Annotated in this window: 49 protein-coding genes and 2 riboswitches; of the genes, 17 read left to right on the forward strand and 32 right to left on the reverse strand. The window is 46.6% G+C overall.

Features of this window, described 5'->3' with window-relative positions:
* Nucleotides 1–98: 98 nt before the first annotated feature.
* On the reverse strand, nt 99–500 hold the full coding sequence (mce, locus tag BUC50_RS09330) for a methylmalonyl-CoA epimerase (RefSeq protein ID WP_013047677.1): 402 nt from the start codon (nt 498–500) through the stop codon (nt 99–101).
* Nucleotides 501–766: 266 nt separating this feature from the next.
* Nucleotides 767–1,225 carry a universal stress protein gene (locus tag BUC50_RS09335; RefSeq protein ID WP_013047676.1) on the reverse strand — a complete coding sequence of 153 codons (459 nt, stop codon included), beginning with the start codon at nt 1,223–1,225 and terminating at the stop codon, nt 767–769.
* A 90-nt stretch (nt 1,226–1,315) separates the two neighbouring features.
* Here BUC50_RS09335 and BUC50_RS09340 point away from each other — a divergent pair, with 90 nt between their 5' ends.
* Entirely contained in the window at nt 1,316–1,996 is a 681-nt protein-coding gene (locus BUC50_RS09340; RefSeq protein ID WP_013047675.1) for a prepilin peptidase, read from the forward strand.
* Here the strand turns inward: BUC50_RS09340 and BUC50_RS09345 are convergent.
* The gene (locus tag BUC50_RS09345; RefSeq protein ID WP_013047674.1) at nt 1,993–2,808 is read right to left on the reverse strand and encodes an alpha/beta hydrolase; all 816 of its coding nucleotides are present in this window, start codon (nt 2,806–2,808) and stop codon (nt 1,993–1,995) included. The two genes, BUC50_RS09340 and BUC50_RS09345, sit on opposite strands and share 4 nt — an antisense overlap.
* Before the next feature lie 113 nt (nt 2,809–2,921).
* Nucleotides 2,922–3,030: riboswitch (TPP riboswitch) on the forward strand.
* Between the two features lie 54 nt (nt 3,031–3,084).
* Here BUC50_RS09345 and thiT point away from each other — a divergent pair.
* From thiT to thiW, 5 genes are read left to right on the forward strand one after another with little or no spacing between them, the layout of a single operon-like run.
* On the forward strand, nt 3,085–3,588 hold the full coding sequence (gene thiT, locus BUC50_RS09350) for an energy-coupled thiamine transporter ThiT (RefSeq protein ID WP_273312001.1): 504 nt from the start codon (nt 3,085–3,087) through the stop codon (nt 3,586–3,588).
* 26 nt (nt 3,589–3,614) lie between these two features.
* A complete protein-coding gene (locus BUC50_RS09355; protein WP_013047672.1) occupies nt 3,615–4,352 on the forward strand; it encodes an ABC transporter ATP-binding protein in 738 nt (245 codons plus the stop codon).
* Nucleotides 4,349–5,095: an ABC transporter permease gene (locus BUC50_RS09360; RefSeq protein ID WP_013047671.1), complete on the forward strand. Its 747-nt coding sequence runs from the start codon at nt 4,349–4,351 to the stop codon at nt 5,093–5,095. Before BUC50_RS09355 ends, BUC50_RS09360 begins: the two co-directional genes overlap by 4 nt.
* Nucleotides 5,096–5,123: 28 nt before the next feature.
* The gene (locus BUC50_RS09365) at nt 5,124–6,068 is read left to right on the forward strand and encodes an ABC transporter substrate-binding protein (RefSeq protein ID WP_013047670.1); all 945 of its coding nucleotides are present in this window, start codon (nt 5,124–5,126) and stop codon (nt 6,066–6,068) included.
* On the forward strand, nt 6,043–6,573 hold the full coding sequence (gene thiW / locus BUC50_RS09370) for an energy coupling factor transporter S component ThiW (protein WP_013047669.1): 531 nt from the start codon (nt 6,043–6,045) through the stop codon (nt 6,571–6,573). Before BUC50_RS09365 ends, thiW begins: the two co-directional genes overlap by 26 nt.
* Before the next feature lie 62 nt (nt 6,574–6,635).
* Here thiW and thiE read toward each other — a convergent pair whose 3' ends face one another.
* The 11 genes from thiE to BUC50_RS09425 form a co-directional block, all read right to left on the reverse strand.
* A complete protein-coding gene (gene thiE / locus BUC50_RS09375) occupies nt 6,636–7,259 on the reverse strand; it encodes a thiamine phosphate synthase (RefSeq protein WP_013047668.1) in 624 nt (207 codons plus the stop codon).
* A complete protein-coding gene (gene thiM, locus BUC50_RS09380; RefSeq protein WP_013047667.1) occupies nt 7,256–8,110 on the reverse strand; it encodes a hydroxyethylthiazole kinase in 855 nt (284 codons plus the stop codon). The genes thiE and thiM overlap by 4 nt, the downstream gene beginning before the upstream one ends.
* Nucleotides 8,085–8,930, reverse strand: a complete 846-nt coding sequence (gene thiD / locus BUC50_RS09385) for a bifunctional hydroxymethylpyrimidine kinase/phosphomethylpyrimidine kinase (protein ID WP_013047666.1) — start codon at nt 8,928–8,930, stop codon at nt 8,085–8,087. Before thiD ends, thiM begins: the two co-directional genes overlap by 26 nt.
* A gap of 52 nt (nt 8,931–8,982) precedes the next feature.
* A riboswitch (TPP riboswitch) is annotated at nt 8,983–9,089 on the reverse strand.
* Nucleotides 9,090–9,110: 21 nt separating this feature from the next.
* Nucleotides 9,111–9,845, reverse strand: coding sequence for a CDP-diacylglycerol--serine O-phosphatidyltransferase (pssA, locus tag BUC50_RS09390; protein ID WP_013047665.1), 735 nt, complete (start codon nt 9,843–9,845; stop codon nt 9,111–9,113).
* Entirely contained in the window at nt 9,826–10,461 is a 636-nt protein-coding gene (locus tag BUC50_RS09395) for a phosphatidylserine decarboxylase family protein (RefSeq protein WP_013047664.1), read from the reverse strand. Before BUC50_RS09395 ends, pssA begins: the two co-directional genes overlap by 20 nt.
* Nucleotides 10,461–12,914, reverse strand: coding sequence for a DNA gyrase subunit A (gyrA, locus tag BUC50_RS09400; protein ID WP_013047663.1), 2,454 nt, complete (start codon nt 12,912–12,914; stop codon nt 10,461–10,463). Before gyrA ends, BUC50_RS09395 begins: the two co-directional genes overlap by 1 nt.
* Before the next feature lie 150 nt (nt 12,915–13,064).
* On the reverse strand, nt 13,065–13,592 hold the full coding sequence (locus BUC50_RS09405) for a nitroreductase family protein (RefSeq protein WP_013047662.1): 528 nt from the start codon (nt 13,590–13,592) through the stop codon (nt 13,065–13,067).
* 56 nt (nt 13,593–13,648) lie between these two features.
* Entirely contained in the window at nt 13,649–14,176 is a 528-nt protein-coding gene (locus BUC50_RS09410) for a nitroreductase family protein (RefSeq protein WP_013047661.1), read from the reverse strand.
* Nucleotides 14,157–15,698: an alpha,alpha-trehalose-phosphate synthase (UDP-forming) gene (locus tag BUC50_RS09415; RefSeq protein ID WP_286677368.1), complete on the reverse strand. Its 1,542-nt coding sequence runs from the start codon at nt 15,696–15,698 to the stop codon at nt 14,157–14,159. The genes BUC50_RS09410 and BUC50_RS09415 overlap by 20 nt, the downstream gene beginning before the upstream one ends.
* Nucleotides 15,699–15,752: 54 nt before the next feature.
* Complete coding sequence (locus BUC50_RS09420; RefSeq protein WP_041459440.1) at nt 15,753–17,006, reverse strand: glycosyltransferase; 1,254 nt, start codon at nt 17,004–17,006, stop codon at nt 15,753–15,755.
* Nucleotides 17,003–17,689: a DUF5752 family protein gene (locus tag BUC50_RS09425; RefSeq protein WP_213700432.1), complete on the reverse strand. Its 687-nt coding sequence runs from the start codon at nt 17,687–17,689 to the stop codon at nt 17,003–17,005. Before BUC50_RS09425 ends, BUC50_RS09420 begins: the two co-directional genes overlap by 4 nt.
* Before the next feature lie 111 nt (nt 17,690–17,800).
* On the opposite strand from BUC50_RS09425, the gene BUC50_RS09430 reads away from it, so the two are divergent.
* Complete coding sequence (locus BUC50_RS09430; RefSeq protein ID WP_013047658.1) at nt 17,801–18,319, forward strand: type 1 glutamine amidotransferase domain-containing protein; 519 nt, start codon at nt 17,801–17,803, stop codon at nt 18,317–18,319.
* A 75-nt stretch (nt 18,320–18,394) separates the two neighbouring features.
* Here BUC50_RS09430 and BUC50_RS09435 read toward each other — a convergent pair whose 3' ends face one another.
* Entirely contained in the window at nt 18,395–18,871 is a 477-nt protein-coding gene (locus tag BUC50_RS09435; RefSeq protein WP_013047657.1) for a hypothetical protein, read from the reverse strand.
* 50 nt (nt 18,872–18,921) lie between these two features.
* Complete coding sequence (gpt, locus tag BUC50_RS09440; RefSeq protein ID WP_013047656.1) at nt 18,922–19,401, reverse strand: xanthine phosphoribosyltransferase; 480 nt, start codon at nt 19,399–19,401, stop codon at nt 18,922–18,924.
* Nucleotides 19,402–19,599: 198 nt separating this feature from the next.
* Between gpt and BUC50_RS09445 the strand changes: the two genes are divergently transcribed.
* From BUC50_RS09445 to BUC50_RS09465, 5 genes are read left to right on the forward strand one after another with little or no spacing between them, the layout of a single operon-like run.
* Nucleotides 19,600–20,682 (forward strand): BMP family ABC transporter substrate-binding protein, encoded by a 1,083-nt coding sequence (locus tag BUC50_RS09445; protein WP_013047655.1) that lies wholly within the window; start codon nt 19,600–19,602, stop codon nt 20,680–20,682.
* A 46-nt stretch (nt 20,683–20,728) separates the two neighbouring features.
* Nucleotides 20,729–22,318: an ABC transporter ATP-binding protein gene (locus BUC50_RS09450; RefSeq protein ID WP_352397049.1), complete on the forward strand. Its 1,590-nt coding sequence runs from the start codon at nt 20,729–20,731 to the stop codon at nt 22,316–22,318.
* Nucleotides 22,315–23,385: an ABC transporter permease gene (locus BUC50_RS09455; protein ID WP_013047653.1), complete on the forward strand. Its 1,071-nt coding sequence runs from the start codon at nt 22,315–22,317 to the stop codon at nt 23,383–23,385. Before BUC50_RS09450 ends, BUC50_RS09455 begins: the two co-directional genes overlap by 4 nt.
* A gap of 1 nt (nt 23,386) precedes the next feature.
* On the forward strand, nt 23,387–24,316 hold the full coding sequence (locus BUC50_RS09460; RefSeq protein WP_013047652.1) for an ABC transporter permease: 930 nt from the start codon (nt 23,387–23,389) through the stop codon (nt 24,314–24,316).
* Nucleotides 24,317–24,364: 48 nt separating this feature from the next.
* On the forward strand, nt 24,365–25,072 hold the full coding sequence (locus BUC50_RS09465; protein WP_013047651.1) for a DUF554 domain-containing protein: 708 nt from the start codon (nt 24,365–24,367) through the stop codon (nt 25,070–25,072).
* 118 nt (nt 25,073–25,190) lie between these two features.
* Here the strand turns inward: BUC50_RS09465 and BUC50_RS09470 are convergent, their stop codons facing one another.
* Genes BUC50_RS09470 through glgB form a run of 4 tightly spaced genes read right to left on the reverse strand, consistent with a single transcriptional unit; the run spans nt 25,191 to nt 31,922 of the window.
* Complete coding sequence (locus BUC50_RS09470) at nt 25,191–26,447, reverse strand: glutamate-5-semialdehyde dehydrogenase (protein WP_013047650.1); 1,257 nt, start codon at nt 26,445–26,447, stop codon at nt 25,191–25,193.
* 16 nt (nt 26,448–26,463) lie between these two features.
* A complete protein-coding gene (proB, locus tag BUC50_RS09475) occupies nt 26,464–27,591 on the reverse strand; it encodes a glutamate 5-kinase (RefSeq protein ID WP_244392415.1) in 1,128 nt (375 codons plus the stop codon).
* A gap of 31 nt (nt 27,592–27,622) precedes the next feature.
* Nucleotides 27,623–30,016, reverse strand: a complete 2,394-nt coding sequence (locus BUC50_RS09480; RefSeq protein ID WP_286677369.1) for a DUF3536 domain-containing protein — start codon at nt 30,014–30,016, stop codon at nt 27,623–27,625.
* A 4-nt stretch (nt 30,017–30,020) separates the two neighbouring features.
* A complete protein-coding gene (gene glgB, locus BUC50_RS09485) occupies nt 30,021–31,922 on the reverse strand; it encodes a 1,4-alpha-glucan branching protein GlgB (RefSeq protein WP_286677370.1) in 1,902 nt (633 codons plus the stop codon).
* A 109-nt stretch (nt 31,923–32,031) separates the two neighbouring features.
* On the opposite strand from glgB, the gene malQ reads away from it, so the two are divergent.
* The 3 genes from malQ to BUC50_RS09500 are packed head-to-tail and all read left to right on the forward strand — an operon-like array spanning nt 32,032 to nt 36,764.
* Entirely contained in the window at nt 32,032–33,525 is a 1,494-nt protein-coding gene (malQ, locus tag BUC50_RS09490) for a 4-alpha-glucanotransferase (RefSeq protein WP_013047646.1), read from the forward strand.
* Between the two features lie 19 nt (nt 33,526–33,544).
* A complete protein-coding gene (gene glgP / locus BUC50_RS09495; RefSeq protein WP_013047645.1) occupies nt 33,545–35,278 on the forward strand; it encodes an alpha-glucan family phosphorylase in 1,734 nt (577 codons plus the stop codon).
* A 34-nt stretch (nt 35,279–35,312) separates the two neighbouring features.
* Nucleotides 35,313–36,764 carry a glycogen synthase gene (locus BUC50_RS09500; RefSeq protein ID WP_013047644.1) on the forward strand — a complete coding sequence of 484 codons (1,452 nt, stop codon included), beginning with the start codon at nt 35,313–35,315 and terminating at the stop codon, nt 36,762–36,764.
* Between the two features lie 45 nt (nt 36,765–36,809).
* Here BUC50_RS09500 and BUC50_RS09505 read toward each other — a convergent pair whose 3' ends face one another.
* The 5 genes from BUC50_RS09505 to BUC50_RS09525 form a co-directional block, all read right to left on the reverse strand.
* The gene (locus BUC50_RS09505) at nt 36,810–40,184 is read right to left on the reverse strand and encodes an AsmA family protein (RefSeq protein WP_013047643.1); all 3,375 of its coding nucleotides are present in this window, start codon (nt 40,182–40,184) and stop codon (nt 36,810–36,812) included.
* Nucleotides 40,185–40,217: 33 nt separating this feature from the next.
* The gene (dapF, locus tag BUC50_RS09510) at nt 40,218–41,063 is read right to left on the reverse strand and encodes a diaminopimelate epimerase (protein WP_286677371.1); all 846 of its coding nucleotides are present in this window, start codon (nt 41,061–41,063) and stop codon (nt 40,218–40,220) included.
* Between the two features lie 94 nt (nt 41,064–41,157).
* Nucleotides 41,158–42,816 (reverse strand): Na+/H+ antiporter NhaC family protein, encoded by a 1,659-nt coding sequence (locus BUC50_RS09515; protein ID WP_286677372.1) that lies wholly within the window; start codon nt 42,814–42,816, stop codon nt 41,158–41,160.
* A gap of 41 nt (nt 42,817–42,857) precedes the next feature.
* Nucleotides 42,858–44,150, reverse strand: a complete 1,293-nt coding sequence (gene lysA, locus BUC50_RS09520) for a diaminopimelate decarboxylase (RefSeq protein WP_013047640.1) — start codon at nt 44,148–44,150, stop codon at nt 42,858–42,860.
* A 338-nt stretch (nt 44,151–44,488) separates the two neighbouring features.
* A complete protein-coding gene (locus BUC50_RS09525) occupies nt 44,489–45,688 on the reverse strand; it encodes an aminotransferase-like domain-containing protein (RefSeq protein WP_083775737.1) in 1,200 nt (399 codons plus the stop codon).
* A gap of 117 nt (nt 45,689–45,805) precedes the next feature.
* Between BUC50_RS09525 and BUC50_RS09530 the strand changes: the two genes are divergently transcribed.
* Entirely contained in the window at nt 45,806–46,558 is a 753-nt protein-coding gene (locus tag BUC50_RS09530) for a transporter substrate-binding domain-containing protein (RefSeq protein ID WP_286677373.1), read from the forward strand.
* A gap of 51 nt (nt 46,559–46,609) precedes the next feature.
* Here BUC50_RS09530 and BUC50_RS09535 read toward each other — a convergent pair whose 3' ends face one another.
* Genes BUC50_RS09535 through BUC50_RS09565 form a run of 7 tightly spaced genes read right to left on the reverse strand, consistent with a single transcriptional unit; the run spans nt 46,610 to nt 52,437 of the window.
* On the reverse strand, nt 46,610–47,878 hold the full coding sequence (locus BUC50_RS09535; RefSeq protein ID WP_013047637.1) for a nickel-dependent lactate racemase family protein: 1,269 nt from the start codon (nt 47,876–47,878) through the stop codon (nt 46,610–46,612).
* Nucleotides 47,875–48,510, reverse strand: coding sequence for a response regulator (locus tag BUC50_RS09540; RefSeq protein ID WP_013047636.1), 636 nt, complete (start codon nt 48,508–48,510; stop codon nt 47,875–47,877). The genes BUC50_RS09535 and BUC50_RS09540 overlap by 4 nt, the downstream gene beginning before the upstream one ends.
* Nucleotides 48,507–49,595 carry a poly-gamma-glutamate system protein gene (gene pgsW / locus BUC50_RS09545; RefSeq protein ID WP_013047635.1) on the reverse strand — a complete coding sequence of 363 codons (1,089 nt, stop codon included), beginning with the start codon at nt 49,593–49,595 and terminating at the stop codon, nt 48,507–48,509. Before pgsW ends, BUC50_RS09540 begins: the two co-directional genes overlap by 4 nt.
* Before the next feature lie 7 nt (nt 49,596–49,602).
* Entirely contained in the window at nt 49,603–50,046 is a 444-nt protein-coding gene (locus BUC50_RS09550; protein WP_013047634.1) for a poly-gamma-glutamate biosynthesis protein PgsC/CapC, read from the reverse strand.
* Nucleotides 50,039–51,076 carry a Mur ligase family protein gene (locus tag BUC50_RS09555; RefSeq protein ID WP_013047633.1) on the reverse strand — a complete coding sequence of 346 codons (1,038 nt, stop codon included), beginning with the start codon at nt 51,074–51,076 and terminating at the stop codon, nt 50,039–50,041. Before BUC50_RS09555 ends, BUC50_RS09550 begins: the two co-directional genes overlap by 8 nt.
* Nucleotides 51,034–51,588 (reverse strand): manganese efflux pump MntP, encoded by a 555-nt coding sequence (locus BUC50_RS09560; protein WP_013047632.1) that lies wholly within the window; start codon nt 51,586–51,588, stop codon nt 51,034–51,036. Before BUC50_RS09560 ends, BUC50_RS09555 begins: the two co-directional genes overlap by 43 nt.
* 36 nt (nt 51,589–51,624) lie before the next feature.
* Nucleotides 51,625–52,437, reverse strand: a complete 813-nt coding sequence (locus tag BUC50_RS09565; RefSeq protein WP_013047631.1) for a ZIP family metal transporter — start codon at nt 52,435–52,437, stop codon at nt 51,625–51,627.
* Nucleotides 52,438–52,557: 120 nt separating this feature from the next.
* Between BUC50_RS09565 and BUC50_RS09570 the strand changes: the two genes are divergently transcribed.
* Complete coding sequence (locus tag BUC50_RS09570) at nt 52,558–52,851, forward strand: NAD(P)H-dependent oxidoreductase subunit E (protein WP_013047630.1); 294 nt, start codon at nt 52,558–52,560, stop codon at nt 52,849–52,851.
* Nucleotides 52,852–53,102 lie beyond the last annotated feature (251 nt).

The raw sequence follows: 53,102 nt of genomic DNA on the forward strand, positions 1-53,102 counted from the left end.
GACTTGGGACCACCGCCTTCGCGGGCCTGCGCACGCTTGCGCTCAAGATCCGCGCATAGCTCGTCAATGCTTCGGTTCGTCATGTCTCAACTGCCCCCTTACCGCTCTGAGAGTTCTAATAAAACTCCACCCGTTGATTTCGGATGGACAAAAGCAATTTTTGCGCCCCCGGCACCATATCGCGGCGTTTCGTCAATGAGGCGAACCCCTTTCTCTTTCAACTCGGAAAGGGCTTTTTCAAGATTTTCCACGCGCAGTGATATGTGGTGTAGGCCCTCTCCCTTTTTTTCAATAAATTTTGCAATAGGACTGTCATCTCCTGTTGCCTCTAAAAGCTCTATTTCTGTATCTTTAACGGGAAGGAAAGCCGTTTTGACTTTTTGCTCCTCTACCTCCTCCACTCCTGTGCACGCTATCCCGAGGGCAACCTCCCAAACTTTCAATGACTCCTCAATACTTTTCACCGCAATGCCAATGTGGTCAATTCTAGTAACTTTCATGCACTAATCCCCCTTAAGAGTTTGATATTCATGGGAAAATTCATATCTTTTTCTAGTCAAGTCTCAGAATTCAACGATACTAATCTTAACAAAGAAAATAAGATTTTTCATATGAAACTCACTCTCATACACTAAAGAAGAAGATAATGCCATTAGGGGCACTGCATTACTTACCAATGGGCGATAAAAGCCAAACTATTTGAACAAATAAAAGCCCCTCGGGTAGTTTCCCCCAAGGGGCCCTGTCTGCTTTTTTAAAAGTCGTTTTATAAAATATCCAGTCCAGGCCGATAGATAAGCACAGAACAATGAGCATAACGGGCTACGTTTGCAGCGGTACTACCCACCACGAGCCTCTCTATAGTGCTCTGCCCCCGGTATCCAATAACAATAAGGTTATATTCCCCTTCCCTTGCGTAATCAATAATCACATCTGAAGGGCTTCCCTCTTTTACGATCATGTCGTATTTTACATTGGCGAGTTCCGGCATACGCTCTTTGGCTTTTTTGAAATAATATTCTAATTTTTTCCGAGCTATTTCGGATATCTCCATATCAATTTCCGGCGGAAGCCAGGGCTCATATCCTTTCCAAAGCGTAGGATGGGGCATCACGTGAATAAAAGATGCATGGACTCCTAGCCGCAGGGCCAGAGAACACCCGTAGGCAAAAACCTCCTCTGAAACTTTACTCAAATCTACGGCAACAAGAATTTTCTTCAGCACGATTCTTCCCCCCTTAAACTTTGTAGTGGTACTATTATAAAGGATAACTCAGGATTATTTTCAATACTCGAAATAGTTTGAGGGGGGAAAATGAAAAAAATACTATTGATACCTCTTTGTATCTTATTCTTTATTTTAGGAGCTCTCATTGAAAAATTCGCAAGGAACTTGACCCGGGATCTTTGTCTTTCTGAAACTTCGCGGTTTCGAAGTTTCTTCTCTCGGCCGTGGATTCCCGGAGCGTTCTTCGTGGTCTCAGGTCTTTTGCTCTTTTATGTATGGGGAGTTTCCTTTTCTTTCTTTATGGCCTTTTTACTTACAGTGGGACTGTTTTTTTCAGCTCTCACCGACTTATACAGCGGTTATATTTTCGATGCCGTTCCCGCTGTAATGGGTGTAGGCAGCTTTATTTTCCGATGGGCAGCTGGAACATCCCCTCTTCTTGATGGGATAATGGGAGCTCTCGCGGGCATTGTCATTATGGCTTTTGTTCGCTGGATCAGTAGGGGCGGTATGGGGATAGGCGATATCAAACTGATAGGCGGCATGGGATTGGGTCTGGGACTCCCCCTTACGCTCTATGGACTCTATATTGGGATACTTGTTGGCGGCATAGTCGCTGGCTGGCTTCTTCTTACTTGTCGTGTCCATAGAAAACAACCTATACCCTTTGGTCCATTTATTGCCCTTGGAGGGATCATAGCTCTTGCCACTGCACCCTTTTTAGGAACCTATTTTAATATAGTCCTTGTCTGGCCATGGGGGTGTTAATTTCTATTGTCAAAAAATGGCCCTAAATAAGAGACCATTCTCTTCAGTGGTTCTATAGAGGGTAATCCATATAATCTTCTGAATGCATGATCCGCCCCTGGAATAATAATAAATTGCTTCTCAGGAATATCCGCCGCGTCAAAAAGACGACGGCATGCCTCTTCGCTGAAAGTGTTGTCATTTTCACCATAAAAACTTACAAACCATCCTGTTTTTATGGAACGTACAGATTTGTAAAGAAGAGCGTTATCTCCTATGGTATCGAGGATGGGTAGTCTCAATGTAGTTGAAACATCATCTTTATCAATACTGTCCCCGCTCCCTGAAACAATGATCCCAGAAGGGGATACGGAGAAAACAGGCTGGGGGAAGCCGCCTTCCCGAAGCTTTGTCTGATAGCCGCCACCGGCGATCATAAGAGAATGAATACCGCCCAGGGAAAAACCCCATAAATAAATCTCTTCAGTTGGATGGCGCTTTTCAATCTCACTCAAGGCAACACATACGTCATATAGATCCATCCCATAGGTTTTCCCCTGAAAAGCTGTCCGAGCCCAGCGATCCCTGTCCTCTTTGAAAGAATCGCGATCCCGCCGCAAACGACTTGTTTCAGTTAAATAGACCGTAAGGCCTAAGGGAAGCAACATCCTCGCAAGGACTGCATATTTATTCCCCTCATGGACAGAGGCGCATCCATGAACTCCATGGAAGAGGACGATCACCTTACCCACACTGTCCTTAGGGGAAAGGCGACTGACAAAAACCTTTTCATCGCCATAGGCGCCTTTAAGTGTAAAAACCTCTTTTTCCATTAGAAGCCCTCCTGCCTGATTGACGAAAAAAACGACTTCTTTTTTAAATATATTACTCTTTTCCCATGATTTGACAAACGACGTTAAATAGAGCAAAATAATATTAATAAATTACAGCGTACTGGGGGAGTCGGCGAAAACCGGCTGAGAGGAGACTAGTGGTCTCGACCCCTGGAACCTGATCCGGGTCATGCCGGCGAAGGGAAGTCAGACAAAATCTTCTAAAAGAAATTTCTCTCCTTCCTCCGGCAGTCCCTCATATAAGGAGGATTTTTTATGCGCAACAAAACCCGAATTCTTGTTGAAGGTGCCCTAGCGGTAGCCATGACTGTTGCTTTTTCCTATATAAGGCTCTGGCGAATGCCCCAGGGGGGGTCTGTTACCCTGGAAAATGTGCCGTTGCTTATTTTCGCCCTTCGACATGGACTTAAATATGGTGTTGGTGCCGGATTTGTGGCTGGGATTATACAACTTACACTGGGCGGATACGTAGTGCATCCCGTACAGGCACTTCTTGATTACCCCCTCGCCTTTGCCGCTCTAGGCCTTGCCGCATTCGTTCGAAAACCTCTTTGGGGAGGCCTTACCCTCGGAACCATCTCTCGCCTCTTCTGTCACGTACTTTCAGGAGTCATATTTTTTGGAAGTTACGCTCCTGAAGGAACAAACGTCTGGCTCTACTCCATCATATACAACGGAAGCTACATGGTGCCCAACCTGATTCTGGGCATTTTTGTTACTTACCTGGTCTGGGGAAGACTGAGTCGTATCGGGCAATGATATAGTCCTGTCGATCAGAAACCGAAATGCTTCGTCTCAGCCACCTTGGGAAAAAATACAATGGTCTACCTGTAATCGACCAGTTCGACCTGGATATAGAAAAAGGTTCTTTCTCTGTACTTATTGGACCTTCAGGATGTGGAAAATCCACTCTTTTTGATCTTCTGACAGGAACTATAGAGAGAGAATATGGCACTATGGAATGGATTGGTGAAGCTGTACCCCACCTAGGCCAGATTGCTGCCTATATGCAACAGAAAGACTTACTGTTGCCCTGGCTCTCGCTGATGCAAAACGCTATGCTTCCCCAGGTCTTCTCAAAGGAGAAGCATCTCAGAAAAAACAAGAAAGCAAAGGGGCTATTTGAACGTTTTGGTCTTAATGGGTTTGAGGATTATCTTCCCGGGGCGGTTTCAGGGGGTATGAAGCAACGATGCGCACTCATCCGTACTCTTATGTTCGAGCGGGAAATTGTATTGCTCGATGAGCCTCTCTCCGCTCTTGATGCCATTACAAGAAGAAGCCTGCAATCATTACTGCTTTCACTTCAGAAAGATTTTAAGAAAACTGTATTGATGATCACCCACGACATTGACGAAGCGCTCTACCTCGCTGACACTGTACTTGTGCTTACTCAGGCTCCCATGAAAATCAGGGATAGAATTACCCTCCCATCAGAGAAGCCCCGTAACCTCGATTCATCAGAATATATAGCCATAAAAAAACGGATCCTTTCTGAACTGGAAGAGGAAATGCAATTATGAGCTTCGTTAAAAGAACCGTCGTTTCTACAGGACTTCTCCTCCTGCTTTTCCTTTTATGGGAAGGGGCATGTCGTCTTGCCAATATTCCTATTTTCATTCTTCCTGCTCCCTCCAGAGTTCTATTTGTTGCTGTGACCCAGGCCCCTTTGCTGGCATATCATGCAGCTATGACAGGCATTGAAATAATATTGGGAATCTTTTTTTCTATTACGGCCGCCATTCCACTAGCAGTGGTAATGTTTGTTTATCCTTCTGTGGAACAGGCTTTTTCCCCTCTTCTTGTGGCATCACAGGCCATTCCAGTTTTTGCATTAGCTCCTCTGCTTATCGTCTGGTTTGGCTATGGCATCTGGAGCAAGGTCTTCATGGCTGCCATTATTATCTTTTTTCCCATAGTCGTGAATCTGCTTGAAGGGTTAAAAAGTTGCGACAGCGATTATAGAAAGCTCTTTCACCTTATGGGTGCCCCTTTTTTCCAATCCTTCCGTTATCTTTACTGGCCATGGGCCCTTCCCTACTTTTTAGCGGGACTGAAGGTAGGGGTATCGGTAGCCACCATTGGAGCTGTCATTGGGGAATGGGTAGGGGCCCAAAGGGGCCTTGGGTATCTTATGATCCAATCAAATGCACGACTTCGAGTAGATCTTGTTTTCGCTTCCATCCTGTGGCTCACTGCCATAGGAATATTCTTATGGATCTTGGTGGGTGCAATAGAGAAAAGAACACTCACATGGACTAGATAAAAAACTCTTTAAAGGAAGGTGTGCGCTATTGAAGAAGATTGTCGTTATCCTTTGTCTCGCTCTATCCATTTTCTGTTTCTCAGCTAATTCTCTTTTTGCTGTTGACAAACTGTCCCTTATGCTCGACTGGTTCCCCAATATAGATCATTTGCCACTCTTTGTCGCCAAAGAGAAGGGAATATTTGAACGTCACGGGCTGGAATTATCCATTCTCAGTCCTTCTGAAACGGCAGACCCCCTGAAACTTGCTGCTTCTTCTCACATTGATCTTGCAATTGCCTATGAGCCCCAGACAATTATTGCCGCATCCTCTGGCATTGAAATCAAAGGGGTAGGCCGCCTCATAGGACATCCTCTTACCACATTGCTTTTTATCGGGGGAAAGAACATTGAAAAACCTTCAGACCTCGAAGGGAAAAAGATAGGATACACTGTTCCTGGCATGATGGACCTTCTTACCGACGGGTTCGCAAAAGAAAACGGCTTTCAAAAATACGAGCTTATCAATGTGGGATTCACTATAATCCCCTCTCTAACCACAGGAAAAGTTGATGCTATTATGGGGCCCTACAAAAATTATGAGGTAGTGGAACTTGAGCAGCATGGCTACACTCCCGGATATTTCGAACTGGAGAAATACGGAATCCCAGACTACGACGAACTTGTATTTGTAACAGGAGCCACAACCCTCAAAGATAAAGAACGCCTCATCAGGCGGTTTAGAAAAGCTATACAAGAGGCTATCGAAATGACACGAAAAACACCTGAAGAAGCACTGGAAGTCTATTTAAAAGCAGTTCCTGAAGCTCCGAGGGAACTGGAGACGGCAGCCTTTGCGCGAACTCTCGACCTTTACGCCCATACTCAGGACTTTAGCGTGGAAAAGTGGCAAAAATTCGCAGATTTTGCTGCCTCAATTGGAATGATAGACAAGGAGGTTCTTGTTCATGCCATTCTCTGGAACGGAAAATAACGCCTCTATTTCATCATCACGATTACATATAAAAAAGCTGACCGTTGCCGGACTCCTTGCTGGGGCAGGAGTTCTCCTTTCGGGAATATACATCCCTGTGGGGCCGACAAAATGTTTCCCCTTCCAACATACTATTAATGTTTTGGCAGGGATCTTACTGGGACCATGGTGGGGAGCATCTATTGCTTTTGTTACAAGTTTTATTCGAAATATGATGGGAACTGGAAGTCTTTTCGCCTTTCCAGGCAGTATTCCTGGAGTTTTGATGGTGGGGTTTGCCTACCGCCTCTTCAAAAAAGACTGGGCAGCCCTGGTGGAGCCGCTGGGAACTGGCCCTATAGGCGCCACCCTTTCTGCCCTTGTAATTGGGCCGGCCATAGGAAAAACCCCTGCGCTGGGAGCTTTGCAGTTCGCCTTTCTTGCTAGCAGCATCCCTGGCGCTCTTCTGGGTTTCGCCCTTGTCATTATGACAAAGCGAATGGGCATTTTAAAAGACCTTTCATAAATTACACGGGCTGGAGGAGTATCTCCAGCCCGTGTTTTACCCTAAAATATATTCTCCGGAGATCACGAAATCAGGCTCAAGAAATGACGAGCCGCCTTCTTTATATGAGGAGCGCCCACAATAGCAGAAATAACGGCAACCCCATTAACACCAGTCTTCATTGCTTCAGCAACATTTTCCTCATTAATACCCCCGATAGCCACTGCAGGAATAGGAACGGCTTCCATTATTTCACGAATCCTGGAGAGCCCCACAACATGGGCATCCTCTTTGCTGCCAGTGGGAAAAGCAGCCCCTATCCCTATATATGAAGCTCCGGACTTTAAAGCTATTCGTGCCTGGTCGACAGTGTGTGCAGAAACTCCAACAATAAAACCCCTTGGTAAAAAAGGTCTGACCGCTTCAAGGGGCAAGTCCTTTTGTCCGAGATGGACGCCATCTGCTTGAGCAGCCAGTGCCACATCGAGACGATCATTAATGATAAGTGGAACGTTGTAATCATAACAAAGTCTTTTCATGGCCAGGGCTGTTTCCAAAAGCTCACGGCCGCCAGATTGCTTGTCTCTCAACTGAATGACAGTCGCTCCTCCTTTAAGAACTTCTTCCGTCTGTTCCAGAAGAGTTCGGGGGGCTCCTATCTGACGATCAGGAATTACATAAAGCTTTAACATATGACGTATGTTCATTCCCGCCACTCCTCTTTTCTATTCAAACGCTCTTCATATCCGTAAAAATCACTTTTTACAAGAGAGGATACCTCATCGATAAAAACATTTCCGAAGGTTCCAGGGCCATAGACATTTTCCCTACCGGCTGCTTTTTCAGAAGCAAGGGATACTGCGACGAGAGCTGTTATAGCAGCAAGCCCATAATCAGCTGTTACAGCCGAGCAGGCAGCAATCAGGCTACCTACGGCGCATCCGCTCGCTGTAATGGCTGGAAGAAGAGGGCTTCCCCCTCCCAAGACCAGGAAGAAACATGACGGGGGCACCGGTATCGCTACTGAGTCTTCTTTTCCTGTCGCCACAGCCACCACTCCATAACTGGACACGATGTTTGAAAGGGCCTTCTCAAGATCTTTGCAATTGTAGCCATCAACCCCTTGAACTGTCCCTTCCTCTCCTCCTAAAAGCCCCATCTCTCCTCTATTTCCTTTTACTGTGGTAACTGCTTCGCTGCGGAGAATTTCTTCGACTAAAGAGATCCGCAAAGGGGATGCCCCATAGCCGACTGGGTCCAGTACAAGGGGCTTTTTTTCTTTCCTTATTACAGGAAGAATCTCTTTTATTGATCTTATACTTTCATCAGAGGGCGTCCCTGTATTTATGAGAATGCTGTCTGCCCTGCTTGCAAGAAAAGAAGCCTCTTCCGCATTAATGGACATTAGGGGTGAGGCCCCCGCCGCAAGACTGATATTAGCCTGAAAGTTCGCAGCTACCATATTGGTCAACTGGTAGACAAGGGGGCGATAATGCCTTATATCTTCCCAGACCTCTGCTATCTGAATATCCTTATATCTCATTGTCTCCAGATTCATATTCTTTTACCCACTCTGGTGTTACAGCATGGCCTAAAGGACCATATCCATGGCCTGGCTTAAAGCTATGAAGCAGGCCCATCCGCAAATACTGGCGGCCATAGGAAACAGCCTCCTCCAAATCACGGCCGGCTGAAAGTTCTGCTGCAATGGCTGCGCTAAGAGTGCATCCTGTTCCATGGGTATTCTCCGTATCCACCCTTGGATCTTCAAAAATGGTTATTTTCCCTTCACAATAGAGTACATCTACAACTTTTTCTTTTGATTTCTCTACATCCATATGGCCGCCTTTTACTAAAACTGCTTTTGGTCCAAGGCCAGAGATCAATCTGGCGGCGTTCTTCATGTCTTCCAGAGATTGAACTTCAACTCCACTTAGCTTTTCTGCCTCCGGCATATTGGGCGTCACCAGAAGTGCAAGGGGCAACAGCTGTTCTTTCAAAGCCTGAACTGCTGATTCGGAAATAAGGCTTACTCCACTCTGCGAGATCATTACGGGATCAACCACAAGATTTGACAACTGGTAATTTTTCAAGGCTTCACACACCACATGAATGGTTTCCGGCCTGCTTAACATTCCGGTTTTTGCTGCGTCAACTCGAAAATCAGAGAGTACTGCATCAAGTTGGGCTGTGATGCTCTTCGGAGGAATATCGTGAATATCTTTAACTGTCAAACTATTCTGCGCTGTTACAGCTGTAATAACGGACATTCCAAAAATGTGGAGGGCGGCAAAAGTCTTAAGATCTGCCTGTATACCTGCACCTCCGCCAGAATCACTCCCGGCAATAGTCAATGCGTTTCCTCGATATAGTGCCACAATGTGCACCTCCTCAAAAATAATAGGAGAAGTCCCCCTTGTTTCGGCGAACTTCTCCTATACAAAAACTCCCAGCGCCAGCATTATCCGGATCTGGTGATAAGGGTCGAAAGCGCGCCGGCTTCCCTCTCAGCTAAAGCAGCTCCCCTGAGTACCTATTAGTATTATTTGGTATTTTTTTTAAACACCCTCATTAAGGGTATCTTCGTCTTCCTCTAAGGAAAGCCATTTCCCCCAATCAAAACGGAGCAAACCGCTGATGACATAAATAGAGATGGCTGCAAGAGGCGCTGTTCCATGCAATACGATAATCAGCCCCACAGTAACCATACAGAGGAATAAGAATTTCTTCTTATTCGTGTTTCCTTTGCGAAGTCCCTTTAAGTTCCCATAGGGGACACTAGAAATCATAAGGGCGCCCGTGCCAACAGAGAAGAATGCCGCGAGAGCAGCGGGAACAGATATACCTCCAATTACGAAGGACGCAAGAAAGAGTCCTCCGGCAGGAATAGGCAGCCCCTGGAAAGGACCAGGAACGTGAACAATATTGAACCTAGCCAGGCGCAGGGCACCGCACAATGCGAAGAAACATACGGCGAGAGCGCCAGTTACTCCGGCAAAACCCTGCAAATAATTTGCATATACAAGAATGGCTGGAGCCACGCCGAAGCTTACCACATCGGCAAGACTGTCATATTCCAGTCCAAACTGAGTTCCGCCTCCAAGACTTCGAGCAACTTTGCCGTCCATAAAATCAAAAAAGACCGCAAAAAAGATTAACCAGGCAGCGGGAAGAAAACGCCCATGAAAAGTGAGGATCAGCGATAGCATGCCGCACAGCAAATTTCCACTTGTTACCATGTTAGGAGCTATCTCTCGAAAGGAGAGATGCCTTTTACCTATTTTTTTTCTCATGACTCGCCGTCACTCCCAAAACAGATTTACCAGCCTTCACTTTCTGATCGATGGTTACAGAGCACTTTACACTCAAAGGCAGGTAGACGTCAACTTTAGACCCTAATTTTATCATCCCAAAACGCTGACCGCGACAGAGCCTGTCCCCCTTTTTAAGACGGCAGACAATCCGCCTCGCTAAAAACCCAGCGATCTGCACCAGAAGAATCCGGCCATGAGCTGTTTCAAGCCCTACGAGCATTCTCTCATTCTCTTCAGAAGCCTTCGGGGCAAAAGCCATCCACTTTTTACCTGGCACATACTCCAGATAATCTACTATCCCATCGTAGGGAACTCTATTCACGTGCACGTCAAAGGGGGACATGAATATGCCAACCTTTATCGCTTCTCCCACATATGAACAGCTTGCCTTTTCTATCTCTACCACTTTGCCATCTGCAGGAGAAACCCAAACCTCAGGATCCACTGGCAATTCTCGTTCAGGATCTCGAAAGAACCAAACTACAATAGCAAGAAAGACACTCATGATAGCTGCCATCCAGGGGGAGATGAACATGCTCCCTCCTGTTAAAAAAGCAACAAAAATAATAAGAGGCCAGCCGTCACGAGCGATCATTAATCGTCTTCTCCATCTTCAGTGCTTACAACGCTTGCAGTAGCAACGGTGTCCCCCTCGTCAAGCCTCATCATTATGCTGCCCATTGCCGTTCTTCCTAAGACCGGGGATTCCGATACAGCCAGACGAATCATACGTCCGCGACTTGTTATCGCTACGATTTCATCCCCTTCCGCAACGCTCCAGCAACCTACGATCAAACCTGTCCTATCGCTGAGGTTCATGACAATAACTCCACTACCGCCACGATGGCGAAGAGAAAACTCATCGTATTTCGTCCGTTTCCCAAATCCATTTTCGCTCAGCAACAGAGGCCAGCGACCATTTGCCACCACATCGCACCCTATAACATAATCATTTTTCCGAAGGCGAATCCCCCTTACACCTCTCGCTGTTCGCCCCATGGGGCGGAATTCCGATTCATGGGTACGTAGGGCCTGTCCCTGGGCCGTTACTATAAGCAAATGGTCGTCCCCTGAAGTCAGCACTATCTGGGAAATTTCGTCTCCTTCGTCAAGGCCCATGACTCTGCGTCCTGCACGGGTTAAATTTTCAAGCTCAGACAGATCAAGTCGTTTCGCGGTTCCCCTCAGGGTAATAAAGAAAGCATATTTAGCTCCGTCTACCGCCCGCCCATGCATGGTCACAACCCGCTCCCCTTCTTCTAGGGCCACAAAGCGGTTTATGAGTTTGCCTCGTCCAGTCTTCGATTCGGGGATCACATAGCCTTTAAGGGCAAGAACCCGCCCCTTCGATGTGAAGAGATAGATATCCCTATGGGTGCTTGTCACCGCTACCAGTGCAACCTCGTCTTCTTCCTGAAGGGCTGTGCCTTTTCTTCCTTTGCCTCCCCTTCCCTGCAGCGTATATTCCTGAAGATCCTTTCGCCTTAAATAACCATCTCTGGATAATACAACCACAATGTCGCTTTCTGGAATGAGGTCTTCAATAGAAACATCCTCAACGGCATCAATGATTTCAGTTTTCCTTTCATTTCCAAAACGTCTTTTTACTTCAAGCAATTCTTCTTTGATAACGGAATCAAGGACTTTAGGATTTCCGAGAATTGTCTGGTAACGCTCGATGTCAGAAAGAAGTTGAGCCAGTTCAGCTTCAAGTTTTTCTCTTTCAAGGCCTGTTAGACGCTGCAAGCGCATTTCTAGAATGGCTTGAGCCTGCGCTTCGGAAAAGTCCAATTTCGAAATAAGCCCTTCTTTGGCCTCTTCAGTTGTTGCAGATCCTCTAATCAGGGCAATAACTTCATCAATGATGTCAAGGGCTTTTACAAGACCTTCCACTATATGAGCCCTGGCCTCAGCTTTTTCCAGACGGAACTGGGTTCTTCTTCTGACCACGCTTCGTCTGTGATTGAGGAAAATATTGAGCATTTCCTCAATAGAAAGTTCTTTGGGATACCCGTCAATCAGCGCTAGATTAATGACACCAAAAGTACTCTGGAGCTGAGTCCGGCGATAAAGCTGTCTCAAAACCAAATTGGGGTCTGTATCACGGTTCACCTCTATAACAATCCGAAGGCCTTCTCGATCAGATTCGTCTCGTAAATCCATAACCCCGTCAATAGTTTTGTCCTGGACATTCTTAGCTATGGTTTCTATAAGATTGGTCTTGTTCACCATGTAAGGGATTTCGGTGATAACGATGAACGTCTTTCCTCTTTTTCCCTCTTCTATGTGGGTTCTTCCCCGCATAGTGATCTTGCCACGCCCTGTGCGATAGGCATCTATTATGCCATCCCGGCCAAGAATAAGACCTCCCGTTGGAAAATCAGGACCAGGCATACGAAACAGAATTTCACCTATATCAACCTGCTCCGGCTCTGTATCGATAAGGTAGCAAAGGGCATCCACAACCTCCACAAGGTTATGAGGAGGAATATTTGTAGCCATTCCAACAGCAATACCGGAACTACCGTTGATAAGAAGGTTGGGCAACATCGCCGGCAGACAAAGGGGCTCCTGAAGGGACTCATCAAAGTTTGGCCCCCAATCTACAGTGTCCTGATCTATGTCAGCCAGCATGAGCTCGCCGATCTCATAAAGCCGAGCCTCAGTGTAACGCATTGCGGCTGCCGGGTCTCCGTCAATAGAACCGAAGTTCCCCTGGCCATCGACGAGAGGGTAGCGCATACTAAAGTCCTGAGCCATACGAACCATAGTGTCATAAATAGCCGAGTCTCCGTGAGGGTGGTATTTACCCATGGTTTCACCAACCACACGGGCCGACTTTTTATATGCCGTATTATGACGAAGGCCAAGCTCCATCATGGCATAGAGTATCCTTCTTTGTACTGGTTTTAGCCCGTCACGGGCATCTGGGAGAGCTCGCCCCACTATAACGCTCATAGCATAGTCTAGATAACTATGTTTTATCTCCTCCACCAAAGGGAGAGGAACTACTTTGCCAAAAAGGGGCTCGCCTTTTTTCTCTTCCATATAGATCCTACCTCCAGAATAAATTCCAAAAAGACAATTTAAATACGTGACAAACTATAGTATTTTAACACGTTCAAAGAAACATTACCTAAAAAAGGGAGAGGGGCTTTAAAGCCACCCTCTCCCTATCAAGCCTGCAATCTTACTATTTTACCATCTCTCTTTGTGGAGGGCTTTGTCGTTTATCCCTTTATGGGGGGCCTTTTCTTCTGCTGGATATCCAAGGGCCGCTATACCTGTCACCTTAATGTGGTCTGGAACCTCCAGGATTGGGCAAACCCGTTCTTCTCTGGGATGACGGCCCATGACCTTCAGCCAGACTCCCTCGATACCAAAGGCCCGTGCACCTAGAAGGATGTTTTCAAGAGCCGCCGCTGCATCTTCCATCCATGCCAGATCTTCTTTTGGATAGAATGATGTGTCTGCACATACAGCAATGGCAAGAGGAGCCTGAGCCAACATTTTTCCTGAATCATGGGCCGCCGCTAGCCTATTAAGAATATTTCTCTCCTGAATAACAATAAAATGGCATGGACGCTGGTTATGGGCACTTGGAGCCGCAAAAGCGCACTCAAGCAAAATATCTATAATTTCCTTTTCTACAGGAGCTGTTGTAAATTTTCGAATGCTTCTTCGTCCGAGGATAGCCTTAATTACCGGATGTTCACGCTTGTCCATCACCTTTCGCCTCTTTCATTGTTAAATTTTTTTACTTTTTCTTTTTTGTGTCCACCCTACCATCTGTTAAGATGCAGGGTCCCTTCGTCGATTCCCTTGTGGGGCTCTTTTTTCTCTTTTCCATATCCAATAGCCGCTATGCCCAATACTGCTATATGCTCTGGAATCGAGATGATTTTACGAACTGCCTCTTCGCACCCTTCGGCATGGCGAACGCCTAACCATACTCCATCAAGACCGATAGCATGAGCAGCTATAAGAATATTTTGCATTGCGGCAGAACAGTCTTCTTCCCAATAACGACGGGCAAAGTCGCTTTTCTCAGGGTTGCCGCACACAACAATTCCAAGGGGAGCTTCAAAAAGCATTTTGCCATAAGGATGGTCTTCCCCGAGACGATTGAGAAGGTCTCTATCAGTAACAACTATAAAGTGGCAAGGGCGGCTATTTGCTGCACTGGGAGCCGCTGATCCACATTCAACCAGAAGCTCTATCTTCTCTTTTTCTACTGCTTTTTCTTCAAAACGCCGAATGCTTCTCCTTCCTAAAATAGCCCGAATTGCCTCATTCTCTTTTAACGCCATCGTTTTCACCGCCTTTTTTGTCTTTAAATACAAAAACCTTTTTTCTTAAGCCCGGCCAAAACTCTGGAAGTTCTGCTTCAGGAAAATCCTTAAGCTCTTTTCCCGCCGCTGCCCGCAGAAAATTATTGACCCACCAGTAAACGTCTCGTTCTCTAATAGACTTGCACATCCGCCTCATGCGATTCTTTTTTTCTTCTTCTTTCATAAAAATCGAGTAATAAAGAGCATCTGCCGTCGCTTCCACATCGTAAGGATTAATAAGGATAGCCCCGCTCCTGAGCTGATAGGCCGCTCCTGCAAATTCGCTCAAAATCAAAACTCCCTTATAATCTGTCTGACAAGCGCAGTATTCTTTGCACACAAGATTCATGCCATCTTTGAGAGAACTTACAAAACCCGCGTCAGCAGCCCGATACATAGCTACTAATTCCTTTTGATCCACTGTACCATAGCGGTAAAGTATGGGCACCCAAGCAGTGGTTGAGAATCGGCCATTTATTTCACTGATAAGTTTCTGAATTTCATCTCGCAGAGCACCGTATTCCGCCACCCCTTCCCGACTGGGAATGATCAGTTGAAAAAGAGATATCTTTCCCTGGAGATGGGGGTATTTTTCGAGAGCTCTGGCAAAAGCTCTCAATTTTTCTGGGATTCCCTTTGTGTAATCAAGGCGATCGATGCCAAGGACAAGAAAGTCGGCTGTAATATCCTTACGGATCTCTCGAGAGCGAAGGGCCGCCTCTTTCGCTGAAGCCATCGAACGAAATCTTTTATAATCAATGCTGATGGGCAAACTTCCTATCTGTATAGTGTGCCCCTTTATTTCCAGCTCTACAATAGCTCCACGTCCTACAACCCTACAGGCAGGGTAAAAAGACCTGGCGCAATCTATAAAATTTCTTCTATCTCGATGAGTTTGGAAGCAGAGAAAAGAAAACCGTAGCAACTCATCAATAATTTGTTTCCTCCACGGAAGTTTAATAAAAAGGTCTGATGACGGGAAGGGGATATGAAGAAAAAACACACAATGGCGCTTAACGCCCAGACGCTCAAGGCTGCCCGCCAGCAGTATAAGCTGGTAATCATTGACCCATATGATATCTTTTTCCGTTGAATGCTTTGCGATAACAGCTGCAAACTTATCGCTAACCCTTACATATGCCTCCCAGTATTGGGGCTGAAAACGGCAAAGAGCCTCTAAATCATGAAAAAGAGGCCAAATAATAGAATTTGAGAATCCATAGTAATAGTTGTCAATTTCACCATTTTCCAGCAAGATCGGCACTATGCGAAAACCCGTTTCTTCTGATATGGGCCCCAGGATCTTACGCAACCCGCTTAGGTTGATCCTCCCTCTTGTGCCAGGCCATCCAATCCACATGCCGCCACGGTCTTTCAGTACAGGGGAAAGAGCCGTAACAAGCCCTCCCGCTCCCGGTTCCACACTCCACTTCTGTTTTCTCTTTTTAAGGATAATGGGCAGACGGTTCGAAACAACGATCATGCGCTCTTTATCTGCCACTCTTCTCCCTTCCTCTCTACAATCAGATTGTTGCTAGGCTCTTGTAAAGAAAAATTATAGTTTTTGTGACATCTGTGCCTCCAGATCCTCACCACCATTTTGAGAGAGATTGATCATAAGAGCAAGAACTGTACGCAAATGAGTTGTGATAAGGAAGTTCTCTCGCACATATTTATGGGCATTCTGTCCCATCCGTTTCCGTTGCCGCCCCCAAGCTAAAAGATATCTCAATCTCAATGCCGCCCCTTCCGGGGTCTGAACCCTGAATCCGTTAAAACGGTTAATGATCTGAAGACGGATACCACCTACATCGCCTCCGATTACAGGCTTGTATTTCCACATTCCCTCAGTCACTGTAAGACCGAAACCTTCTTTGGTTGATTTCTGCATTATTATGTCTGCGGCAGACTGTAACCCATTGATCGTTCTGTGAGCATTAGAAGGAAGCTCGATGACGTGGATATCAGGATCGTCAGAAGCAGCATTTTTGACCTGCTCTAAAATCGCGGCACCTTCCGGGTCATCGGCGGCACCCCCTCCTGCAAGGACAATCTGCATGTCCGCATGTTTCCTCGCCATCCTGTAACTTTTTATCACACCAATAGGATCTTTAAAAACATCGAACCGGGACACCTGCACTACAAGAGGCCGTTCTCTATCTAAATTGAAACGAAGACACGTCTCATCGATCTCTCTTTCCGAAAGAACAATGTTTTTCTCGCTAAGAGGGTCTATGCTCGGTGGGATAAGGTATTGGGGGTGAGGTAAACGCTGAGTAAAATCAGCAAGAGAAAAGATGGACGCATCATATTCTGAAACAAAGCGGCGAAGCATCCTCCATATGTTACGATTTGGCACACTCGCATCAATATGACACCGCCAAATCCACTTTCCCTTTCTGTTAGGACAGAGTGAAAGAAGGGGGGCTGGTTGAGGATCATGAATAAACACAAAATCTGCCTCCTCAAGAAGAGGTCTCAATCTCTCCGCATTAAGCCTGTTCGTTTCCATATAAACTTCATGATAGGATTCTGTAAAAGGGAGGTCTTTGCCTTGTAAAGCGTTATGAATCGACTTCGTTGCTGTATAAAAAGCCTCCGAACCAACTATAACTTCCCAGTGAGTTTCAATACCTAGTTCATTCATTAGGGGAATCATGCATCGTAGAATTTCTGCCACTCCTCCACCTTCACGAGTTGAGTTGACATGAACAACCTTTTTCCCTTGCAAGAAGGTTGCAAAACGATATAAGCTGCTTATAACCTGTTCTCCAGCTAAGACTCCGTAATTCTGTAAAAGCTGTGTCATAAAAGACTCTCCCCCCCCAAAACAAAAGCGATTTCTAAAATATGGACAAGTCTTTCCCGGAGATCAGTAAGAGAGTGTAAATATGGATCCAAATTTGTCAGTTCCTCTCTTGCTTCCGCAGTTTCTTCGCCAAAAAAACCCAGCCACTTCGAATAATCGTCTTGCCTGTCTTCACGATTGCGCCGTTTTGCTTCTATGAAATGAAAAAAAATACTGCCTCGGCTTGAAGATGCTATAGCCCGAGGGAGTGTTCGAGGGGAGTCTGCTGATAGAGCTGTTTCTACAACAATGAGATGAGCCCGAGTAAAGTGGAAAGTCCTATCGGCCTCCTTCCAACTGATGAAATACTCTCTAGAAAGTGTTTCATCGAGGAGGTCGAGAAGTTCCTCCCTGATATCCTCGATATCGTTCCTGTGATTAAGATCCAGGGCGCTTAATCTCTCAGAAAGTGCGTCTTCATGAAGATAAACCTTTGCCCAGGACGCAAAATCATTAACATACTCAGACTCTGGAAACTGAGGGGAAAGAAGGCGACCCCAGAAATGATAGTACAGACAGCTTGGAGCAACCTCTTCAATCCCTTCACGAAGCTCTCTAAGGTTCCTGGCCTGAATCCCTGTGCTAATAGGCAGAAGGGTGCACTCCTTGAATCTAAAGGTCTCTCTACTTTGATAACTAGACATAGCAACAGCTCCCATAAGGCAACGCTGATTTTTCGATTTTTCGGTATAATATAACAATATAAATATGTGGTAAAAATTGTAGCATAGATGGAAAGGAAGGGAGCGTTGAATATGACCGGAAGAGAAATAATTATTCTTGTAGAAGAGAATTTCCACGATCTGGAATTCTGGTACCCCTATTATCGCCTTATTGAAGATGGTTACGAACCTATAGTTGTTGCCCCAGTTGCTCCTCGTCACTATACAGGGAAGTTCGGTACCATAGTTGAGGCGGCCTACACTCCCCAAAGTCTTTCGGAGAATCTGCCCCGCGGAGTGGTTATCCCCGGGGGATGGGCGCCAGATAAGTTGAGAATGTCTGGTGAAATCGTTTCTCTCGTTGCCCAGATCTATAGGTCAAATGGAGTCGTAGCAAGCATCTGTCATGGAGGCAGCCTTCTTGTTTCAGCTGGCATATTAAAGGGTAAACAGGTTACATCCTTCGCCAGTATTAAAGACGATATGGAATTGGCCGGAGCAATATGGGTTGATGAACCTGTGGTTACATCGGAAAAACTAATAACAAGCAGAAAACCGTCAGACCTTCCCTTTTTCACGAAAGCTCTTCTTGAGGCTCTGCAAAAAAAGTAACAGCCCAGAAAAAAGGGCAGGGTACAAAAGACGTCCCCTGCCCTCATGTTCAGTTGTTTTTTCAGGGAGGCTGCCTTATAGTTCAACCCCCACAAGGCGTATCAGCCAGGAATACATACTTCCCATAAGATGGGGATTGAAGGCAAAGATCACAAAAGCCCCCATAGCCATAATGGAATGCAGTATGGAAAGAAAGCCGTTATACTCTTCTTTTCTTGCTATAACACCCAAAGCCCCTTCACATATGATGAAGGCTGTAAGATAGTAAATCCATCCCCTTGTTTCAGGGAGCCTCGCAAAGCGCATGGTTCGAAGAACCGAATAAGCTGACCACGCGGCAAGGGCATACATCTGAGAGAACAGCATCACTATTTTTACGAGAAAAGATGTTCCTCGAACGTGGAAACTGCTGGCGCTATGAGCCTCCTTGCTTTCTAACCCCTTCAGCAAACCATAAACAGAAGAAATTCGTGGAAGAATATATCGGGCATAGGAACTTGACAGTACCCAGGCCCAGAGAGCGAACGGCAGTGCGAACTTTATATAAAGCACAGGTTACCCCACCTCCCTCGACATCTGCTACTGTTCATTATTCTACATCATTATTCCTTACGGTCCACCAGAGGCGTGGAATATGCCGTCTCAGAATCCCACGGGAAGAGGATCCACGTATCCTGACTGACCTGGGTTATGTACGTATCAACAAAGGGACTTCCCTCAGGTTTGGCATAAACCGTCGCAAAATAAGCCTTTGGAAGCATCTTCCTCACAACTCGTGCAGTTTTCCCAGTATCGACGAGATCATCGATAATGAGACAGTTTTCACCGTCTCCGTTAATCCCTTTTAAAATATTCGCCTCTCCCTGGGTACGAATAGTATAACTTGAAATACAGACTGTATCCACGAGACGGATATTCAACTCTCTCGCTATAATAGCAGCAGGGATAAGCCCTCCTCGCGCAATTCCAATTATCTTCTCCCACTTCCTGGGAAGAAGCTGCCATGCCAAAGCTTTACAGTCTCGATGAAGCTGGTCCCAGGAAACAGGATAGGTTTTGTGATAACGATCTTCGCTGCCCATTGATTCATAGCCTCCCTGAATAGAGTAAAAAATGATAAACTTTATATTACATGTTTTTATGTTTTAATGGTATTGTTTTAGTTTTTTATTTCCCCTTCCTAACTTTCCTTTTATTGTAAAATCAGTATAATTGTTAAGTTGAAATCTTTATTTTGAAAAATATTTTATCTAAAAGAACGCTTAAGGAGGACATCTACAATGAAAAGAAGTTTAATCGTCTTGTTCGTCGCGCTCAGTGTCGCTCTTTGCGGAACAGCTTTCGCCATGGAAGCTATCCCGGCAGAAAAGATCAATTGCGGCTTTGTATATATTGGTCCCGTGGGCGATGGAGGGTGGACCTATATGCATGACCAGGGACGTCTCGAGATGGAGTCCGCTTTCCCCGGGCTCAAATCGAGTTATGTTGAGTCTGTCCCAGAAGGACCAGACTCAGCTCGCGTTATGGAAACCTTTGTCCGCAACGGATCAAAAGTCATCTTCGCTACATCCTTTGGCTACATGGACTTTGTACAAGATGTGGCAAAACGCTATCCTGACGTGGTCTTTATGCACTGCTCCGGCTATAAAAGAGCAGACAACGTGGGCATCTACTTCGGAAGAATGTACCAGGCACGATATCTTTCCGGTCTCGTTGCCGGGAAAATGACAAAAAATAACGTCATCGGCTTTGTAGCTGCTCATCCAATTCCTGAAGTTATCCGTGGTATCAATGCTTTTACCCAGGGAGTGAGGAAAGCCAACCCTGAGGCCGAAGTCAAAGTCGTTTGGCTTTTCTCATGGTTCGATCCAGGCAAAGAAAAAGAAGCGACTAAAGCTCTCATCGATTCTGGAGCGGATGTCATCTCCATGCATGCAGACAGCGGTGCCGCCCCACAGACTGCAGAAGAAGCCGGAGTCTATGTCGTCGGTTATAATAACGACATGAGCCAGTATGCTCCTACAAAACACCTCACCGCCCCCATCTGGGACTGGGGAATTGTCTATAAACGTGTTATAGAGCAAGTCACCATGGGAACATGGAAATCTGAGGATATTTGGTGGGGATTAAAAGAAGGGATGGTCGGTTTATCTAAGTATGGAAAAGATGTTCCGGAAGAAGTGAAAAAGCTTGTTGAAGAGGAGAAAACAAGAATTATTTCTGGCGAATGGGATGTTTTTGATGGCCCTATTAAAGATCAAAGCGGTACAATAAAGGTTGAAGCTGGGCAATCGCTTTCAGATGGAGACAAGCTCTCTATGAACTGGTTTGTAGAAGGTGTGAAAGGGGACATTCCTAAATAAGCACCCAGAGAAAAGACCAGGAGGGCGCTTTTGCGCCCTTTTTTTTTTGAAAAAGATCGCAATGAAAGGAAACGTTGCTATGGAAAAAGCAAAAACAGCATCGCCACTTGTACAGATGCAGGAAATCACAAAAGAGTTTGCCGGCATCGTCGCAAACCATAACATAGATTTTGATGTTAACCGCGGAGAAGTCCATGCCCTCCTTGGTGAAAACGGCGCAGGGAAATCGACGCTCATGAACATCTTATATGGTTTATATAACCCGGACAGAGGGCACATACTGATAGATGGGAAGAAAGTTTCCTTCTCTTCACCGAAAGATGCCATTGCTGCTGGTATAGGAATGGTTCATCAGCATTTTATGCTGATTCCAAGCCAAACCGTCTGGGAAAATATGATCCTTGGCCTAGAGGGTCTGCCGCAGCTTCTTCCCAAAAAAGAAATACATCAGCAGATCATTGACATTTCCAGGCAATATGGACTGGAAGTTGATCCGGATGCCAAAATATGGCAGCTTTCAATCGGAGAACAGCAACGTGTAGCTATTTTACAAATGCTCTATCGAAAAGCCCAGGTTTTGATTCTTGATGAACCTACTGCTGTACTAACTCCTCAGGAGGCACTTCGCCTTTTCAGCACCATTCAGCAAATGACAGCAGAAGGTCACGGCATTGTCTTTATTTCTCATAAACTTGACGAAGTTCTCTCACTATCAGATCGCATCAGCATTCTTCGAAAAGGAGAGAAGACCGGAACTGTACAAACAGCCGCCACATCAAAGGAACAGCTTGCAGAACTCATGATGGGGAGAAAGGTTTCATTTACTGTTGCCAGAAAAAGCTCTGCCCCCGGAAAACAGATTCTCCAGTCTAAAAAAATAACAGTTTTAGGTGACAGAGGCATTCCGGTGGTAAAGGACCTTTCCATAGATGTTCGGGAACGGGAAATCCTGGGGCTTGCGGGCATTGCCGGAAATGGACAGCAGGAACTCTGCGAAGCCCTGGCAGGACTTCGCCCTCTAAAGGAAGGGCGCATTATGATTGATGACGAAGAATTGACCCACCAACCCCCAAAACAATTCATCGCCAGGGGCGTTCGCTATATACCCGCAGATCGGAAAGGGACTGGTCTCGTACCAAATATGGATATTAAAGAGAACTCTATACTAAAAAAATATTGGAACAAACCCGTAGCCAGAGGGCCAATGATCGACTGGAAAGCCGTTTTTTCCCACGCCATCAACCTCGTAAAAAAATATAGTGTCAGCACACCGTCCATCGAAACCCCAGTAAAGAACCTTTCAGGGGGCAATCTGCAAAAGCTGATGCTGGGAAGAGAGCTTTGCGATGCTCCTAAAGCACTTATAGCCGTTCACCCAACCTGGGGCCTCGATGTGGCAGCAACTCAGTTTGTGCGAGAACAGCTTCTTCTGGAACGTGACCGGGGAGCTGCTGTTTTTCTTGTTTCGGAAGATTTAGAAGAACTGCTTTCTTTAAGCGATAGACTCGCTGTTATATTCAAGGGAGAAATTATGGGCATTCTCGACCATCCAGAAGAAGCAACGCCTGAAATGCTGGGCCTCATGATGGCAGGGACCCCCCTCTCATCTATAAAGGAAGGGGCTATAGCGAGATGAAATACTTAAAAGTGGAGAGGCGTCTTATCACACCAGCCTGGTTTACCGTGGCTATTCCTCTTTTTGCCATTATACTGGCCCTTGTTACAGGTGCTGTCTTTTTATACTTTATGGGGGTTTCACCTCTTCAGACATACACATCTATGTTTAAAGCCTCTTTCGGGGATACTTACGGCCTCACCGAAACAATTGTCAAAGCAATCCCCCTGGCCATGGCTGGCATTGCAGTAACCCTTTCTTTCAAAATGCTAATATGGAACATTGGCGCAGAAGGCCAAATACTCATGGGTGCTCTGGCAACAGCGGCCGCTGTACGCTATTTTTTTGTTGACCAGCCTTTCATAATGTTCTGGATCATGTTTGCCGCGGCAGCCACTGCTGGCGGAATATGGGCCGCCTTCGCCGGATATCTCAAGGCCAGGTGGAATGTAAACGAGATCATCACGACTCTTATGCTGAACTATATCGTTCTCAATATGGTCGATTACTTCGTCTATGGTCCGTGGAGGGATCCGGCAAGCCTGGGCTTCCCCATGACAGCCCCCTTTCCCAATGCAGCCCGCCTTCCTCTTCTTGGCGACACCCGCATTCACACAGGGCTTTTTTTGGCAATTTTTCTAGCCTTCTTCTTCTGGGCCCTTCTTAAATGGACACGGTGGGGCTATGAGATCCGAGTCATCGGGGAAAATCCCAAGGCCGCAACTTTTGCGGGAATGAACTACTTGCGCAACGCAGTAATGGTCATGTTTGTTTCCGGGGCAATAGCCGGTCTTGCCGGCATGTGCGAAATAGCGGGACTCCAGGGACGCCTTCAGCATGGCAGCTCTGCTGGATACGGTTATACCGCCATTATTGTAGCCTGGCTGGCGCGCCTTAATCCCCTTACTGTTCTCTTTGTCGCTTTTCTTATTGGAGCTTTGTTTGTGGGCGGAGATACGCTGCAAATTGTAATGCGCCTCCCCCTTTCAAGCATTTTAGTACTCCAGGGGCTGCTCCTCTTTTTTGTGTTAGGCGGAGAGTTCTTTAGACGATACCGAATTCGAATTATCTGGAGAGGGGACAACTGACATGGAAATGCTCATACCTATCCTTGCAGCAGCCGTACGAAGTGGCACTCCCATCCTCTACGCAACCCTTGGAGAGATCATTACAGAAAAAGCTGGTATTCTAAATCTGGGACTTGAAGGGATCATGCTTGTGGGAGCCTATACTGGTTTTGCCGCCACCTATAAAACTGGCAACCCCTGGATCGGTGTCATTGCCGCTTTTCTTATCGGGGGCCTAATGGCCGCGATCCATGCCTTTATAACCATTACATTAAAAGGCAACCAGGTGGTAAGCGGTCTCGCCCTAACAATGTTCGGGACAGGGGCCAGTTCCCTCCTGGGGCGGTCTTATATTGGCTTTACCATTAAGGGGCTTGACAAAATCCCCCTGCCGATACTCTCGGATATACCTGTCATAGGGCCTGTTCTTTTTAATAACGACGCCCTTATTTATGTATCTTTTGTGCTCGTACTTCTGCTTTATATGTTCTTCTCGCGAACTCGAAACGGGCTGTATCTCAGAGCTGTAGGGGACAATCCCCGGGCAGCGGATGCCATGGGGATAAACGTAGACCGCACCCGTTATATATATACCCTCATTGGCGGAGGGATTGTTGCTGTTGGAGGGGCATACATGTCCATTGCCTATACAAAAATGTGGGCGGAGCTCATGACAGCGGGCCGAGGCTGGATTTCTGTAGCCCTTGTTATTTTTGCCATCTGGAACCCCTTCCGTGCAGCCTTCGGAGCTTACCTTTTTGGAGGAGTAGAAGCTTTTCAGCTTCGTCTGCAAGCCGCTGGCACAAGCATCCCGACTCCTCTTCTCATGATGTTGCCCTATATAATGACGATTCTAGTTCTCTTTTTTATCTCTGTAAGCCAGGGAAAAGGAATTCTTTTTGGAGCTCCAGCCTCCCTCGGACAACCCTTCTTTCGGGAAGAGAGAGATTAGAAGATTAAACATAAGCTATTTTCAACTTTTCAACGAGGGGGAATCTCTGTGAATTTTTTTATTGGTAACATTCCTGCATCTGGAAGTATTGTCAACTGTCTGGCTGTCATCGTTGGAAGTACCCTAGGACTTTTATTCAGGTCCAGGCTTCCTCAACGCTATATAAATATGGCTTTTCAGGTCCTTGGCCTATTCACTCTTTTTCTTGGATTTCTCATGGCACAGAAAACCGCAAATTTTCTCATTCTCGTTTTTAGCATGGTTGGGGGAGGAATGATCGGGGAAGCCCTTGACCTCGATGGCCGTTTTAGCCGCTTCTCAGAAAAGGTGAGCCAGAGATTCAAGACGAGCGGTCAGAGCTTCGCTGAAGGATTTCTTACTTCCACTCTCCTCTTCTGCATAGGCTCAATGGCCATACTCGGAGCAATAGAAGAGGGGTTGGGGCTTTACCCCAACCTCCTCATAACCAAATCTCTGCTCGACGGCGTATCTTCCCTTGCCCTCGCCACTTCCCTTGGGGGAGGAGTATTGCTTTCCGCCTTTTCCGTTCTTTTTTACCAGGGAGGACTTACTCTTCTTGCCAGCTCTCTACAGCCAATTCTGTCCGAAAGCGTTATTAACGAAATATCGGCGGCGGGAGGGCTTATGCTTATTGCCCTAGGTCTTTCACTTCTTGAGATCAAGCGCTTTAAAGTGACCAACATGCTCCCGGCTCTTGTTATTGCAGCGATTCTCGGGAGTTTCTTTGTTCATTAATAAAGAAACCAACGCGGCCAGAGCTGGGCAGGGCCATAAAAGGCTTTTTCGCAACAGGAGGAATATGCCCAGTTCTAGTTGCCATAATCATAATGCCGCCATTCTTCGTAATTTTTAATTATTCCCTGATCTGTCCGTTTCCATAAATAATAAATTTAGTTGACGTCAGCTGCTCAACGCCCATTGGGCCTCTGGCATGAAGTTTTTGTGTGCTAATGCCGATTTCCGCACCAAACCCAAAGACTCCACCGTCAGTAAAACGAGTTGACGCATTCACGTAGACTGCCGCGGAATCCACCCCGTTGAGAAATTTCTGAGCATTGCTGTAGCTCTCTGTTAGGATGGCGTCACTATGACCAGTGCTGTAGGCAGCTATATGATTTATAGCTTCATCGAGGCTCTCCGCTATTTTAACAGCCAAAATAAGATCGCTGTATTCTGTAGCCCAGTCTTCATCTGTAGCTGGAAGGGCTTGAGCATCAAGGGCACACACAGTTTTATCCCCTCGTATCTCCACTCCTTTTTCGTGAAGAGCCGCCATTGCCTGAGGAATGAATTGAGAGGCTATGTTGGAGTGGACCAACAGGGTTTCCACTGAATTACAGGTGGATGGACGCTGGGTTTTAGCATTCAGAATAATAGGAACAGCCTTTTCCATATCGGCTGTTTCGTCTACGAAAATATGGCAATTCCCCATGCCCGTCATAATAAAGGGAACTGTCGCATTTTCCTGAACAGCTTTTTTAAGACCTTTGCCCCCTCTTGGAATGAGAACATCGAGATAGTCATTCATTTTCATCAGGGCCATTGTTGCTTCCCTGTCAGGGTTATCGATAATATTGATTGCCCCTTCCGGAACACCTGCTCCTGTCGCGCCTTCGGAGATCACTTGGGCAATGACTCTGTTCGAGTGGAGGGCCTCTTTTCCTCCGCGAAGGATAACACTGTTCCCTGCCTTAAGGCAAAGACCGGCAGCATCTGCGGTAACATTGGGGCGGGATTCGTAAATGATGCCAATAACACCAAGGGGAACCCTGACACGACCTATACGAATTCCACCCTGTCCTGACCACATTCCCAACACTTCTCCCACTGGGTCGCGGAAGGCCGCTATTTCCTCAAGACCGACAGCCATAGCCTCAACTCGTTTTTCATTAAGGGTGAGACGTTCAAGAAGGGCATAGGATAGCCCAGCCTGACGCCCCTCTTCCAGATCTTTTTCATTAGCTTCCAATATTTCTTTGCAGTGATCACGAAGAGCTCTGGCCATGGCATAAAGGGCCTTGTTTTTCTGCTCTGAAGAAGCTACAGCCAAAAAACGAGATGCTTTTTTGGCCTGGATACCCATCTGCCGCACTTTTTCTTTTATGTTCATTCCTTCTATTCCTCCTCTATACCAGGGCTAAATTATTACGATGGACAACTTCATCATAGTCAGTACTTCCCAAAAGCTTTTCTATTTCATCAGTATGATGGCCGGCAATGATCCCTATCTCGTCTGAAGAAAAATTCACCATTCCACGAGCTATCTCAACCTCGTCTTGATCCACAATTGAAACAACCTCGCCACGGGAGAACTTTCCCTCCACCTTCACGATACCTGACGGCAGAAGGCTTTTGCCCCTTTTTCGAATAGCCTCTGCCGCCCCATCATCGATGACAATTCGGCCGTGAGGAGAGCTGCCAAAGGCAATCCACTGTTTTCTTGCCTGAACGGGCGACCCAGAGGGGACAAAGAGTGTCCCAAGCTCTTCACCATCAAGAAGACGACGTAAAATATTGGGCTCCTTGTTGTTGGCAATGATCATAGGAATACCAGAAGTCATAACGATACGTGCTGCTGCAAGTTTTGTGAACATCCCACCGCTGGAGAGTTTGCTCCCCTTGGTGCGTGAGCGGGCGAGGAGATCCTTAGACACTTCTTCCACCAAAGGGAGAAGTCTTGCTTCAGGATTAATTCTAGGATCGTCACTAAAAAGACCGTCAATATCAGAGAGGATGATCAAAAGATCCGCATCGATAAGACAGGCAAGCATTGCTGAAAGTGTATCGTTATCTCCAAACTTTATTTCATCGACTGCCACTGTATCATTCTCGTTGATTATAGGAATGACCCCAAAATCAAAAAGGGTCGACAACGTATGACGGGCATGAAGATACCGAAGGCGATTTGAAAAAACATCCCTGGTCAGCAAGACCTGAGCAACAGTCTTCCCATATTCTGAAAAGAACTTTTCATACATGTGGACAAGCCGGCCCTGTCCAATGGCGGCGAGAGCCTGCTTTTCCGGGAGGGTCTTGGGCCTGTCAGGAAAATTAATTTTGCCAACACCAGCTCCAACGGCCCCTGAGCTGATGAGACACACTTCACGACCGCTGCTTTGCAGATCCGCAATCTCCCGCGCCAGGGTCTCCATACGAAGCAGATTCAGTTTTCCTGTGGAGTGGGTAACAGTGCTTGTCCCTACCTTTATAACAACACGTTTACATAACTTCAAACGCTCTCTCCTCACCATCATTATTCACCTTCCAATACTCGTGCTATCTAACTTACTTATGCAACCCAAGCCTCATATTGAGGAGGTTGCCTATATGTTTGAAAACAGGGTGTTCAAGTATGTTGGGGTCAGAGATTGAAGCATAGATATTCTGAGCCTTCCAGAGGTTTACATCCCAATGATGACGCCGTACGAATCCCAGCATCTTCTCGATTCGTACCAGGTATCCTTGTTGCAAATTCCTCTCAGCCTGCTCTGATAGAAAAGCCATTTCTTTCTCTATCCTGCCGCGGAGATGGTGCTGAAGCTCACCTATATTGATCTCTACCTGCCAGGCAAAAGCCTGGTCAAGACGTTTTTCTACCTGCTCCAGATCTGGTTCGGCTTCCCAGATGATTCTTCGCAAATCCCCGTTCAGGACAACTTCCGCCGCCCCTGATAATGCTTCGGGCAGCGGCATGCGGATAAGACCCATAAAGGTAAGGAGGTCGTCGTAATCACGCACAACGCTTTTCAGGTAATTTTCAATGCGGGCCACATCTCTCTCCATGACAAAATGCATGATCTGACGTTGTCCGTCTTTAAAAAGGTGGCGAAGAGAATAGGTCCTATGGCCAAAGAGTTCTACGAAAACACTTTCGATCTTTTGAGGAAAATGAGTTTGAATAGACCGTTCCAATGTTGATATCTCTTCCTGGTCAGAAGCAGCCCTCACTCCGCAGAGAACTTTGTGGCCCCCTCTATGACAGGCGGAAAAGAAAACGCGCTTATCTTCCCCTGTCAAAACATGAGAAAGAGAGGCTTCTCCCATAACAAGGTTTTCTCTGCCTTCTTCAAGAAATAACGATCGTTCAGGTTTTATCCGGTAGTTGCAAAGGGAAAAAGATTCACTCTCTGTCACCTTTTCCTGAAAAAGAGCCTGTACAGCATAATGGCCTCCAACCCTCAAAAAGTCAACATGGGAAGGGGCCACGAAAAAATCAAAGATCCTGCCCCCGTTTTTGAATTCCTCGATGTTGCTCGGTGCCCTTTCAAGGAGGTCAATAAAATCGTCTTTGATTTTTTCTCCTGACAATTCTTCCAGACTGGTCAAGGCATGGTACGCATATAAAAGAATTTGAAGGGCCTCCAGCCCGGATATCTCATCGAAGAACCAGCCACAGCTAGTATACATAAACATGGCGCTTCTCTCCATCTCAAGGAGCTTCAAAGCCCTCACTTTTTCTTCAGTGGACAAATTCCGGAGAGAAGATGACCTAAGAAACTCATGGCGTCCCGTCGTGGAATCATAGAAAAAGCACTGTACGTAAAGATCCCTTGTTTTCCAGGGATCAGAAAAAAGGAAAGCCCCTTCCTTTTCATAAAAACCATCAATCTTTTCTCGCAGCCAGTCCAGGGCAGCCCGCAAAGGCTGACGCCATTTTTGATTCCAGCCGGGATGGAGACCGCTATGGCAGCCGCAATCCTCATACCATCGCTTAACGCCGTGGACGCAACTCCACGACGTGTTTTGCCGAATCCGCACTTCCCGTCGGGGCGGAAATTTTTCAAGGTATTCTCCGTAGACTGTAAGCCTTGCATTCTCCCCGTGTTCTATATGATCAAGACACCAGGCTAAAGCCATATCGCCATATTTATGGTGATGTCCAAAGGTTTCTCCATCTGTTGCGACATGGGCGAGAGGGTTTTCTTCACTGTTTTTCTCTATGGACAAAAGCAGCCGCTGAGCCAAAAGGGCTCCGTTCTTCAGGAGAGGGCCAAAAGCTATGTCCTTGGCCAAAAGGTCATCGTAGAAAAAGATTGCCAAACTTCGCCCTGAAGGGAGGTTGCAAAGATAAGGATAACACGTCTCCATAGGCCTCTGGTCCGTTTCATGCCACCAGGACTCGCTGATCATTTTCCATGCTTTCGCCTGGTGGGGGGCCAATATGGTGAAGCGAAGACCTTCTGAAGCCAGCACTTCTAACGTTTCTATATCCACTGCGGTTTCTGGGAGCCACATCCCTTCAGGGAATCTGCCAAAACGGCTGGAAAAATCCTGAAGTCCCCAAAGGACCTGGGTAATTTTATCCCTCTTCGATGCCAGGGGCATAATCATATGGTTGTAGACTTGGGCCAAAGCCGGTCCGTGATTTGAAAATCGTTCCTTCCCCCGATGGTCGGCTTCAAGCAATCCATCATATGTTTCAGGAGCGTGCCTTTCCATCCACTGCAAAAGTGTTGGCCCTACATTAAAGCTCATTCGCTCATAATTCGAGATGATTTTGACAATCTTTCCATCTTCGCCAAGAATTCTCGCCGCCATATTTGGAGCATAGCACTCCGCTGTAATCCGTTCATTCCAATCATGCCAGGGAGCTGCTGATTCCTGAAGCTCCACATCTCCAAGCCACGGATTTTCCCTTGGCGGCTGATAAAAATGACCGTGCACACAAACGTATTTCATTGTCCTATCCCTCTTTTCTGAAAAAAAGGGCGCCAAAAGACGGAAGGGTCAACGACAGACAGCAGGGCTGACGCTGCAAAGGTTCCTCCATCGCTTCTTTCCCTCCCATATTCCCTTCTCCCATTCCTCCATATATTTCTCCGTCACTATTAAGCAATTCGCGCCAATAGCCCGCTTCAGGAACACCGACAAGGTAGTTGTGGCGAACTACAGGGGTAAAGTTGAAAATAGCCAGCACCTTCCCCTCTTCTCCATCTCTTCGAATAAAACCCAAAACACTTGCTTTACTGTCTGAGCAATCAATCCATTGAAACCCTTCTGATGAAAAATCTTTTTCATGAAGAGCCTTCTCCTCGAAATATACTCTATTTATATCCCGGACCCACAGCTGCATTCCACTATGAAAAGGGTCTTTAAGAAGATTCCAGTGAAGAGACTCCTCGTGATTCCATTCCGCCCTCTGAGCAATGTCACTTCCCATAAACAAGAGTTTTTTTCCTGGATGGGCGTACATAAAGCCTAGAAGCAAACGAAGCTGTGCAAATTTCTGCCATAGAGTCCCTGGCATTTTCTCAAGCAATGATCTTTTCCCATACACCACCTCGTCATGAGAAAAAGGCAAGACATAGTTCTCAGAAAAAGCGTACATAAGACTAAAAGTAAGATCGTTATGATGATACTGACGGTACAATGGATCAAGTTCCATGTATTTCAATATATCGTGCATCCAGCCCATATTCCACTTCATCCCAAATCCCAGTCCGCCCACGTAGGAGGGGCGGGTAACAAGCGGCCATGCAGAGGATTCCTCCGCTATTGTAACGATATGGGGGAAACAGAGATGTGCCGCTTCGTTGAGGCGCCTGAGAAAAGACACGGCCTCTATGTTTTCACGGCCTCCGTACCTGTTGGGTACCCACTCCCCCTCTTTTCTTGCATAATCAAGGTAGAGCATAGAGGCCACACCATCAAAGCGAAGGCCATCCACATGATAGTAGTCAAGCCAGAAAAGGGCGCTATTGATGAGAAACTCACGGACTTCCGTACGACCATAATTGAAGATATAGCTTCGCCATTCAGGATGTATCTTCTGGCGCAGATCAGCATGTTCGAATAAAGCCGTTCCATCTAAATAAGCAAGACCATGCTCATCTGAGGGGAAATGGGAGGGCACCCAATCAAGAAAAACAGCGATATCGGCCTGATGAAGAGTGTCGATAAGGAACATGAGATCCTGAGGAGAACCGTAACGGCTTGTAGGAGCAAAAAAACCTGTTATCTGATACCCCCAGGAGCCATAAAAAGGGTGCTCCATCAGAGGCATAATCTCTACGGCCGTAAATCCCATTTTTTTCACATAACAGGTCAACTGTTCTGCTATTTCCCGATAGGAAAGGAACTTTCCTTCTTTTCTCATCCAGGAACCTAAATGAACTTCGTATATAGAAAGAGGGTAAGAAAACCAATTCGTCTTCTTCCTTTTTTCTGCCCATAAATGATCGTTCCATTGATAATGAAGGGATGCAATAATAGATGCCGTGCCTGGAAGTTCCTCCCAGGCGAAAGCAAAGGGATCTCCTTTATCAAAAGCTTCCCCTCTCTTTGAAACAACACGGTATTTATAACGGTCCCCTATAAAAGCGGACGAAACAAATCCTTCCCAAATACCGCTTTCATCAGGCCGGCAAGACAACGGGGCTGCCTCAGGATTCCACAGATTAAAATCACCGATAACAGAAACCTGGGATGCGTTAGGAGCCCAGAGAGCAAAGTAAACCCCTTGTGTTTCGCCACTGCATAACGGGTGAGCACCCATTTTTTCGTACAATTTGAGATGGGTTCCTTCTTTAAAGAGGTACGTGTCAAGGTCTGAAAAAAGAGACGGACAAACTTTAAAGTTCTTCATAACACGCCTCCCTTGCAAGGTGAATAGAAATAATTTCTTCAATTATAACAATCTCGACCTTCTGTGGTGTAGAATGTCCATACCAGAAAATAAAAAAGGAGGGGAAGAGATGATCAGACAAAGCGGAATTTTACTGCCGGTTTTTTCTCTTCCTTCCCCATGGGCTATTGGTGACATTGGAGCAAGGGCCAGAAATTTTGTTGACTGGCTTGCAGCTGCCGGACAAAACTGTTGGCAAATGCTTCCATTGACGTGTACTAAAGAAATTCTCGGAAACTCGCCTTATGACAGCATTTCTGCCTTCGCATGCTCCCCCCTTCTCATCAGCATTGAAGATTTAGCAGAAGAAGAACTCATAAGCAACAAGGAAATCTCCTCCCTTAACAGAGTTTCTTCTGGGAGAGTTGATTATTCTGCCGCTAAAAAAATCAAGATGCCCCTTCTAAAAAAGGCCTTTCAACGTTTTATGAGTAGAACAAATACAGACCCTCTCTATCGTTTTTGGGAAGGACAGTCATGGTGGCTTGATGATTTTTCTCTTTTTTCAGCTATAAGCTGCCGCATGGGTGACGATAGGTGGAACACGTGGCCCTCATCCCTTAAGATTAGGGATAAAGTCGCTCTTGACACTGTTAGAACAGAAGAAAAAGATCATATTCTCTTTACCGTCTTTATTCAATATGAAGCCTTTACTCAGATTCAGCGGTTGCGGAAACATAGCCTGGATCGTGGAATACAGCTCATCGGCGACCTTCCCATTTATGTCAGCTATGAAAGTGCTGATGTGTGGAGTCACCCTGAAATGTTTCAACTAGACAGAGATCTGACACCCAAGGCTGTTGCGGGCGTCCCCCCTGATTATTTTAGTTCTACCGGACAACGGTGGGGAAACCCCCTCTACCGATGGGATTATGCCAAAGGAATGGAATTTCACTGGTGGCTCAAAAGGATCGCTCACTCCCTGCAATTATATGACATGACACGTCTTGATCATTTTCGAGGTTTTCTGGAGTATTGGGCAATTCCTTATACAGAAAAGACCGCTATTTATGGAAGATGGGAGGAAGGCCCTGGCGATTCCTTTTTCTCAGCCCTTGAAAAAAACTTTCCTTCAATGCCTTTTCTCGCAGAGAATCTTGGTATTATTACGCCAGATATAACCCGCGCCATGAAGAAATACGATCTTCCCGGCATGCTCGTTCTACTTTTCGCCTTTGATGAATCAATGCCCCGCAATCCTTACATTTTACATAACCACGAGCCTCGCAACATTGTTTATACTGGAACCCATGATAACAACACTGTACGGGGATGGTTCGACGATGAAGGGTCTCCCCAGGATAAGGAAAGGGTAAGCCGCTATATGAACATGCCTTTTACCCGAGATAATGCCGCGACCGTCCTGACCAGAATGGCCCTTATGTCAGTGGCAGAACGAGCCGTAATACCTCTTCAGGACTATCTCAACATTGGAGGCGAGGGGCGGATCAACAAACCTTCCACATTAGAAGGGAACTGGCAATGGATGGCTGAAGAAAAGGCGCTTACTGAAGATCTTGCTTCATCTCTTCATTCTCTTATGAAAACTTATGGAAGATTATGAAGGAAGAAGGTGATTTACCATGCTATTTCACCCCCAGAGCAGCTTAGGGAGGTCACTTCAAGACCTTCTAGAACAAGATCCCTCTTTTCGTACCGTTGCTTATTTTTCTATGGAAGTGGGCATTAAAACTTCCATACCCACATATGCAGGGGGGCTGGGGATTCTGGCAGGTGATATCCTTAAAAGCGCTGCTGATCTGGGTGTTCCCATGATCGGAACCACTCTCCTCTATAGAAAGGGGTATTTTGAACAGGAGTTTAACAAAGAAAAGTGGCAAATAGAGAAACCTGCCCTATGGCAACCAGAACAGGAACTCACCCTTCTTCCCAACAAAGTTTCTGTCGCTATCAAAAACAGGGATGTGCATATACGGACATGGGTCTATGAACTTTCAGGTCTTTCAGGATATTCCATTCCCATTTACTTTCTAGACACAGACATAGAGTCCAACCACCCCGAAGATCGTCAGCTCTCCTGGTATCTCTACGGAGGGGATAACCTCTATCGCCTTTGCCAGGAAATTGTCCTTGGAGTTGGAGGCCTTCGAATGCTCAGAGACCTGGGATATAACAATATTGAAACTTTTCATCTCAACGAAGGCCATGCTGGTTTTCTTACGCTGGAGCTAATGAGGGAGATGGGGTACTACGATCCTGAAAAAGTGAGAGAACATGTGGTGTTTACCACCCATACTCCTGTCGCAGCTGGGCACGATTTTTTTAAATACGACCTCATAGAAAAGATCATGTCCTCCGATGCTTTGGCAACACTGAAACGAATGATTCCTTCTGAAGGGGTTTCCATGACTGAACTTGGACTTCGATACAGCCGCTTTGTAAATGGTGTTTCTAAAAAACATGCCGAAGTGAGCCGTAAACTTTTCAGCGCGCCTACTATTCAAAGCGTCACTAATGGAATTCACCCTACCACATGGGTCAGCCCAGGGATGAGAAAACTTCTATCCCGGCATATCCCCGGCTGGGAAAATGATCCAGCTCGTCTTATTCAGGCTCTCTCCCTCCCCTCTGAAGATCTATGGGCTGTACATCAGGCCTCAAAGATGAGACTCTTTGCCTACATTCTGGAAGAAACGGGAGTTCCGCTGCAATCTGATGTCCTGACCATAGGTTTTGCCAGACGGGCAGCTACTTACAAACGAGCGGACCTTATTTTCTCGAATCTTAAGAAACTTATAGAAATTGGAGGGGGCAAAATACAACTTGTGTTTTCAGGAAAAGCCCATCCTAAAGATGATGGTGGGAAAGCCCTCATTCAAAAAATCATTAATACATCAGATAAAATCAAAGACTCTATACCCATGGTATACCTAGAAAACCAGACCATGGAACTTGGCCGGCTTATTACCCAAGGGGTAGATGTCTGGCTTAACACCCCTCTCAGGCCGCGAGAAGCGTCGGGAACGAGCGGAATGAAATGCACTATCAATGGCGTAATGAATTTTTCTGTGCTTGATGGTTGGTGGATTGAAGGATGGATTGAAGATGTAACAGGGTGGGCTATCGGCCCCACTCCCAGCGATACCGATCTTCATTCCTACGATGAATCAAAAGATGCCCTTGACCTTTACGAAAAACTTGAGAAAAAAATAATCCCCGCCTACTACAACGACAAGGGACACTGGCATACTATGATGAAAAACGCCATTGCTATGAATGGAAGTTACTTTCATACTCATCGAGTTGTAGCAGAATATTGCGAAAAGGCTTATGGAGTCAAATTTCGTGGGATATAACCATCTTCCATAGGATGAAGGAGGTGTCTTCCACATGAAAGTGTTGCATGTTGCCAGTGAAGTAGCTCCCCTATCTAAAGTCGGAGGCCTGGGAGATGTAGCCGGTTCTTTGCCCAAAGCCCTCCGCAAGCTTGGTATCGATGCCAGGATCGTAACTCCAGCCTGGCCTGGAGTTCTTGATAAGGCGAATGAACTGGGAGGAAATCTGGTTCGTCTTCCTCCTCTTTTGCATATTTCCCTCCAATGGCACGTTATGAGCAGCAAGATATGGAAGACAATTATTGATGATGTTCCTATCTATATTTTAGAAAACAGTGATCTCTTCGAGAACCTGCCCATATACCCAGAAGAACTCACAGGTGAAAGCGCTCTGCCCTTCGCATTTTTTTCTCTTTCAGCCCTGGACCTGGAGCAAAAGAACCGATGGGCCCCAGATATTATTCATTGTCACGACTGGCCTTCCGCACTGGTCCCAATCAGTCTGAAGTGGCATAGATTCTATAGGGATAAAAATCCTCGCCCAATGACGTTTTTTACAATCCACAATGTAGCTCATCAGGGCATCTTTCCTTTTCATGTTCTTGATGAGTGGGGCATCGACACGCGGTCCTTTACTATCGACGGGCTGGAATTTTACGGCCATGTAAATCTTCTAAAAGGGGCTCTTATAACGTCAAACTGTATCACAACCGTTAGTTCCAGATATGGGAAAGAAATACTGACCCCGGAGATGGGGTATGGTCTTGATGGCGTTCTCCGAAAGGAAAAAAGCAAGCTTCACTGCGTTCTGAACGGCCTTGACCCAGGCTGGTCTCCCGTCCACGATCCTTATATTCCCTTTCCCTTTTCAGCAGAGAACTTAGAAGGGAAGAAACACTGCCGCTCCGTGCTTCTACAACATTTAGGATGGAAAGATAACATGGCTCCCATTTTTCTTTCCATAAGCCGACTGACTATGCAGAAGGGTTACGATATTCTGCTGCCAGCCCTTGATGCTTTGCGGGAAATAGGGGTCCGCTGCCTCTTCATTGGAAGTGGCAATCCAATTTTTACATCAGCTCTTTACGAAGCAGCAGATCGCCACCCAGACAATTTTGCCTTTAAACATGGGTTCCATGAAGAGTTTTCCCATCTTGCCTATGCAGGATCAGATATGCTCATTATGCCATCCCTTTTTGAACCCTGCGGCTTAACACAGCTCATCGCTCTCCAATACGGGACGGTACCTGTTGTAAGAGAAACAGGAGGACTGGCTGATACCGTACGAGATGCTGATGACCACCCTGATGGTTATGGCTTTACCTTTATACCCTATACTACAGAAGCTCTTTTGAAAGGAGTGCGAAGGGCCCTCAACGCCTATCGTGACCCTTTTCGTTGGGATGGCATCATAAAACGTGGAATGTCCAAGGATTTCTCCTGGAAAGTTTCTTCACAACACTATCAGGATCTCTACCATAGAACCCTTGAAAACAAGAGACGGTAGAAAATTCTACCGTCTCTTGTCATGCTATATATTCAAGATCATTTCTTATTCTTTTTTCAATATATTTTTCAGGCCTTCTTGAATAACGCCTTCCAGTAAGTTTTCAGGCTTTTTCTGAGTTTCACCTGTCGCTTCCTTGGGAGGAGCCGTCGCTTCTTCCACCGCTGTCGGCGCAGTGCCTGAAGGAGTTGTCTGTTGTATGGCCTGAGGTGCCGGTGCTATTTTAACATTGGAAACAGACGGCTTCTCAATGGTTCCACCCAAGTTGAAAGACACATCCCTGAAATCAGCCTTTTCCAGGCCGGATTTTGCCCCGGTAAGGGCCCCTTTAAGGATGTCTTCAAGGGATGTGGCAGTTCCTGCCCCAAGGGCTCCAGCCACTCCCCCGAAGAGGGCATTCAATACCTGGATATTGACATTGCCCTGACACTGAAGGGCCAATGTAGTATCGAATCCTATCGGGCCAGAGGCCTTAAGGATTTTGTACAGGGAATCTTCCGGAAATGCAGTAGCCTTCCCATTTTCTAGAATAACTCGCTTTGTTTCAAGTCTAAAGGGAGCCTCCACAGATGCAAAACGAATGGAAGACTGTCCATAAAGAGATGCCGCTGTTTTAACTGCCTTGAAATCTGTTACAGCCCCTTCACCCACATGCAACTCCCCCTTGCCACTAAAGGCAAGCCCCTTCGTCATAGTGCCTGTAAGGGAGAGATTGCCTTTTGCCTTGCCCACGATGTGCCCCTCAAGCCCTCCTGCAGCATCCTGAAGCAAAGGATCAATATCCACGTTCTCTACAGTAATATTCTGGCTAAAGGCTCCTTTGGCAAGGTTCATGTCCCCTTTCCCCGCCACAGTCCCTCCGTAGAAGCTGGCATGAGCATTGGCAATAGAGAGATTCATTCCCTGTAAGGTAAAGGGATAGGAAATGTTTGTCATCTTAAGACCAGCGATAGAAAGAGATGAAGCTGTTACGGCGCCCTTCCCCTCACTAGCTGATCCTGCGATAGTTCCATCGAAGTTAACATCAAAAGCTCCCGATGGCTTAAATTTAGCCGCTTCAGGAAGCCCCGCTGTCAGAGAAGCAACATCAAGCCCTTTCCCCGTCAGAGATAAGATTGCTTCTGGGGCTTCTTTTTTCAGGTTGAAGGAACCTGATGTTGTAATAGTCCCTCCGCCAGCTGATGCTGTGAATTTCTTCAGAGCCATCCTCTCCATATTCCCTTCCAAAGCTCCACTTAGATTTGAGAAGGTGAATCCTGAAAATACTGCCTTAGGAGAAGAAAAGTCTGCTGCAATTGAGGGATTGTCAGATTTACCCTTTACTGAAACTTTCCCGCTAAGGGAACCACCAAGGCTATAGGGCAATTTTCCTGCTTTGGCAATGGCGGCAAGGTCTCCCTCTTTCATTTCAAAGGAAAGATCGAGATCTGCTGAAGCCTCGGGATGAAGCTTCACCGTTCCAGTTCCAGCAATCTCGCCTTTTCCAAGGCTTGCCCTCGCCTGGGAAAGGGTCACAACATCCTTTGTGGCATCGATACGCGCCGTTAGATTCTCCGCCCCAACACCGGCGAATCCAGCAGTTGCGGCTTTCAGGGCAAGGTTCACTTCTTTGGGCACACCTTCCTTAAGAGCAAGGTCGGTGCTCAGCGAGAGGTTTGCCACATGGCCCTGCTCCATAAAGTTCAGGCGAGGAGATTGAATGGAGAGCTTTATCTCAGGAGCAGCTGTAGTGCCTTCTACCTGTGCAACTGCAGTAATGCTGCCGCGCAATTCATAGCTCTTAAGATCAGGAAAGAAGGATTCAAAATTTTCAGGGTTCACACCCGCCGCCTGGAAAGAAAGATCTAATGAGGGGGCAGCCTTCGATACACCTGCTATGGTTCCTCTCCCTGTAATAGGGATATTTCTCCATCTACCCCGGGCAGAAGATAGGGTAACCCTGTCTTTGTGGAAGACAAAGGCTGTATTAAGATCGTTAAGAGCCTCTTCTCCATAGGCCATACGATCTGACCAAACGGTTCCGTCAACACGCGGATCGGCCATAGATCCCTTCACTCCTATATCAGCGCTGACAGAACCTTTAGGGGTAATCTTCGGCGGCTTGGGCAAAGAGGCTATAATTTTCCCCACATCAATGCTCCGCGCTTTGAGAAGAACGTTAAGGCGAGGGGCCCGCTGCAACTGGTCGACAGAACCGCTGAGGGCGAGAGAGCCGCCTTCAAGAGATGAACTCCCCTGTATGGTGGCGCCACTTCCCTTAAAGACCACATGAGCGACTGTGTTTTTGAGCTGCTGACCATAAGCCTCGACCTGATCGGCTTTCAAATCTATATTCCCAGAAAGGGTGGCAAGAGTTCCTTTCACCGCTACTGAAAAAGAATCGACCCTTCCTTTTACTGAAGCCAAAGCAGGAACTGTACCTTTAAGCTCCTCCAGGGACGCATCCTTTCCCTCCATAAGTATATCCATAGATGGGACTTTTCCCGGAGCAAAAGCGAATGCTGCCCGACCGCTAAGGGGTAGAGCTAGGGCCTTTGCTTTTAAATTTTCAAGGCTCAGTCTAAAAGCTCCGTACTTCCAGTCGCTGTCAATAGCCTGAACCGGGTAGCCCGCTAAAGAAGTTCCGGAAAAAGAAAGGCGTCCTTCCAGAACTGGATCATTCCATAGGCCCCCAATAGAAATTGTGCTGGAGAAGAGGCCTTTATAGCCGTCCACAGGCAATTGAGGCCAAAACTGGACAACCTGCCCCACATCCAGCTTCTCCATTTCTCCCTTCAAAGAAAGACTGGGTAGAATCGCTCCTTTAGCGCTAATCCTGCCGTCACCAACTTTAAGATCCAGACCTTTCAACTCGAGATCGTCTTTACCCTTCCTAAGATTGATAGGTCCTTTAATGGGGACATTGTTCATCGCAATGTCAAGATCAGCTTTTACACTATCGGCTTTAAGGACCAGGTCTGTTTTCGCAATAGACGCTTCCCCCCAGGGAGTTCGGACCTTCCCATTCCTAATGGTTACTGCCTCAACAGGAATCTCGCCTCCCTCTCCTTTCAAATCAAGGGCTGCGATTTCCCTGGCAAGTTTTTCACCATCTGCTTCTATGCCGTCGATGGTCACCTGGGAAAGGCGGGGGTTCCCAGAAAAAACCGACATGAGATTTACTTTCACACCAAGGGCGCCAGCAGAAAGCAATACGTCTTCTTTCTTTTTAAGGGAGATATCAGAGAGTCGATACCCCCGTATAGGATTTCCTGTCACACCCTGGATCGTCAGATCAGCCCCAAGCACCTCGGCAACAGCTTTGGCAGCCTCCCGTCTTACTATATCTCCACCTACATTCATACTTCCTATAATAAGAAGCAACCCTACGATACCAATAGCTATAAAAAGCGCGAGGGTCATTTTTCTGCTTCGTTTCATTCATTACACCTCCCTCGAAGAAGTACAAAACATTCACTCTATATCCTTTGGCAAGGCTTCGTCATAAAGCCTCCCCTCTGCAATCATGACGGTCTTCCCTGTTAGATAGGTTTTGCAGATACTTCGCGTTTCATCAAATGAAACGGTAACCCAATTATCCCCCCCTGGGTTTTGTACTTGTATAGGAGCTGCCATTTCCCAAACTATGGATGCAGCTATGGCAGATGCCGTCGACCCTGTACCGCATGAAAGGGTCAAATCTTCCACCCCCCGCTCGTAGGTCACAACTTTGAGAGTCCTTTCCCCTGATCTTTGAACAAAATTTACGTTTGTTCCTTTGGGAAAACGATGGGTATCATATCGAACAGTTCTCCCAATATCCCGTAACGAGTCATGGGAAAAGTCTTCAAGGTTATCAACAAACAATACACAGTGGGGCACTCCCACTACAAGGTAAACGAAAGGGAATGTTTCTCCTTCTACTTTCAGGCTTTGTCCCCAAAAAACCTGAGATAGATTGGTTTCGCCCATATCAAGCTCCACAAAAGGAGCAGTCACCACCCCGTGAATAGGTCCCGCCAGGGTTTCAAAGGACATTTTTTCCCCTGCTATTTTCTTTTCCCATGCATAGCGAGCAATACAACGAGCTCCATTGCCGCACATTTCTCCTTCGGAACCATCATTATTAAAAAGCCGCATTGTAAAATTTTCCCGCTCAGACATTTCTACGACGAGCAGTCCGTCCGCGCCTACAGACTGGCGGCGTTCACAGATGCTCGCCGCTAATCTGGAAAGATCGGGGGATGTCATGCTCCCCTCCCTGTTGTCAATAACAATAAAATCATTGCCATTCCCCTGAATTTTAGTAAATTCTAACATAATCTACACCTCGTATTTGCATTAATAATGGCAGGAGTGTAACACCCCTGCCATTATTGTACCGTACCTTTCAATCGTTAGCGTCAGTAAAAAATCAGGCTCTCACTTCTATTGGTTGAGAAACAAAGTAAAAGAGGAGGCATGTAGTAATAGCACCAAGAATAAGGGAGAAAAGCACTGGAAGGCCGAAACCAATAAAAACATAGCCCGCCACAGCTCCTGCAGCGGCTACAAAGGCGTAAGGCATCTGCGAATTAACGTGGTCTACGTGATCAGCGCCGCTGAACATGGAGCTCATGATAGTCGTATCGGATATCGGACTGCAATGGTCTCCCCAAACGGCTCCCGCAAAAACGGCCCCGATGGTGGGCAAGAGTATTTCGATAAATCCCGCATCATGAACCGCAGTAACATTATAGACAAGAGGAATAACTATGGGCATAAGAACTCCCATGGTTCCATAGGATGTTCCTGTGCAGAAAGAAATTATTGCCCCTGTAAAGAATGTAAGCAAGGGAATCCACGCTGGCGAGAGGACATTCCCAGCTATCCTGACAATATACTGTGCGGTTCCCACTTCTTTTATAGCTGCCCCTATGGCCCAGGCAAAGATTAGAATCAGGGTGCCGAAGAATATCGAGTTCATACCCTGCATGAACCCAGCAAAGAGGCGATTCCAAGTAGCAAGCTTCTGAGCCCTGAAGAAGACAAGAGTGAGAAATACCGAACCGAAAGACCCCAACACCAAAGCCTGAGAGCTATCCCCTTCTCCAATAGCCGTGGCTAAAGAAACACTAGGCCATCCTCCCGTAACTACAAGCATAAGGAAGATCAACCCCACCATAAATCCGAGAGGAACTAAAAAGTTAATGACACGTCTCGGCGTTTCCTCACTGGGCTCAAAATTCGCATGGCTTGTAACAATGAGGGGTTTCGCTCCTTCTCGCAGCACCTTGCCCGTTTGTCTGGCCCTTCGTTCCGCATGGAGCATGGGGCCCATATCCCGCTGAGAAAAAATCACAAAGGTTAAAAGCACCAGGGCAATAATATTATAGAAAACGTAGGGAATAGACCGCAGATAGGCAAGATAGGGTGAATAGCCTATTTCAAGGGCATTGAACTGAGTGCCAATTTGTCCCACCATATAGGCAACCCACGAAGAAATACCGGCAATACAGGCAATGGGCGCTGAAGTAGAGTCGACAATATATGAAAGTTTTTCTTTAGAAATGCGGTAACGATCGGTTATGGGGCTCATGGTCGTGCCCACCACGAGGCTATTTACGTAGTCTTCAAAGAAAATAATGAAACCTGCCAGTTCTGTAACGAGCATTGCACCTCTGACGCTCTGAATCTTTTTAGTGATCCAACGGACTATGGCCTCAATCCCTCCGCCGATCTGCATAATACCTACCAGACCGCCCATGACAAGGCTTGTGAGAACTATCCGTGCCCCCCAGGGATCTCCCAGGTTATCTGCCACCAGCCCTACTGCCTTTCCAAATCCTAAGATGGGATTCCACCCTGCTACCATGGTCCCGGCAAACCATGCTCCAATAAAGAGCGAAGGAATAACCTCCTTCGTAAAGATGCAGAGCCCTATGGCAATGAGCGGCGGCAACAGAGAGAGAATGCCGAAATCTGGTTTGGCCTCTCCTTCAGTCGCCCAGGCTATTCCTGTCATAACCAGCAGACTTAATGTCGCCATTATAGTCAGGTTCAGAATCTTTTTACCGCTGCGTCTTCCATACATGACCATACCTCCCCTTGCAAATGATAAACATCACTTAAAAATTATCGCAAGTGATCTGGAATCACTTCCCCTGAAAGAAGGTCTTCATAGTCTTGACGGTTCACTATCACATAGGCGTTGCCCTCTCTAACAAGGACAACCGCTGGTCTAGGCAAACGGTTATAATTGTTTGCCATTGAGAAGTTGTAGGCGCCCGTGTTGAAAACGGCAAGGATATCATCACGGGTTATTTGATCTGTAACCATGACATCTTTCATCAACACGTCTCCAGACTCACAGCATTTCCCCACTATTGTCACTTTCTTCCCCGCAAGCTCATCTGCTCTATTTGCGACAACTCCCCAATATTTCGCTCCGTAAAGGGCAGGCCTTGGATTATCTGTCATTCCCCCGTCAACGCTTACATAGGTCATAACTCCTGGAATTTCCTTGATGCTTCCAACCTTGTAAAGAGTAATGCCCGCCTCGGAAACAATCCACCTGCCCGGCTCAATAATAATTGCGGGGACAGGAATACCAGCTTGTTCGCATCCCGCTATCACTCGTTCCATGATACCCTCGGTAAAATATTTCAACGGCTTGCGTTCTTCTCCCTCATGCTCAGGAACACCATAGCCCCCCCCCACATTCAACTCTTCCGTGACAAAACCAAGATCGCTGGAAAACAAAACCATTTCTTTTATCAAAGCATCTACAGCTAGACAATGGGAACGGTTGCTTTGCAGCTGAGAGCCCACATGAAAGTGAAAACCCTTCAGAACAAGATTTTCTGAGCCCTTAATGCGTTGTATCGTCCGGCTTATTGATTCACCGGCAAGAGGAAATCCAAACTTCGAGGCTGTATGCCCTGTGGCCATATATTGATGGGTCGCAGCATCAACCCCTGGCGCCACACGAAGAAGAAGCGTTGCTCTCTTTCCTCTGCGTCTGGCCGCATCTTCAATAATGTCCAATTCGGATTCGCTATCAGCTACGATTCTCCCCACGCCAGTTTCCAATGCCAGCTGCAGCTCTTCCAGAGTCTTGTTATTACCGTGAAAAATTGTTTTTTCCATAGGAAATCCCGCTCTATAGGCGGTGTAGATCTCCCCGCCAGAGACCACATCAAGCCCCAGCCCCTCACTGGCGATAATGCGGACCATTGCCATGGTGAGGAATGCCTTGCTGGCATAAACTGCTCTTGTGTTGGGATACTTGCAAAGAAAATCTTTTTTTACCTCACGGCACCGTTCTCGTACTGCTGTTTCAGAAAGCACATAGAGCGGTGTGCCGTAGTTTTGCGCCAGCTGGACTGTGTCGCAGCCATCCCAAAATAAATGTTTCGATGAACCCATCCTGCTTCCTCCTCTAAATACAAAAAAGCCCGCCCCCGAAGGGGCGAGCTTTAAAACTCGCGGTACCACCCTGCTTGGATACTTTTATATCCCACTCTGGCCTTATAACGGAAGCCACCCGGGAAACGTACTCCGGAAACAGATCCTTTCCGCCCCAGCTCAGCAGGTTTTAAGCTTCTCAGCCGCGATAAGAACGTTTTACAGTCTGTTGAACGTTCCTCCCTGATATCACGATGCGCTGATTCCGCACCCTGCTTCATCGCCTTTTCAATTAATAATTGCGTAGTATTATAGCGAACACCCTTTAGAACGTCAACATAATGTCTGAATTGATTATTTTAACAGAATTCTCTAAAAGCTTTTGCCAGCCTTTCCATCCCCTTATTCGTTTCCTCCCTGTCAACCTTGGCAAAAGAAAAACGAACAAAGTTCTGTCCTTTCTGAGGAAGAGCAAAAAAGATTTCCCCTGGAATAAGGGCTACACCAAAATTTTTTGCCGCAAAGCGCGCAAAATCTGTGCCATTCAACCCATCCCGGCTTCCCCAGAAAAAGAAACCTCCCTTGGGGGTGGGAAAAGAAAAGCCCAAGGGTGCCAAGTGCTTTGAAATGGCTTCTGCCATAGCATCCCTTCGCTCTCTATACTCATGGCGAAGGTGGCTGAGATGAGCTTCAAAATTACGCCGTGACACTACATAGAAGATCATCCTCTGCAAAAGGGCTGATACTCCCAGCTCAAAGGTCAGGCGAAGTTGTACTGCCTTTTCCATAATGATGGGGGGCAAAACCATCCATCCACAACGGAGCCCCGGCGCTATAATCTTAGAGAAGCTTCCTAGATAAAGAACCGGCTCTTCTTTAGCCAAGCTAAAATATGTTTTTGCCGGCTTCTCATCAAACCATAACTGTCTGTAAGGTTCATCTTCCACCAACACAACGTTGTATTTTTTTAAGAGAGACAATATCTCTTTTTTTCTCGCCAGAGAAGTGCTGTGCCCCGATGGGTTTTGAAAGGTAGGGATGGTGTAGAAAAAAGCTACTTTTTCTTTCGCTAAAGCTGCTTCAAGCTCAGAAACGACAGGCCCTTCTTCATCCATTGAAACAGTGACAAACCGAACCCCTTCTTTTCCGAAGGTCAACATGGCTTCCGGGTAGGAAGGGTTTTCAACAACCACCACATCCCCGTCCTTCAAGAAAAGCTGGGAGATGATGTTTAGTCCTTCCTGAGAGCCTGTGGTGAGGAGAATACGTTCCGATCCAGGAACTGAAGATGCGAGGCCTTCCTCTACCATCCAGTTCGAAATCCACTGGCGAAGCATGGAGTCCCCTTCTGTATAAGGATAAGCAAGAACCGAGGTATCCTTCATGGCCTCTTCGAAGCCATGAGTTATCTCTTCTATGGGATAGAGGTCTTCAGATGGCTGGCCTGCCGCAAAGGATATCGCACCAGGGCGGGAAGCATAAACCATCATTTCCTGTATCCCTGAGGGTTGCAATCTGTGAGCGCGAGCATTTAAAAGAGATTCCCAAAACATTACCATCACCTCAATACAGATTTTCTTGACATGTAAGGCTTTTCTGCTACCATACTCCCTATAAACTCTGAAACATAATTTTGCGATTATATAAACTACTGTTTAGAACGGAGGTCTTTAAAAATGAAAAAAATTACTGGTTTCCTGTTGCTTCTTTGCCTTTTTATGGCTCTTTCTTCGTCTGTCTACGCTGGCGTGCTGAACAAAGGCACAATAATCGTCGGTACAGAAAGCACCTATCCACCTTATGAGTTTCGTGACGAAAAAAACAACCTTCAGGGTTTCGACATTGAACTTATGAAAACCATTGCCGAAAAGCTCGGCAAAGAACTTGAATGGGTCGACATGCCCTTTGACAGCCTTATCCCAGCCCTATTGGCCCAGAAGATTGATATAGTCGCCGCTGGGATGAGCGCTACTCCAGAACGAGCGAAACGAGTCGCTTTCTCTACTCCCTATGAAGTATCGATGAGTGCTTTCATTGTCAAAAAAGACAATATAGCGTTAAAATCGCTGGATGACATGAAAAGCAAGACTATCGCCGTTCAGCTTGGCACTGTTCAAGAGACTTTCTCACGCACGGTAGAAGGCGCAAAAGTCAAGACCTTCCAAAAATTCGATGACTGCGTACGAGAAGTCATGCTGGGACGGGCAGATGCTTCTCTTATGGATATTCCTGTGGCCAAGAAATTCCTTGAACAAAAAGACTTTGACGGCAAAATAGCCGTCGCTTTCGAGCAAGAAATTACTGGGGCAGGCAAAGCTCTCGCCATGAATCTCGAAGAAAAAGCATTTGCTGAGGCGATAAGCAGCGTACTTGATGAAATGCAAAAATCCGGGGAGCTGGAAACGCTGCGCAACAAATGGTTTAAATAAAAGAGCATCACAAAAAGAATGACATATAAGAAAAAACAGAAGAGAGAGACATTATATGGTGTTTCTCTCTTTTGCTTTTATGGTTACGCAATTTCCTGCAGGCACACATAAAACAGGCCCTGGTGGAATCTGTTTTTCCAGCCATTGTAAAGCTTTGGAGCCATCAGCAAAAATTTTTCCGGGGAAGACCATATCGGTACGATCAGTCACGAGGGCAGCAGGATGACTTTTCAAGTCGCTTGCCATCTTTGTCGCGATATATGCCGGGATAGTGAAATCATCTTGCAGTTTCCCAAGGGCTGCTTCCGGCTGTTCTATAGCGAGTCTGAAATCTTCTCCAAAGCTTCCCGGGCCCGCACCGTCCTCAAGTTCTGCAAAAAGGAGCAATCCACCCTTTGGTTCAAGGGCATGAAGGACTGCCGATATGGACTTTGTTGCCTGGTACAGGTCAATATCATAGGGGTATCCGCCACAGGATACTGCTACTAACGAAGCCTTCTCTGAAACCCATAGGGTCTGAAGCTCCTGAGCCCAAACTGTACCCTGAAGCCACGCCCTTACAGGATCTCCTGCTGTATAGCAATAAGGATTCCCCTTGCCGTCAGGGATAACATTGAGCAGAAATCCTTTTCTTTCAGCAAGAACAAGGGATTGGTATTCGGCCATATCCTCTGCCACAGGATTTCCTTTTAAATAACCACATCCTACGGCAGGATCAAAATTGCTGCCTTTAAGAGAAAGGGCATGGTTATGCTGAATAGCCTCGCTGCCGGACGCCCCGGGAAGAATGGATTTGCGTCCTCCGCTGAAGCCGGCAAGATCGTGATAGGCAATACCGCCCGCGGAGACAATCAAATCTGCCCTTGCCACTGCCTTATGAAGGATGACAGGCGTTCCACGAGATGTAATCTCTTTAGTTCTAACCCCTTCCGCGCTATTGTGGCAAAGAATTGAATCCCCCCTTAAGGGAATATCTTCAAGAAGCATTTTGATCTCCTTAGCAGTGGGCAATCGATGCTGTCCCCCGCCAATGACCCATTTCACAGACATACGGCCGCCTTCTCGAATTTCCCGCCTCAATGCCTGCGCCATGAGGGGCACATTTTGCCAAGCCCGCGTGGCATCAGGCAAAATTACAACGATATCTGAAACTTCCCTGGCCAAAAAACGTAATAATGGACTCTCACAGGGGGCAGCGAGGGCGTCTTCTGGCCTGTTGGGCAATGGCGTTTCTTTTGATGTTTCTGCTATTGTAACCCGCCTATCCAGGAAAAGATCGATTGTTCTGCGGCCAGAAGCAAAGGTGCAGCAAAAAGTCATGGGGTCTTAAGTCCTCCCTTCCACTCATAAAAAGTCTTTGGACGCCCTGGACGACCGTCAAGGGCAGCGGACAAGCGCACTACCATACCTCGGGAGGCAAGAAAATCAAGATACCTATGAGCTGTCACATAGGCTAAACCTGTTTTAGCGGCTACTTCATCGCAATCCATAGCTCCCTGATGCCGTTTAATACAATAGATAACTTCTCTCATGGTATCCACGCTAATACCTTTTTTACGAACATCCCAATTGAGCTGCTCTCTGTAATTTGCTAGTTTTTCATGGAGACGCAGACGGGCTCTGAAATCTAGAAGCTGCAATGGCTTAACCACAAAATCATCAGCTCCGGCTAAAAAAAGCCTTGACGCCGTATCTTCTCTTTCGTTCTCCGCCAAAGCTATGAGAACGATCTTTTCAGAAATATTCCTTGCCTTCTGGACAAGCTGATAGCCACTCACTACAGGCATCCATACATCTACAAGCAAAATATCGATCTCGTCATCACGCACCCATCCAAGCACTTCTTCAGGGTCAACTGTTGCAAGAAAGCGCCATTCCTCGGCCTCTGCCATTTTTTCAAGCTGATAGAGCACTTTACGATCATCATCAATAACTCCTATATGCAATGTCACGGCTTCGATCCTCCCCCGCCGCAACAGAACATCCAGCGTTTATGGGACAAGAGAATCCACCCTGAAAGAAAGATGCCCGCCACAGAAGAAATTAAACTCTTTCTCGATGATATTGCCTTTGAAGGGTTTGCATTGTAGGGGATACCATATCTGAGACTTAGATCATGAATATTAAGGAGATGGAAAACCGAGTAACCTGCAGAGAGAGCCTGTCCAATGACTCCGTCTCCTGAAACCATATCCGCTGATGGGAAATGAAGCCCGCCTGGGAGGGCCAGAATACTCTCATCTTCTCCCATATTAGCGTGGGAACCGCCTATGCTCATAACAAGTCTGGGAGAAAACTTTTGTACTATTTCCATCTTTTTACTGATCATCCCTTCGAGAGTCCCCTCTCTCAAAAGGGGAACCCCTTCTCCTTTGGCCATGTCTATCATTAAAGCAACCCCTTCAGGGGCAATTCCCCCGCCATTTTCATCGTCTCCGCCAAGGGTGTAATAGTCGGCTTTCGTATGTAATAAACCTCTCTCTCTCAATTGTTCAGCCAAAACCGGCCATGGTGCGCCTGGAACATTCGCCCCCCATGTAGAGGACCCTAGCGAAAGGATAAGAAGAACCTTAAGGTGTCTGTACTCCGCCGCCTTTAACGTGTTGAGCAATAAACCGGGAAAAGAAGAAGAGGATAGAATAGCCACGGAATCGCCCTCTTTTAGTCCCATAGCATCGAACTCTCTGAGTATAGCGACAGACCAGCTAGGATGACAGGCTGTACGTTTTGCCTCAAGACTTCCGAGAGTCGTAGTAAGGGGGCTCCATTCCAGACCGATGAGCCCAAGCTTCCATGGATCGGCATCAATACCTGAGCTGTCACCCCTCTCCTCTCTCCATTCCCAGAGAAAAATCTCCGCCTGCCGTACATCATCCCATAACCGGCCTTCTTCAGCTGAAAACCCCCTTTGTCTCGGAATTAACCACAAACAAAAGAGGACTATAGCGAGAAAGACAAGACGAAATCTGCCTTTCCGCACAAATTCACGTTGTTTCTTCTGATATTCTATCAATGAAGTTATATGTTTTTCTTCCATTTGCTATCTACCTTCCAACAAAATGCCCCAAAAAAACCAGTACCTCAAGAGACATCACTGTAAGCAAACTTACAATAACTGTTCCAGTCAAGGTTTCAACCAGTCCCTGACGTTGCATATCAGCCGCCACAAGACCTGGAAGAACCCACCCAAGCCAAAGGGAGCTCACAGGAAAAAAAAGGTCAAGCATAAACTTGCAGCCCAGGGCCAAAAGCATAGCCAGCGCTATACGCTGGCGGCCATAGATACCCGTTACACGAACAACTCCTTCAAGAACGAAGGAAAGCACAACCGCAGAGGCCAGCGCCATTGCAATAGACGATGGGCTCCCTATTTGAAGGGCAATAAATCCTGGGGTAATAATTCCGCCGCAGGAACGGCCAGTGCGGTTATAAAAAAACATTCCCAAGACTATACCAAGACCAATGGTCCCTAATTGAACGCTATGCATGGTTACCTCCCTTTAAAGCATAGTCGATAAGAAATGCAAGAGGCATACCTGCTACATTTCCGCACCCGAAAACTTTTTTTTCTCTCTTGAGCAATTCTTCCACATCTGCTATGGAAGAGATGGAAATATATTTTATTCCCTTACGGGGATAAAGGGGCCTTGCACCCATAAAGAGCACTCTTTTCCATCCTGGCTGACGAAGCCATGGAAGAAAGGCCTTCAGCCGTTCAGGTCTGTCACGACGAGAGTTGAAAAGTATGGTGGTTTCCTCCATTTTCCATTCCAGACTGGCAAATAGCAACTTAGTCGTCGCAAGGTCATTGGCAGAAAAAGCCGCAGCTAATTCGGAATCCCCAAGAGGAATAACCTGAAAATCCGCAACATCAGAAACAAGAGAGGAAGCAGCATCTTCGCCCTTTTTGCTATCAAGGCCCATGAAGTTCAGTATCTCTCTCACTACCGCCATATTCTCTTCTCTCCATACAGAATACCCTTTGGAGGAAAGAGGGGCAACGTGGACCTTACATTGTTTTTTCTCTAACCCATCAAGCAGGGCAAGAGACGATGCAGTAGTTTCAGGAATAAAAACAGTAGAACGTTGAGGTATTCCCCTCATAATGGCCCCTAATGCCCCCTCTTCACCAGGCCCCCAGGCATCCTGATGATCCGGGCGTACATTAGTGATAACAAATATGGGATCTTTGAGCCACTTGGAAGGGAGTTCCTGGAGGTCTGGCGCCACAGCACTATTTTCAAGTACCACAGCCTCTGCATCAACAGGTATGACACGAAGCCACCATTTCATTTCTTCCACATGCCCTCCGGCACTTCTTAGAATTGGTTTCTCTCCCCCAGGAGACAATTCCCTTGGGATAACGCCTGTTATTCTGGCCCAGGTTTTTATCCCACAAGCAGAAAGGGCATAGAAGAGCAACCTGACCACACTGCTCTTTCCCCGGCTTCCCGTTACAACTATCTGCAATTGTTTCATATAATGGACACAAGAAGGATTTTCAACCCTATAAAACATAAGACAACTCCACCTGCAATTTCAACATACTTTCCAAGGAATCGGCCTGCCTGGAATCCCAGACATACGCCTGCAGCAGAAAGACACGCCGTAATGATACCGGCAGGAACAGCTAAAAACATGACTGAACCTTTCAGCGCAGCCACCCCAATGCCCGCAGCCAGCGCATCAATAGAAGTCGCGACAGCCAGAGAAAGAAGGGTCAGTCCCCATGTGTTGTCTCTTCTCTCGCAGGCTTCTTCTTTTCTGGATTCCCTGATCATGTTTACGCCCAGGAAAAAAAGAAGCAGAAAGGCTACCCAATGATCATAAGCTTCTATTAGAGAGAGTAAACGTATGCCCGCCATCCACCCCGCAAGAGGCATAAGGAACTGAAAACTTCCGCAGGCGATTCCCATTCGAAAAGCCGCCCCAGGGGTTAAAAGAGGCAAACAGGCCCCTACGCCAAGGGAGACAGCAAAGGCATCCATGGAAAGAGCCGCTGCTGTTAAAAAAAGTTCGATTACAGACATGGAATTCCATCCCTTCAACAAATGGCTTATACTATTCTATCCTAAAGCCACATCTAATATCATCATTACTATAAAACCCAATATAACTCCCATGGTGGCCTGGTCGCCATACCCTCCCTGCTGGGATTCAGGTATCACCTCTTCCACCACTACAAAGATCATGGCCCCTGCCGCGAAGGCTAAAGCATAAGGCAGAATGGGACGTGCCATAACCACGGCTACAGCCCCTATTACCCCGGAAATGGGCTCTACTATCCCTGAAAGCTGACCATACCAGAAGCTTCTCATGGGAGAGACCCCATCTCTGCGAAGGGGCAAGGACACAGCCATGCCTTCAGGGAAGTTCTGGATGCCTATGCCTAAAACAAGGGCCATTGCGCCAGCTAAAGATGCAGAAGGAATGCCAGAAGCCACAGCTCCAAAGGCAACGCCCACGGCCATTCCCTCTGGAATGTTATGGAGAGTGATAGCCATGACAAGCAGTGTTGTTCTTTTCCAGGTCGTTTCGATCCCTTCAGCCTCTTCTCGCAGCTGCCCTAAATGGAGGTGGGGCAATATTCGGTCAACAATCCGGAGAAAAACTCCCCCCAAGAGAAAACCTACCGCTGGAGGAAACCAGGGCCACATGCCCATTTCGGCGGACATCTCAATGGCAGGGGCAAGGAGAGACCAGTAACTCGCGGCTATCATTACTCCTGCTGCAAACCCCAGCATGACATCAAGCATTTTTTTACTCGGATCTTTTCTAACAAAAACAGCCGCCGCTCCCAAAGCCGTCAATCCCCATGTAAAGAGTGTTCCTATTAAGGTTTGTACAATAGGGCCGGCAGATGCAAAAAAGTCACCCACGACTTTACCACTCCATTTCTCATGAATATTGCGGATTCTTGTTCCAGTAAAAAGTCCGCTGTAAAAAATAGAAAATATCATTATATATAATAATACTACTCAAGAAAGAAGGCACATAGAATGAAGAAAATTCTTTTTTTATTCGTATTGGGAGTATTTTTTTTCGTTCCTTCTTTATCAGTCCAGGCCGCTGAAGAATTTCTCTACATTTGCGGACCGTGCAGCAGAAACTTTGTTCCTATTGCAGAAGACGTTATTCAGGAACTTGCATTAGAAGACAACGTTCATATAAAACTTGTTTCCTGCCTCGGAGCCTGTACCGCTTCTCCTGTCGTTGAATTTAAAGGAGAAATATATGGCCACATGACAAAGGAAAAGCTCTTTGCGCTGCTTAGATCGTATTTTACCCTCTAATGGAATACTATCACTAGAATACTGTAAGTCCCGCTATTTCTAAATAGATGATAAAGAGGGGAAGAAAGCTTTTAAGCTTTCTTCCCCTCTTTATTTAGCAAAAAACTATATGCCTCTGATTATACGGTGATAATTACTACTTCTTTTTCGCGGCAACCTCTTCGTGGATACGATCAAGTTCGTCAAGAATGACCTGGGTCATATTCTGTCCGGGGTATTTCTTTTCAAGCCATGGCGTGCAAAGCTCTTCC

The sequence above is a fragment of the Aminobacterium sp. EBM-42 genome, assembly GCF_001896635.1.
Taxonomy (GTDB): Bacteria; Synergistota; Synergistia; order Synergistales; family Aminobacteriaceae; genus Aminobacterium; species Aminobacterium colombiense.

Bases quoted from the DNA above. Each gene is read 5' to 3' on its own strand.
- pgsW (WP_013047635.1), bottom strand. From the start codon at position 49,595: ATGGAAGAAAAACATATAACTTCATTGATAGAATATCAGAAGAAACAA.
- BUC50_RS09530 (WP_286677373.1), top strand. From the start codon at position 45,806: ATGAAAAAAATTACTGGTTTCCTGTTGCTTCTTTGCCTTTTTATGGCT.
- BUC50_RS09550 (WP_013047634.1), bottom strand. From the start codon at position 50,046: ATGCATAGCGTTCAATTAGGGACCATTGGTCTTGGTATAGTCTTGGGA.
- BUC50_RS09535 (WP_013047637.1), bottom strand. From the start codon at position 47,878: ATGACTTTTTGCTGCACCTTTGCTTCTGGCCGCAGAACAATCGATCTT.
- thiW (WP_013047669.1), top strand. From the start codon at position 6,043: ATGCCATTCTCTGGAACGGAAAATAACGCCTCTATTTCATCATCACGA.
- BUC50_RS09445 (WP_013047655.1), top strand. From the start codon at position 19,600: ATGAAAAGAAGTTTAATCGTCTTGTTCGTCGCGCTCAGTGTCGCTCTT.
- BUC50_RS09460 (WP_013047652.1), top strand. From the start codon at position 23,387: ATGGAAATGCTCATACCTATCCTTGCAGCAGCCGTACGAAGTGGCACT.
- thiE (WP_013047668.1), bottom strand. From the start codon at position 7,259: ATGAACATACGTCATATGTTAAAGCTTTATGTAATTCCTGATCGTCAG.
- proB (WP_244392415.1), bottom strand. From the start codon at position 27,591: ATGATGGTGAGGAGAGAGCGTTTGAAGTTATGTAAACGTGTTGTTATA.
- glgB (WP_286677370.1), bottom strand. From the start codon at position 31,922: ATGAAGAACTTTAAAGTTTGTCCGTCTCTTTTTTCAGACCTTGACACG.
- gyrA (WP_013047663.1), bottom strand. From the start codon at position 12,914: ATGGAAGAGAAAAAAGGCGAGCCCCTTTTTGGCAAAGTAGTTCCTCTC.
- BUC50_RS09420 (WP_041459440.1), bottom strand. From the start codon at position 17,006: ATGACACAGCTTTTACAGAATTACGGAGTCTTAGCTGGAGAACAGGTT.
- BUC50_RS09505 (WP_013047643.1), bottom strand. From the start codon at position 40,184: ATGAAACGAAGCAGAAAAATGACCCTCGCGCTTTTTATAGCTATTGGT.
- BUC50_RS09525 (WP_083775737.1), bottom strand. From the start codon at position 45,688: ATGGTAATGTTTTGGGAATCTCTTTTAAATGCTCGCGCTCACAGATTG.
- BUC50_RS09405 (WP_013047662.1), bottom strand. From the start codon at position 13,592: ATGGACAAGCGTGAACATCCGGTAATTAAGGCTATCCTCGGACGAAGA.
- BUC50_RS09345 (WP_013047674.1), bottom strand. From the start codon at position 2,808: ATGGAAAAAGAGGTTTTTACACTTAAAGGCGCCTATGGCGATGAAAAG.
- BUC50_RS09515 (WP_286677372.1), bottom strand. From the start codon at position 42,816: ATGTATGGAAGACGCAGCGGTAAAAAGATTCTGAACCTGACTATAATG.
- pssA (WP_013047665.1), bottom strand. From the start codon at position 9,845: ATGAGAAAAAAAATAGGTAAAAGGCATCTCTCCTTTCGAGAGATAGCT.
- mce (WP_013047677.1), bottom strand. From the start codon at position 500: ATGAAAGTTACTAGAATTGACCACATTGGCATTGCGGTGAAAAGTATT.
- BUC50_RS09555 (WP_013047633.1), bottom strand. From the start codon at position 51,076: ATGTTTTATAGGGTTGAAAATCCTTCTTGTGTCCATTATATGAAACAA.
- malQ (WP_013047646.1), top strand. From the start codon at position 32,032: ATGATCAGACAAAGCGGAATTTTACTGCCGGTTTTTTCTCTTCCTTCC.
- gpt (WP_013047656.1), bottom strand. From the start codon at position 19,401: ATGGGCAGCGAAGATCGTTATCACAAAACCTATCCTGTTTCCTGGGAC.
- BUC50_RS09410 (WP_013047661.1), bottom strand. From the start codon at position 14,176: ATGGCGTTAAAAGAGAATGAGGCAATTCGGGCTATTTTAGGAAGGAGA.
- BUC50_RS09355 (WP_013047672.1), top strand. From the start codon at position 3,615: ATGCTTCGTCTCAGCCACCTTGGGAAAAAATACAATGGTCTACCTGTA.
- BUC50_RS09560 (WP_013047632.1), bottom strand. From the start codon at position 51,588: ATGTCTGTAATCGAACTTTTTTTAACAGCAGCGGCTCTTTCCATGGAT.
- dapF (WP_286677371.1), bottom strand. From the start codon at position 41,063: ATGTTAGAATTTACTAAAATTCAGGGGAATGGCAATGATTTTATTGTT.
- thiT (WP_273312001.1), top strand. From the start codon at position 3,085: ATGCGCAACAAAACCCGAATTCTTGTTGAAGGTGCCCTAGCGGTAGCC.
- lysA (WP_013047640.1), bottom strand. From the start codon at position 44,150: ATGGGTTCATCGAAACATTTATTTTGGGATGGCTGCGACACAGTCCAG.
- BUC50_RS09425 (WP_213700432.1), bottom strand. From the start codon at position 17,689: ATGTCTAGTTATCAAAGTAGAGAGACCTTTAGATTCAAGGAGTGCACC.
- BUC50_RS09470 (WP_013047650.1), bottom strand. From the start codon at position 26,447: ATGAACATAAAAGAAAAAGTGCGGCAGATGGGTATCCAGGCCAAAAAA.
- glgP (WP_013047645.1), top strand. From the start codon at position 33,545: ATGCTATTTCACCCCCAGAGCAGCTTAGGGAGGTCACTTCAAGACCTT.
- BUC50_RS09570 (WP_013047630.1), top strand. From the start codon at position 52,558: ATGAAGAAAATTCTTTTTTTATTCGTATTGGGAGTATTTTTTTTCGTT.
- BUC50_RS09455 (WP_013047653.1), top strand. From the start codon at position 22,315: ATGAAATACTTAAAAGTGGAGAGGCGTCTTATCACACCAGCCTGGTTT.
- BUC50_RS09340 (WP_013047675.1), top strand. From the start codon at position 1,316: ATGAAAAAAATACTATTGATACCTCTTTGTATCTTATTCTTTATTTTA.
- BUC50_RS09430 (WP_013047658.1), top strand. From the start codon at position 17,801: ATGACCGGAAGAGAAATAATTATTCTTGTAGAAGAGAATTTCCACGAT.
- BUC50_RS09360 (WP_013047671.1), top strand. From the start codon at position 4,349: ATGAGCTTCGTTAAAAGAACCGTCGTTTCTACAGGACTTCTCCTCCTG.
- BUC50_RS09500 (WP_013047644.1), top strand. From the start codon at position 35,313: ATGAAAGTGTTGCATGTTGCCAGTGAAGTAGCTCCCCTATCTAAAGTC.
- BUC50_RS09395 (WP_013047664.1), bottom strand. From the start codon at position 10,461: ATGATCGCTCGTGACGGCTGGCCTCTTATTATTTTTGTTGCTTTTTTA.
- thiM (WP_013047667.1), bottom strand. From the start codon at position 8,110: ATGAATCTGGAGACAATGAGATATAAGGATATTCAGATAGCAGAGGTC.
- BUC50_RS09480 (WP_286677369.1), bottom strand. From the start codon at position 30,016: ATGAAATACGTTTGTGTGCACGGTCATTTTTATCAGCCGCCAAGGGAA.